41 protein-coding genes and 3 tRNA genes (1 of these 44 running past the window's edge) are annotated in these 57,671 nt (G+C 55.3%); 23 read left to right on the top strand and 21 right to left on the bottom strand.

Annotated elements, in window-relative coordinates; genetic code table 11:
- Window positions 1-222: the 3' end of a TolC family protein gene (locus SV7mr_RS12940; protein ID WP_145272615.1), read on the top strand. 1,668 nt of this gene lie to the left of the window's left edge; 222 of the gene's 1,890 nt are visible here — the last part of the coding sequence; its start codon lies beyond the left edge, outside the window; its stop codon occupies window positions 220-222.
- Window positions 223-246: 24 nt separating this feature from the next.
- Here the strand turns inward: SV7mr_RS12940 and SV7mr_RS12935 are convergent, their stop codons facing one another.
- Window positions 247-678 carry a hypothetical protein gene (locus SV7mr_RS12935; RefSeq protein ID WP_145272613.1) on the bottom strand — a complete coding sequence of 144 codons (432 nt, stop codon included), beginning with the start codon at window positions 676-678 and terminating at the stop codon, window positions 247-249.
- A gap of 600 nt (window positions 679-1,278) precedes the next feature.
- On the opposite strand from SV7mr_RS12935, the gene SV7mr_RS12930 reads away from it, so the two are divergent.
- Window positions 1,279-4,605 (top strand): PSD1 and planctomycete cytochrome C domain-containing protein, encoded by a 3,327-nt coding sequence (locus tag SV7mr_RS12930; RefSeq protein WP_419187337.1) that lies wholly within the window; start codon window positions 1,279-1,281, stop codon window positions 4,603-4,605.
- Between the two features lie 85 nt (window positions 4,606-4,690).
- Window positions 4,691-6,094: a DUF1501 domain-containing protein gene (locus SV7mr_RS12925; RefSeq protein WP_473163692.1), complete on the top strand. Its 1,404-nt coding sequence runs from the start codon at window positions 4,691-4,693 to the stop codon at window positions 6,092-6,094.
- A 3-nt stretch (window positions 6,095-6,097) separates the two neighbouring features.
- On the opposite strand, the gene SV7mr_RS12920 is transcribed toward SV7mr_RS12925, so the two are convergent.
- Complete coding sequence (locus tag SV7mr_RS12920; protein ID WP_145272607.1) at window positions 6,098-7,474, bottom strand: DUF3754 domain-containing protein; 1,377 nt, start codon at window positions 7,472-7,474, stop codon at window positions 6,098-6,100.
- Between the two features lie 104 nt (window positions 7,475-7,578).
- On the opposite strand from SV7mr_RS12920, the gene SV7mr_RS12915 reads away from it, so the two are divergent.
- Window positions 7,579-8,250, top strand: coding sequence for an HAD family hydrolase (locus SV7mr_RS12915; RefSeq protein ID WP_145278399.1), 672 nt, complete (start codon window positions 7,579-7,581; stop codon window positions 8,248-8,250).
- A 23-nt stretch (window positions 8,251-8,273) separates the two neighbouring features.
- Here SV7mr_RS12915 and SV7mr_RS12910 read toward each other — a convergent pair whose 3' ends face one another.
- Together SV7mr_RS12910 and SV7mr_RS12905 are read right to left on the bottom strand one after the other, a co-directional pair.
- Complete coding sequence (locus tag SV7mr_RS12910; RefSeq protein ID WP_145272605.1) at window positions 8,274-8,921, bottom strand: hypothetical protein; 648 nt, start codon at window positions 8,919-8,921, stop codon at window positions 8,274-8,276.
- A 47-nt stretch (window positions 8,922-8,968) separates the two neighbouring features.
- A complete protein-coding gene (locus tag SV7mr_RS12905) occupies window positions 8,969-9,955 on the bottom strand; it encodes an SDR family oxidoreductase (RefSeq protein ID WP_145272603.1) in 987 nt (328 codons plus the stop codon).
- A 612-nt stretch (window positions 9,956-10,567) separates the two neighbouring features.
- On the opposite strand from SV7mr_RS12905, the gene SV7mr_RS12900 reads away from it, so the two are divergent.
- The 3 genes from SV7mr_RS12900 (at window position 10,568) to SV7mr_RS12890 (ending at window position 16,687) form a co-directional block, all read left to right on the top strand.
- Entirely contained in the window at window positions 10,568-13,039 is a 2,472-nt protein-coding gene (locus SV7mr_RS12900; protein ID WP_145272601.1) for a polysaccharide biosynthesis tyrosine autokinase, read from the top strand.
- Window positions 13,040-13,150: 111 nt separating this feature from the next.
- Window positions 13,151-15,025 (top strand): exosortase U, encoded by a 1,875-nt coding sequence (gene xrtU / locus SV7mr_RS12895; RefSeq protein ID WP_145272599.1) that lies wholly within the window; start codon window positions 13,151-13,153, stop codon window positions 15,023-15,025.
- Between the two features lie 3 nt (window positions 15,026-15,028).
- Entirely contained in the window at window positions 15,029-16,687 is a 1,659-nt protein-coding gene (locus SV7mr_RS12890; protein ID WP_145272597.1) for a tetratricopeptide repeat protein, read from the top strand.
- 144 nt (window positions 16,688-16,831) lie between these two features.
- On the opposite strand, the gene SV7mr_RS12885 is transcribed toward SV7mr_RS12890, so the two are convergent.
- On the bottom strand, window positions 16,832-17,275 hold the full coding sequence (locus SV7mr_RS12885; RefSeq protein ID WP_145272595.1) for an NUDIX domain-containing protein: 444 nt from the start codon (window positions 17,273-17,275) through the stop codon (window positions 16,832-16,834).
- Window positions 17,276-17,513: 238 nt separating this feature from the next.
- Here SV7mr_RS12885 and SV7mr_RS12880 point away from each other — a divergent pair, with 238 nt between their 5' ends.
- The 4 genes from SV7mr_RS12880 (at window position 17,514) to SV7mr_RS12865 (ending at window position 22,333) form a co-directional block, all read left to right on the top strand.
- Window positions 17,514-18,761, top strand: coding sequence for a CCA tRNA nucleotidyltransferase (locus tag SV7mr_RS12880; RefSeq protein ID WP_419187336.1), 1,248 nt, complete (start codon window positions 17,514-17,516; stop codon window positions 18,759-18,761).
- A 54-nt stretch (window positions 18,762-18,815) separates the two neighbouring features.
- Complete coding sequence (locus tag SV7mr_RS12875) at window positions 18,816-20,300, top strand: class I adenylate-forming enzyme family protein (protein ID WP_145272591.1); 1,485 nt, start codon at window positions 18,816-18,818, stop codon at window positions 20,298-20,300.
- A 136-nt stretch (window positions 20,301-20,436) separates the two neighbouring features.
- Complete coding sequence (locus SV7mr_RS12870) at window positions 20,437-20,967, top strand: lactoylglutathione lyase family protein (protein ID WP_145272588.1); 531 nt, start codon at window positions 20,437-20,439, stop codon at window positions 20,965-20,967.
- A 175-nt stretch (window positions 20,968-21,142) separates the two neighbouring features.
- Window positions 21,143-22,333: a hypothetical protein gene (locus tag SV7mr_RS12865; protein WP_145272586.1), complete on the top strand. Its 1,191-nt coding sequence runs from the start codon at window positions 21,143-21,145 to the stop codon at window positions 22,331-22,333.
- A 7-nt stretch (window positions 22,334-22,340) separates the two neighbouring features.
- Here the strand turns inward: SV7mr_RS12865 and SV7mr_RS12860 are convergent, their stop codons facing one another.
- Window positions 22,341-23,498, bottom strand: coding sequence for an aldose epimerase family protein (locus SV7mr_RS12860; protein WP_473163636.1), 1,158 nt, complete (start codon window positions 23,496-23,498; stop codon window positions 22,341-22,343).
- On the opposite strand from SV7mr_RS12860, the gene SV7mr_RS12855 reads away from it, so the two are divergent.
- Together SV7mr_RS12855 and SV7mr_RS12850 are read left to right on the top strand one after the other, a co-directional pair.
- Window positions 23,497-24,726, top strand: coding sequence for a tRNA dihydrouridine synthase (locus SV7mr_RS12855; protein WP_145272584.1), 1,230 nt, complete (start codon window positions 23,497-23,499; stop codon window positions 24,724-24,726). The two genes, SV7mr_RS12860 and SV7mr_RS12855, sit on opposite strands and share 2 nt — an antisense overlap.
- Window positions 24,727-24,730: 4 nt before the next feature.
- Window positions 24,731-25,996, top strand: coding sequence for a nickel-dependent putative hexonate epimerase (locus tag SV7mr_RS12850; RefSeq protein WP_145272582.1), 1,266 nt, complete (start codon window positions 24,731-24,733; stop codon window positions 25,994-25,996).
- Window positions 25,997-26,159: 163 nt separating this feature from the next.
- Here SV7mr_RS12850 and SV7mr_RS12845 read toward each other — a convergent pair whose 3' ends face one another.
- From SV7mr_RS12845 to SV7mr_RS12825, 5 genes are all read right to left on the bottom strand, one after another.
- Window positions 26,160-26,405, bottom strand: a complete 246-nt coding sequence (locus SV7mr_RS12845; RefSeq protein WP_145272580.1) for a hypothetical protein — start codon at window positions 26,403-26,405, stop codon at window positions 26,160-26,162.
- Window positions 26,406-26,734: 329 nt separating this feature from the next.
- Entirely contained in the window at window positions 26,735-27,208 is a 474-nt protein-coding gene (locus SV7mr_RS12840; RefSeq protein WP_145272578.1) for a hypothetical protein, read from the bottom strand.
- Between the two features lie 95 nt (window positions 27,209-27,303).
- Window positions 27,304-27,504: a hypothetical protein gene (locus SV7mr_RS12835; RefSeq protein ID WP_145272576.1), complete on the bottom strand. Its 201-nt coding sequence runs from the start codon at window positions 27,502-27,504 to the stop codon at window positions 27,304-27,306.
- A gap of 57 nt (window positions 27,505-27,561) precedes the next feature.
- Window positions 27,562-28,071, bottom strand: a complete 510-nt coding sequence (locus tag SV7mr_RS12830) for a hypothetical protein (RefSeq protein ID WP_145272574.1) — start codon at window positions 28,069-28,071, stop codon at window positions 27,562-27,564.
- A gap of 163 nt (window positions 28,072-28,234) precedes the next feature.
- The gene (locus SV7mr_RS12825) at window positions 28,235-29,215 is read right to left on the bottom strand and encodes an FAD:protein FMN transferase (protein WP_145272572.1); all 981 of its coding nucleotides are present in this window, start codon (window positions 29,213-29,215) and stop codon (window positions 28,235-28,237) included.
- 546 nt (window positions 29,216-29,761) lie between these two features.
- Between SV7mr_RS12825 and SV7mr_RS12820 the strand changes: the two genes are divergently transcribed.
- Window positions 29,762-29,850 (top strand) — tRNA-Ser (locus SV7mr_RS12820).
- A gap of 139 nt (window positions 29,851-29,989) precedes the next feature.
- Window positions 29,990-30,062, top strand: a tRNA-Lys gene (locus tag SV7mr_RS12815).
- 161 nt (window positions 30,063-30,223) lie between these two features.
- Here SV7mr_RS12815 and SV7mr_RS12810 read toward each other — a convergent pair.
- Together SV7mr_RS12810 and SV7mr_RS12805 are read right to left on the bottom strand one after the other, a co-directional pair.
- Window positions 30,224-31,561 carry a beta-ketoacyl synthase N-terminal-like domain-containing protein gene (locus SV7mr_RS12810; protein ID WP_145272570.1) on the bottom strand — a complete coding sequence of 446 codons (1,338 nt, stop codon included), beginning with the start codon at window positions 31,559-31,561 and terminating at the stop codon, window positions 30,224-30,226.
- A gap of 150 nt (window positions 31,562-31,711) precedes the next feature.
- Window positions 31,712-32,869 carry an N-acetyltransferase gene (locus SV7mr_RS12805; protein WP_145272568.1) on the bottom strand — a complete coding sequence of 386 codons (1,158 nt, stop codon included), beginning with the start codon at window positions 32,867-32,869 and terminating at the stop codon, window positions 31,712-31,714.
- Window positions 32,870-33,117: 248 nt separating this feature from the next.
- Here SV7mr_RS12805 and SV7mr_RS12800 point away from each other — a divergent pair, with 248 nt between their 5' ends.
- From SV7mr_RS12800 to SV7mr_RS12790, 3 genes are all read left to right on the top strand, one after another.
- Complete coding sequence (locus SV7mr_RS12800) at window positions 33,118-33,933, top strand: TrmH family RNA methyltransferase (protein ID WP_419187335.1); 816 nt, start codon at window positions 33,118-33,120, stop codon at window positions 33,931-33,933.
- 193 nt (window positions 33,934-34,126) lie between these two features.
- Complete coding sequence (locus tag SV7mr_RS12795) at window positions 34,127-37,813, top strand: mechanosensitive ion channel domain-containing protein (protein ID WP_145272566.1); 3,687 nt, start codon at window positions 34,127-34,129, stop codon at window positions 37,811-37,813.
- 384 nt (window positions 37,814-38,197) lie between these two features.
- On the top strand, window positions 38,198-40,012 hold the full coding sequence (locus tag SV7mr_RS12790; RefSeq protein ID WP_145272564.1) for a sigma 54-interacting transcriptional regulator: 1,815 nt from the start codon (window positions 38,198-38,200) through the stop codon (window positions 40,010-40,012).
- Window positions 40,013-40,070: 58 nt separating this feature from the next.
- Here SV7mr_RS12790 and SV7mr_RS12785 read toward each other — a convergent pair whose 3' ends face one another.
- A complete protein-coding gene (locus SV7mr_RS12785) occupies window positions 40,071-41,108 on the bottom strand; it encodes a methyltransferase (protein WP_145272562.1) in 1,038 nt (345 codons plus the stop codon).
- 12 nt (window positions 41,109-41,120) lie between these two features.
- A complete protein-coding gene (locus SV7mr_RS12780) occupies window positions 41,121-41,246 on the bottom strand; it encodes a DUF2314 domain-containing protein (RefSeq protein WP_419188473.1) in 126 nt (41 codons plus the stop codon).
- Window positions 41,247-41,687: 441 nt separating this feature from the next.
- On the opposite strand from SV7mr_RS12780, the gene SV7mr_RS12775 reads away from it, so the two are divergent.
- Entirely contained in the window at window positions 41,688-43,556 is a 1,869-nt protein-coding gene (locus SV7mr_RS12775) for a TolC family protein (protein ID WP_419187334.1), read from the top strand.
- 167 nt (window positions 43,557-43,723) lie between these two features.
- On the opposite strand, the gene SV7mr_RS12770 is transcribed toward SV7mr_RS12775, so the two are convergent.
- The 3 genes from SV7mr_RS12770 to SV7mr_RS12760 form a co-directional block, all read right to left on the bottom strand.
- Window positions 43,724-44,506, bottom strand: coding sequence for an SDR family NAD(P)-dependent oxidoreductase (locus tag SV7mr_RS12770; protein WP_145272555.1), 783 nt, complete (start codon window positions 44,504-44,506; stop codon window positions 43,724-43,726).
- Window positions 44,507-44,593: 87 nt separating this feature from the next.
- Complete coding sequence (locus SV7mr_RS12765; protein WP_145272553.1) at window positions 44,594-46,141, bottom strand: GumC domain-containing protein; 1,548 nt, start codon at window positions 46,139-46,141, stop codon at window positions 44,594-44,596.
- Between the two features lie 295 nt (window positions 46,142-46,436).
- The gene (locus tag SV7mr_RS12760) at window positions 46,437-47,375 is read right to left on the bottom strand and encodes a sugar phosphate isomerase/epimerase family protein (RefSeq protein ID WP_145272551.1); all 939 of its coding nucleotides are present in this window, start codon (window positions 47,373-47,375) and stop codon (window positions 46,437-46,439) included.
- A 936-nt stretch (window positions 47,376-48,311) separates the two neighbouring features.
- Here SV7mr_RS12760 and SV7mr_RS12755 point away from each other — a divergent pair.
- Complete coding sequence (locus SV7mr_RS12755; RefSeq protein ID WP_419187333.1) at window positions 48,312-50,879, top strand: DUF1588 domain-containing protein; 2,568 nt, start codon at window positions 48,312-48,314, stop codon at window positions 50,877-50,879.
- Window position 50,880: 1 nt separating this feature from the next.
- Window positions 50,881-52,206, top strand: coding sequence for a DUF1552 domain-containing protein (locus tag SV7mr_RS12750; protein WP_145272547.1), 1,326 nt, complete (start codon window positions 50,881-50,883; stop codon window positions 52,204-52,206).
- 72 nt (window positions 52,207-52,278) lie between these two features.
- On the opposite strand, the gene SV7mr_RS12745 is transcribed toward SV7mr_RS12750, so the two are convergent.
- Window positions 52,279-53,334, bottom strand: coding sequence for a transposase (locus tag SV7mr_RS12745; protein ID WP_145272545.1), 1,056 nt, complete (start codon window positions 53,332-53,334; stop codon window positions 52,279-52,281).
- Between the two features lie 611 nt (window positions 53,335-53,945).
- On the opposite strand from SV7mr_RS12745, the gene SV7mr_RS25375 reads away from it, so the two are divergent.
- Window positions 53,946-54,161 (top strand): hypothetical protein, encoded by a 216-nt coding sequence (locus SV7mr_RS25375; RefSeq protein ID WP_419187332.1) that lies wholly within the window; start codon window positions 53,946-53,948, stop codon window positions 54,159-54,161.
- A gap of 22 nt (window positions 54,162-54,183) precedes the next feature.
- Here SV7mr_RS25375 and SV7mr_RS12740 read toward each other — a convergent pair whose 3' ends face one another.
- Complete coding sequence (locus tag SV7mr_RS12740) at window positions 54,184-55,572, bottom strand: hypothetical protein (RefSeq protein ID WP_145272543.1); 1,389 nt, start codon at window positions 55,570-55,572, stop codon at window positions 54,184-54,186.
- A 362-nt stretch (window positions 55,573-55,934) separates the two neighbouring features.
- On the opposite strand from SV7mr_RS12740, the gene SV7mr_RS12735 reads away from it, so the two are divergent.
- A complete protein-coding gene (locus SV7mr_RS12735) occupies window positions 55,935-57,062 on the top strand; it encodes a DUF1570 domain-containing protein (protein WP_419187331.1) in 1,128 nt (375 codons plus the stop codon).
- A gap of 59 nt (window positions 57,063-57,121) precedes the next feature.
- Here the strand turns inward: SV7mr_RS12735 and SV7mr_RS12730 are convergent.
- Window positions 57,122-57,192: transfer RNA gene (locus SV7mr_RS12730), tRNA-Cys, on the bottom strand.
- Window positions 57,193-57,671: the final 479 nt, after the last annotated feature.

The following is a 57,671-nucleotide window of genomic DNA, read 5'->3' as shown; positions in this document are numbered from 1 at the left end:
ACTCGCATTGCGATCGCCGAAAACGGCATCGAACATGCTCGTGATTCGTTCCAAAAGAACATGCAGCGCATTCGCAATGGGCAAGGACTGCCGATCGAAGCACTGCAGTCCGCACAGGCATTGGAGATGGCACAGCGCGAATACCTGGCCGCAGTCGTGGACTACAACCAGGCACAAATCGACTTGCAGTGGGCGCTCGGCTTCAGTGTCGAAGGGCTGTAAGCGGTCTAGCCGGCTAAGGAAGCTTTACTTCGCCACCAATTCCATGCCCGTGTAATACGGGTTCTGCTTGATCTGACCAACTTTCACTGCACTGGTACTGCCTTCAACATAAGGATTGCCAGAGTGATTGACGTAGGGGTTGCCGGAAGGAACCGAGGCGGCGTCGGTCTGATTGGCTTTTGCCGCTTTGCCACCTGAGTGCATCAGACGGCCGTGATAGTCAGCGCCAGCAGAGAGCAGCGACTGAGCGGCAAAGGGGCTTAGTCCATACGGACGCGTGTGGCGTGCACCGTAGTAAACCGGTGGGTGCATTGCGAAGTACGGCGGGTTTTGAAGTGAAGTGGTGCGGCTAAGCGGGAATCCTGAATAGCCAAAGCCATAGTCAGCGCTCACTTCGGTCGCTGGGATCATCGCCATGCCAATCAAGGCCAGCGCGGCAATTGCAATGCGTTTCATGGTGTCGTTCTTGTGATGCAAGTTGGAAGGGCAGGAGATGCCTGGCCAGCCTTTTGGCTGTAGAGGCCCTATTACCGTAATTGCGTGAATAACGCTTGCAACCAAAATAACCAGGATTGGCCGGATAATCCCAACAACCGGGACGGGGCGATTGCAGCGGGTTCGGAGACTTGAAAGACCGCTGTCGGGGTTGTCGCAGGCCCGGAAGGCGTGGCCAAAGCACTCAGAATCCCGAGCTCGGGGGCGTGCCAGTGTGCGGGTGGATGGCGGTCCGTTGGTGCCCACGCGTTCCTCTGCCGCACGTTCTTGGGAACTGAGTGTCCGTGGCCCCGGTTGTCGCCTTTTCGTTTGAGTGTTTGCCGGTCAGCGGGCGTTTTGTGATCCCTCCTTGGCGGGTTGATTCTGTACAAGGGCGGTGATTCCCATGCGGTTTTCGGGTATACTGCCCCCTCCCGAACTGCTTTTTGTTGTGCTCTCCAATCGGTCATTCACCCCGCCTGTGACTGGATTGCGAGCCGCCCCTCCTGACGTTGGCTTTCGTTTATGTCCTCGGTTTTTCTTATTCGGCATCACCTTGAGAACGCGTTTCGATTGCTGGGCATGTCTGCCCTCGGCACTGTTGTCATGTCCATGTGTTTCGGCTTGCTTTGGCACCCATTGGGCGTTGCCGCTGATCCACCAACAAACCAACAATTAGATCATTTCGAAAATCAGATTCGTCCGGTGTTGGTTCAGCACTGCCAGCGCTGTCACGGTGCGAAGAAGACCGAAGCGGGACTGAGAGTCGATTCGTTGGCTGCACTGAAAACGGGAGGCGATTCTGGTGCGGCGGTCATTCCCGGCGACTCCGAGGGAAGTCTGCTTTGGCAAGCACTCAACCACGATGGGTTCGAGATGCCTCCCGACGAGCAGCTGGCCGCTGAGACCGTTGAAGCCTTCCGTGTCTGGATCGATCAGGGGGCGGCTTGGCCGGCCGGCGAGAGCGTCGCACCAGCGCTGGGAGATCAAGCGCATCTCTCAAAAAAGGGGACGGAGCACTGGGCGTTTCAGCCGATTCGTTCTCCGGAGATCCCAGCGCTCGGGTTTGAGCATCCGCTGGACAATTTGATTGAAGCTCCCTTGCGAACTCGGGGGCTAACGATCGCTCCGCGGGCGAGCAACGCTGACTTGCTGCGGCGGATCAGTTTCGACTTAACAGGCTTGCCCGTTGATCGTGAGCTCATCGATCGAGAAGTCACTGCGCCGTCGTCTCTTGCGTCCGAACCCCAGATCAACCAGGCGTTGATTGACACGCTGTTGCAGTCTCCGGCTTACGCAGAACATTGGGGGCGACACTGGTTGGATGTTGCCCGATACGCGGACACTCGGGACTGGTATGCGCGTGGTGATTTAAACTATCCGCACGCGTGGACTTATCGCGATTACGTGATCCGTGCCTTTCAACAGAATTTGCCTTTTGACGATTTTATCCGTCAGCAATTGGCGGCTGATCAGTTGACCAGCAGCGCTGGTGCGGCGGAACGTGCGGCACTGGGTTTCTTGACCGTTGGTTCTCGATTCAGGAATCGTCGCGACGAGCAGATTGCCGACTACATTGATTTGGTGTCTCGAGGCTTGCAGGGTTTGACGGTCGCCTGTGCTCGCTGTCACGATCATAAATACGATCCCATTCCCACGTCGGATTATTACGCGTTGCATGGCGTGTTTGCGAGTTCTCGGATCCCGGGGGAGTTTCCCAAGCTTGAAGGCGGGTCGCTCTCACCTCAACTGTTGCAAGAGTACGAGACGGCAAAGAAAGCCGCTGAGGCAAAATTTCATGAGTTTCTAGAGCAGTTGAAGCTCGCCGGCCAGAAGGACATGCGGGGGCGTTGGGAGGCTTACATGACTGCCTATGCTCAATCGAACGGAGTGCCCAAAACATCCTTTGTCAACGCTGCGAAGCAGAACGCCTTGAAGTCCCGTGCGGCTGGGGCGATGTTCGATCGCATGCGTGCTGCGGCGAAGCAGCCTGCTTGGAAAGAGCATCCGTTTTTTGGCGTGTTCTTTGATTTGTCTGTCGCCAGCAAGCAGAAGTTTGCTGCCCAGCGAAAGCGACTCGCGAGAGACAAGCCGGACACTGTATCGCCATTGATTCTGAAGGTCTTAGCGGACCCCCAGTGCAAAGATTCGGTTGCCTTCGCCAAGGCTTGTGGTCAGCTGTTCAATCAAGCCATGTCGGATACGGCGGATGAGTCACTTTCTGGTCTTCGCGAGGTGCTGGACGATTCATTCGGTCCATTTGGATTCGATGCTGCCGAGCTGGTCAACCACGTCGAGGTTGTTGGTGCGGAACGCGGCAAATTTGATCGCGCCAAAAAGCCGATTACGGATTTGGAAGTCAACCATCCCGGGGCTCCTGGCCGCGCCATGGTGATGTTAGATGGCAGAGCCGTTGATTCACCCATTCAGATTCGAGGAAACCCGGGGCGCAGAGGCGATGTCGTGCCGCGCCGTTTTCTGTCGTTCGTTTCGTTACGTGGCGACGCGTCGGAGGCGCTGACGGCGCCGTTTCGCAAAGGTAGCGGACGTCTGGAACTGGCCGAGGCGATTGTTTCCCCCCAGAATCCGTTGACCGCTCGTGTGATCGTGAACTGGACGTGGCAGTTTTACTTCGGCAAGGGGTTTGTGCCCTCGAACGATTTTGGATTGCGCACTGAGCGGCCTGAACAGGTTGCCGCGCTGGACTATCTGGCGGCCGGTCTGATTGCCAATGGTTGGGACATGCGTTGGTTGCATCAGCAGATCCTGACCAGTCGGACCTACCAGCAGGTCAGTCAGGTGGACCGCCGTGTGATGGATGCCGATCCGGACAATCGATTGTTCACACGTCAACAGCGGCGGCGTTTGGGCTACGAGAGCATGCGAGATTCCATGTTGAAGGTTAGCGGGCGTCTTGATCCAGCTCTGTTTGGCAAACCGATTGCTGATGCGAACCAGCGGGGTGTCGGTTCCCTGCGGCGGACGCTGTATCAAAAGGTGGACCGAGTCGATTTTGATAGTGATCGTGCGACGTTTGATTTTCCGCGTCCGGATGCTTCGTCCGTGCAGCGTTTGGAGACGACGGTGCCACAGCAGTTGCTGTTCGCACTGAACTCGCCCTTTGTGATTGATTGCGCCAAGTCGTTGACGGACGATGCGTTGTTTCAAGCGTTGGGCACCGACCAGCAGAAGGTCGTCTGGTTGTTCGACAAGGTGCTGGGTCGCCAGGCCACTGCGGATGAAGTCGCTTTGTTCACTGCGTTTCAGCCTGCTGAAGGCGTGTCTGCGGACAGTCGTCTTTGGCAATGGGGTTATGGGCACAGTCCGTTAGCCGATGACGTGGCCACCGGCCAGCCACTGGGCTTTACGGCATTGCCTCACTTTACGGGGCGATCGTACCAAGTGGGCGCGGAGTTTCCCGACAAGCAGTTTGGGTATGTTCGATTGACAGCCACGGGCGGGCACCCTGGCAACTCGCTGGAGCATTCGCCGATCGTCCGCTGGACGTCTCCGCTTGATGCGGAGCTGCGGATTCAGGGTGTGTTGAAGCATCCGGGAAAGTTGGGTGATGGGGTTCGAGCCAGCACGTTTTTGAACGGTAAATCATTAGGGGTGTGGTCCGCCAAGCAGAACAGCACGCCGACGCCGGTCAAGCGTTTCAGTGTCAAGAAAGGTGACGTGATTGATTTCGTGGTCGACTGCAATGTCGGCGGTTCGAATACCGATAGCTACCTTTGGAACCAGATCATCTCGGTGATCCAACCCAAGACTCAGAAACAGTCGTATCCCAAGGGGCATACGTGGAATGCTCGTGAGATGTTTGGCTCACCTGCCTTGCCGCCACTGGATCGTTGGCAGATGGCGGCTCAGTCGCTGTTGATCTGCAACGAATTTTTCTACGTCGATTAGTCGTCGAGTTTCATTCTTTTGTGGCCACGTTGAATTGGCTGACCTTTTGTCGCTGGACGCACAGCAAATGACAGATTCAAACGAAATGTTTTCAATCTCACGGCGCGAAATGTTGTCGCGCGCTGCCGCGGGCATGGGCACCTTGGCGATGGCGTCGCTATTTTCGCAAGAAGCCGGTGCAAGCCAGTCACCACTGGCTGTGAAGACGCCGCATTTTGCGCCCAAGGTGAAACGCGTCATTCATTTGTTCATGAACGGCGGTCCTTCTCAGGTGGACACGTTTGATCCCAAGCCCATGCTGGCGAAGTACGACGGCAAGCCCTTTCCAGATGGATCGCTGAAGAAGACCGAGCGGGCGACTGGCGGAGTGATGAAGAGTCCGTTTAAGTTTTCCAAGCATGGCGAAAGCGGCATCGACGTCAGCGAACTGTTTCCCAGTGTCGCCAAGCACGCGGATGACTTGTGTGTACTCAGAGGCATGCATACCGATGTGCCCAATCATGAACCCAGTTTGATGATGATGAACTGTGGCGAGATCGCTCAGTCACGTCCGTCACTGGGTTCCTGGGCGCTGTATGGTTTGGGAACTGAAAACCAGAATCTGCCGGGCTTTGTCGTGCTATGTCCCAACAGTTTGCCTACCGGCGGGTCACCCAACTGGCGGAGCAGTTTCTTGCCAGGGATCTTTCAAGGCACGCGGGTCGATACGTCCAAGACGAATGTCAAAGAACTGCTTGCAAACATCAGTAATGAACGCGTGACCCCGCAGGGACAGTCGGATCAACTGGGTTTGATTCAGCAATTGAATCAACGTCACCTGGCAGCCCGCGGCGGCGACGAGCGACTGGAGTCTCGGATTCAAGCCTTCGAGCTTGCGTTTCGCATGCAGATGGAAGCCAGCGATGCGTTTGATGTGTCTCGCGAATCCAGCGAAACCCTTGCAATGTACGGCGACGACTTGCAGGGACGTCAAATGTTGACCGCGCGGCGTTTGGTCGAACGCGGTGTCCGGTTTGTTCAAGTCTGGCATGGCGGCGGTCAGCCCTGGGACAGTCACAACGATATCGAACGCCTGCATCGCAAGCTGGCTGGCGAATGCGATCAAGCCATCGGTGCCTTGCTGACGGATCTGAAACAACGCGGTTTGCTGGATGACACGCTGGTGATTTGGGGAGGCGAATTTGGTCGCACGCCGGCTGTCGAGCTTCCCAATTCAAATAACGACACCAAGGGCACCGGTCGAGACCACAACAACCACGGGTTCAGCATGTGGCTAGCGGGTGCTGGTGTGAAACCGGGACACATCCACGGCGCAACCGATGAGTTTGGGTTCGGTGCCGTAGAGGGCAAAATGCATGTGCACGATTTGCACGCAACCCTGCTGCATTTACTTGGCTTTGATCACGAGCGGTTGACGTATCGTTGGGCTGGTCGCGACTTCCGGTTGACCGACGTCCATGGCACCGTTTGTCACGATATTTTGGCCTAGCCGCTATTGGTCCGGTTCGATTTGCCAGCGACCCTGATCGTCCTGGCAGACCAAGTTCAATTGGCGCAGCATCTTTAGGACAGGGTCAACCGAAAAGGTGACTTCGGTTTGGGTGAGTTCGCGAATCCAACGTTCGCATTTTCGTCGCAGGCGACGCTGACTGATCGGCTGACCTTCAGCGACCATGGCACAGTAGGCCAGGGAAAGTTCTGACTGTGTTTGACGGCCACGTTGATGGATCAGTTGCAAGACCGCGCCGCTGTTGCTGTCAAGTTTTTGATAGAACAAGTTGCGCGTGACATCCAGCAGGTAACGATTCTTGGTCTGGGAATAGCTGAAAAAGCTCTTCACCACATAGGCCGCAGCGGCCAGCAGAAAGCCGACCGCTAACGCCATGCTGTAGTATGCAGCCAAAGCCAAGGTGACCAAGATGAATCGCGAAATCTTCTGGAGCGAAAACAGCCAGCCGCCCAAGCTGGGGACGATCGCTTTCGCTCGGTCAAACTTGCTTAACCGTACCTTTGTCCCTGGCAGCAGCATGTCGACGTCCTGCTTGGGAATGTTCTTGAACATTCGGATGTGCAGTTTCTCACATGACAGCGTCTCACCGCGTTCATGGTCGCTGTTGAGTTGGAAAACAATGACCAGGCGCCGATACAACGGCACGTCGACTAATTCCTGACGATAGAAATTCCTGAAGCTGCGGCGATAGCGTTGGCCGATGACGTCGCCACGTGTGTAGACTTCCAAATGCCGAAACAGTGTGAAGTCCGCTTCCATGGGAACCCCCCAGTAACTGGCAACGCCGACACATTGCTCCAGGTCTTCACGGGACAGGTTGGTGAAGGCGGCGTCTTCTAGCACCACATCTAAATGTGCCAGGATCTGGTCGGCTTGTTCGATGGATTCACTGGTCGGTTGAGTTGCGGGGGATTGCGTTGGCGAACGGGCGGTGCTGTGGTCAGACGAATCGGTTGATTGCTGAATCGCCTGCTTGGGTTCGTTTTCGCTTGCCGTCTCCGGTGGAGGCGGTGTCCCGATTTGGCATTCAGAGTCGGGATCGAAATCGGGATACGTCGACAGCAGCAGTTTTTGGTCTCGTCGGGAGCGTTTTTCGCAATACCACTCAATGGCCGCTAGAGCGGTTTGCAGGGCGTCTTCACTTGCCGCCACTGGATCGCGTTGCTCGCTTTGCTGGACTTTTTCACGTAGCTGGCGCAGCAATTGCTCGGGGGACGCGGGAATGAAAGCTTCGACCTGCCAGTGGTCGGCGTCCGGCATCAGCATTCCGCTGGTGCTAAACTCGGACAGCGAACGCGTGATTGGCCCTGTTCGATCCAGGGACCAAGTGGTAAGAATGCGATCAACCGATTCTGACACGTTGTAAACAAATGAGCGGAATGAAATCAGACATGCACGACGGCAGTTTTACAGATCAATCAGACCTAACGCACGATCAAGCTCAGGAAAAGTTGGCAGCCCAAATGGATCTACCACAGTTTAGCCCATCGGGAGTGGCTTTGGATATGGATGGTCTGCTATTTGACACCGAGCGGATTTATTGGCAGGTGGGCGATACTGTGCTGGAACGCCGTGGCAAACGCTATTGCGAAGCGCTGCAGGCAAGAATGATGGGGCGAATTGGTCTGGGGGCTGTTCAAGAGATGATTGATTTTCATCAGTTGAATGATGCTCCTGAATCCTTGCTCGCCGAATCCGACCAGATCTACGGGAATCTTTTACCAGAAATGCTGCGTCCCATGCCGGGGCTGGAGGGCTGGCTTGAACACTTGGTCGCGTCCGGGGTTCCATTCGCTTTGACGACCAGCAGCCGCCGTCGCTGGGTGGACGTGATCTTTCAAGACATTCCCTGGCGAGAGCATTTCGCGTTTATTCTGACCGGGGATGATGTCACTCATGGTAAGCCACATCCGGAGATGTACACCACCGCGGCAAGCAAGTTCGCCATCAAGCCGCAAGAGATGCTGGTCTTGGAAGACAGCGGCAATGGTTGTGCCTCTGGCGTGGCTTCCGGAGCACAGGTCGTGGCGATTCCCAATGAGCACACGATGAAGCAAGACTTTAGCGGTGCAGTGCTGGTGGCGGACTCCTTATCTGATCCGCGTCTGCGTCGTCTGATTTCGCCGGTCAAATGAGCTGGTTCGCCGACTGGCCGCGATCAAACGTCGCTCTCGTCGCCGTCCCTTTCCTGGGCGGACTCTGCATCGTTTGCGGCGACCTTGTCGCGCTGCGGTAAGTCACCCAGGATGGCTTCGGGATCAAGTGGGGCTTCGGCAAACTCCATGAGTTCCGCCATCGGTTCACGCTTGAACTTGAAGTCATCCATGACGAACGTCCGCTGCTTGCCATCGACTTCATAGCGGATCTTGGCGATGCCCTTGTCTTCCCATTTGTGCTTATCGATCGACGTGATGGATTCGATGGGCACTTCGACGCCTTTGTGATTCCGGATGACTTGACTGTCACCTTCGATGTAGGCACCTTGGCCGGCAATGAACTTCATCAACACCACCACCGACATGATGCTGCAGATGACGGTGAACATGAATTGTTGACCGATTCCGTGAGTGATTTCTTTGCTGGTTTTCGCTGGGACCAGTGTGGACCAGCCATTCTCTTTGGCGACTTCAGGCCATTGCTCGGCGCGATCTTCTTCCGGGATCGCCTCGTAGGCCTCGGCGATCACACGCTGTTGTGGGTATCCGATCAAGCCATCGTATAGAAACCAGCAGGCGAAGGCGAAACAGCCCAGAAAGACATACAGAAATCGTCGAAAGAACGGAGCGTGAGATTCGGCACGGATCATAACGTCAGTCAAGGGCTTAGGGGAATCGTTGCACGACCGCAAAGCGATCAGACAATGGAGCGATAGTAGTCGATGCTGCGACGTAATCCATCGACCATGTCCACGTCTGGTTCAAACAGCAGCGAAGTTCTGGAGTGGCTGACGTCGGCCAACGAATCGCGAACATCACCAAGTCGAGCGGGTTCGTGGATGGGAGTGATTGGTTTTTCGAGCAAATCGCTCAGGATCGCGATCAGTTCCAGCAGCGTGGTGCGTCGACCACGAGCGACATTGAACACCTCGCCACTGATCCCTGGCACGGTCGCTGCCAGTAAGTTGGCTTTGGCAACATCTTGGACATACACAAAGTCACGAGATTGTAGGCCGTCTCCGTAGATGACCGGAGGCTGACTGGCCAGAATGAGAGAGACAAAGCGCGGGATGACGGCGCTGTATTCGCTGTGTGGATCTTGGCGTGGACCAAACACGTTAAAGAATCGCAAGATCACCGTTTCCAGGTCACTGGTTTTGGCAAAGGAGCGCAAGTAATTTTCAGCCGACAATTTGGCCGCGGCATAGGGGGACAGTGGCGCAGGGGGATCGGTTTCACGCTTGCTGACAAAGGTTGAATCGCCGTAGGCGGCACTTGTGCTGGCAAGCACCATCCGTCGCACGCCGGCCTGATTGGCAGCATCCAAAAGGTTCACCGTGCTGGTCGCGCACCAGGCGTGACAGAGAGCCGGTTCACGCATGCTGCGTGGGACACTGGCCATCGCCGCGAGGTGGAAGATCGCGTCACATCCCTTGACGGCTTCGGCAGTGGTTGCCGGGTCCGCTGCGTCTCCGTCGACAAAGGTGAACTGAGCATGGCCGTCTAAGTGCGCCAGGTTTTTCTTAAATCCCGTACTCAGATTATCCAGGGCCCGTACTTGGCTGCCCTGTTCGATCAGAGCGTCGACAAGATGTGATCCAATAAAGCCTGCGGCGCCAGTGATAAGGCAGGTGCTTCCCTGTAGCGATTGGCAGGAATCCGGCAGGTTGATGGGTTCTGACATCTATTTGGTATCGGTTAGTTGGGGCGATTAGCGATAGAACACGGGCTGGCGTCGACCAACACCTACAACAACTTAGGACGGTGTTTAAGCAATCAAAGTTGCTTGTGCAGGTTTTGGTCCGGTAGCTTACCGTTGATGAAACCAAGCATGCATCCCCCGCCATGGATGGGATGCAGTTTGGCCGCCCGAACGGAAGTCGGCTGTTCGCCGTTGCCGAATCAGCAAAAGTGGTAAAAATTGCATTGCTACAGATGCCGGAATTGCACAGCATCGGTTCTGTATTTTGTAGTTTGAAAAAGTCAAATTGTCCGCAATGAATTTCTGTAACGGGTATACTGGAAGTACATTTTGATGTGTTCGAGAGTTCCCCCATCAGACTTATCCATGTGTCTCTTGGTCAAAAGGATTTGCCCCACAGACAAGAATCATCCCCACCATCTTGACTGTTGATTGAACTTGCCTAATCGTTGGACTGAAGGGTTCATTGAATGGGGCTGAGCTAAGCGTCGTCAGGCTTTGGACGAATCGGCTTGGCGGTTTGGTTGATGCAGTCATTAAGCTCCCCACACTTCTTGACTGGTTCGGTTGATTCTGAACCAGCCCCACGCTCTCATGATTACTGATCAACGCAATCCCGGTGTTCCACCGCGCGGCCATCAGCAGGCGTCATCGCACGCGCTGCCACAGTTGGACGTGATGGGTGCGTTGTGGCGATATCGCTGGGCCGTCGTGATCCCAACGGTGGTGTTCGGTTTGATTGGATTTTTGGTTTATCACGGGACCAGTGAAACCTATCGCAGTTCCACCAAATTGATGGTGGAATCCAATCGGCCTCCTGTGCTGGACGCGATGACCGGTGAAGTGCTTGGCGGCGTGCCCGATATCGAGGTTCTCGAAGCGCAGGTTTATAGCGACCGTGTGGCTTTGATGGCCTATGAGCACATCAAGATGAAACCGTTTCGTGTGAACTACGGTTCCAGCTCCGCCGTGTTCGCAAAGGCGATCCGCGGCCAACTGTCTCTGGAGCCCGAAGTCACGGACGTGAAGTCCGCGCAGTCGTTGGTCACTTGGATGCACTTTGACAGCCCCAATCAAGACCTTAGCGAGGCAGCGGTTCAGGCGTTCAGTCAAGCGTTGCAAGAGTACTTTAACGCTCGTCACCAATCGACTCAGACGAAGGTTTCCAATCTTCTGCACGACGCGATCACGAAGTTGTCGCCTCGATTGGTGCTCAAGGAGAAAGAGTACTCCGAGTTCAAAACTCAAAATATGGGTGAACTCTCTTGGGACAGTGACGGCCATACGATTAATCCTTACAGTCGCCAGCGCGACGCGCTGATCGGTCAACGCGCTGCTCTGGAAATGGAACTCCGCCGCGAGAAAACCATTCTGGCGCAGATCGAACGGGTCGCTGAAGACTCTCGCGATCCGATGACGGCGCTCAATGTCATGGGACAGCTGTTAGGCGTTAACATCAACGCTCTGAACAACGAGCAGAGGTTTGACCCGCTGGAAGGTGATTCCATGTTGGCGGAGATCGATCTGGAAAAGAAACTCTTGCCGCTGATCATTACACGCAACCAGCTGGAAACTCAGTTCGGTGATGGACACCCCAGTGTCAAAGCAATGGATCAGGAGTTAAAGACGACACGCGAAGAACTCGCGCGATTGGTCAAGGAGCAAGCCGATCGCATCACCAAGCTAAGAGAGCAGCATTACCAGCAGTCGGGCAGTCCATCGCAGCGAGCAACGGATACCGTCAACGCCGTGATCTTTTCGAATCAAGCCAAGGTGATGATGCTGCAAAATCATCTGAAGCAACTCGATGATCAAATTGATCTCGCCAAGTCGAAAGCTATCGACCTGGCGAAGCTTGAGCGACAAGACGAAGAGCATCGCAGTGAGCTGGATCGGTATCGGAAATGGTTGACTGACTTTGATGATAATCTCAGTCGCGTTCAGATTTCCGAAGAGGAAAGTGTCACGCAAGTTGCCGAACTTCAAGCTCCCACAGCGGCTTATGTGGTGGCTCCCAATTTGATCAAACTACTCGGCTTGGGCATCTTGGTTGGGCTGGTGATCGGATCAGGGAGCGCTCTGTTGTTAGAGAAAAACGCGAACACCTTCCGCGCTCCAGAAGACATCCCCAATGTGCTTGGCCTGCACGTCTTGGCACACGTGCCATTCTTTCGCGGCAAGCGGCGCAAGAACAACAAAGATGAAGTGGATCCGTATAGCGATTTCTCGATCGACATCGCGGTGGTTCATCAACCGGCCTCGGCAGCCTCTGAAGCCATCCGCTCGCTGCGAACCTCGGTCTTTTTTGAAACCAATCAGGCCCGGCGCGGGACCGTAATCCAGGTGACCAGTCCGCTTCCTGGTGATGGCAAAAGCACCATAGCGTCCAACCTCGCCTGCTCGATGGCGCAAAGCGGTAAGCGCGTGCTGGCGATCGATGCTGACCTGCGGCGGCCACAATTGACCGACAACTTCCAACTCTCTGGAAAGCCGGGGCTGACCAGTGTCTTGGATGGCCAGTGTGACCCATTGGATGCGGCTTATCCGACGGCGCTCCCTAAGTTATCGATCATGCCCTGCGGTGGCATTCCCGGCAACCCGGCTGAAGCGCTGTCGCTGCCCGTGATGAATGAGTTGTTGCAGTACCTTCGCGATCACTTTGATTACATCCTTTTGGATACGCCGCCGCTGTTGGTGGTGACCGACCCGAGTATTTGCGCCAGCATGGCGGATGCAGTGATTCTGGCGTTGAAGATTCGCCGCAAATGCAAGCCCAATGCCCGTGAGGCGGTCAATATCTTGAATTCCGTTGGTGCCAACGTGTTGGGCGTGACGGTGAATAACTCGGAAGAATCAGCCTCTAGCGATGGATACCGAGCCTATGGGTATTATCGGTACGGCAGGTATGCCGGTGGCTATGAGCGGCGCGGTGGAGTGAAAGGTCCAAGTGTCGCGGTCTCCTCGCGGTCTTCCAGTAGCTTGTTGGTCAGTCGCGCTGTTGGCGATTCGTCAACCATTGACGGGATGACAAGTAATGGTGACGGGGTTGGTGAGTCACGCAACTAACGGCGGAACTCTGGCTGGTCATTCGTTGTCTAACGTTTGCGGCCTGCCATTACCGTCCCCAATGTGAGCCATTGGCTTTGGCTACTGGTCCCTAACGAATTGCTAAGACCGATGTCCCACGATACGTCTATTACCGGCCCGTCATCTCGCGAGAACGCCTCGCCTGGCGAACCGCTTGTTCGGCCCACTGGCATGGATAGCCATTCCATGGCGGGGACACTGTCCGCGAATCAAAAAGTCTGGTCGGGATTTTGGATCGGCTTGTTGCTCACAACCGCTCCTTTGCTGATCCCCTATTTCAAGGACTTATGGGATAACGTCACCTATCGTTTTTTTCCGTTCGCGATTTTGGCCACCGTTTGGTTGGGTTACGACCGCTGGGATCGCGACGTGCGTCCACCACGCGGTTGGTTCAGTTGGGCGTTGCTCGGTGGAGCGGGCTTTTTGGTGATCGCCAGCATCCTGTTTTCCTTCACCTGGTTTGCGGCGGTCGCGGCGGTGGTGATTGTCTGTGTCATGTATTATTCGCAGCGCGGGGAAGTGGATGCTTCATTGTTGGCAGCCGCGTTGCCGCTGTTGCCGTGCGTGCAGATGATTCGTCTGGATAAAATGCTTGTGCAGTCCCTCCAGCACACAACGACCTGGATGTCCAGCGTGCTGCTTGATTTGTTTGGTATTGCGCATGCGGTGTCGAACAACGTGTTGCAATTGTCCGACCGTGAATTGTTTGTGGCCGAGGCTTGTAGCGGGATTCAAAGTGTGTTCACGCTCAGTTTCCTGGCTCTGTTGGTTGTTGCTTGGAAGCGTCGCCGCGCGTGGATGGTTCCAGTGTATTTGTTAGTGTCTGTGTTATTGGCCGTGTTTGCAAATGTCATTCGCGTCACGACGGTTGCCGCTGCCGCTGCGTTTCTGGACATGGATTTCTCTGTGGGTTGGCCGCATGATCTGTTGGGTTATGTGGCGCTGGTCGTCTGTTTTGCGTTCTTGATGTCGTTCGACTATTTGCTGGCGATCTTCTTTCATGAGATTCCAGCGTCAGTGGACAGTAACCCTGCGATGATCGCCTGGAACTTCTTTGCCAACCACGATGAAGTTGAGCAGGGAGCCGGCGATAACGCGCGTCGATCGACCGAGGTTCAGCAGAGTGCCCAGGGCGCGATGTCATCGCGCTTCGCAATCTTGCTGGGGCAAAACCGGATCGTGATGGGATGCTTCTTTGGCGTGTTGGCACTGTTGTTTCTTGGCTCTGGGTATCGCTTGATCAGTTCCAGCAAGCCTCGCAGTGTGGTCTTTAGCAGCGAACAGGTGATCTTTGATCCAAGGACGAACCTGCTGGACTCGGTATTGGTGAATTTGTCCGTGGTCGACCATCAAAGCAGTCGTGAATTCCAAGACTCTCGGCTGGGTGCGAACTCGGATATTTGGGAATGCGAGTGGGGTGATCTGCAAGTTCAGTTTGTTGTCAGCCAGCCGTACAAGGGGTGGCATGAGCTCTGCGATTGCTATGAGGCCATCGATTGGAAACTGCTTGATCGCAGCATTCGATCGCCTCGTGATAAGGACAACCCACTGGCGTACGACTTGGAGGAGGCGACATTTGTTGCCGCTCAATTCCGTAGTGGGCCCGTCCAACGCGGCTATTTGCTCTTTAGCGGCATCGGCAGCGACGGAGTGCCGGTTGACGCGCCCAATAGCATGCACGCTTTGGCTCACCGGATCTGGAATCGAATCGATTCCTCTGGCGTTTGGAATCAAAACGAACTGGTTGTGCTGCAAATGTGGGTGACCAGCGCGGCGAAGTTAACTCCTGAACAGTTGCGCGAGCTTGAACGCGAGTTTCTATCCGTGCGTGGTCGTGTGGCTGCGGAGATTCAGCGGGCGACAACAGAGGGCGCTCAAGCTCAATCGCAGGGCAGGCCGCTCGGCCAAGCGTTGCCGGTCGCGGATGCCAGTCGTCTAGCAGGTCGCGTGCAGGAGGCCATGTAAGCCATGAAGTCAAACTACTATAACCCGTTGGTCTGGATGGCTTGGTGCCGCGATTGCGCTGTCGCGTGGTTTTCAACCATTCCCTGGGGCGATGCTCCGAAGGCGATTCCTGCGCTGTTGCTGACGCTGATTTTGTTCATCATCGGGTTCGTCGCCTTTAGCCAGGGAACGGGCTGGCGACAACGATTGCTGGATCGACAATACGCAGTGGCGATGGAGCTGGATGATTTTCCCACCGCAGAAATTGTGGTGCGTCGTCAACTTGAAACGCAGCCGACCGACGTGCGTTTGCAACTGAAATTTGCGTTGCTGCGTGATCACCAGGGTTTCTCCAAGGAGGCCGATGCGGTGATGGTGCAGTTGCTGGATCGGCATCAACGCCCGGCCGCGCAGTGGTTGTTGGACAAGCGGTTTGTGAATCGCAAGTTCACTGACATGACCGAAGAGGAGCTCCAGCTGATCGAGAAGGTTTTGCTGTTGCTCGAAAGCGAAGCCCAGGACGACGGCGAACAGTTCCGTATCCGCCGGGTGCTTGCGGACTATTACAGGTTTCGCAAACGGCCTCGCGATGCGATTCCAATCTTGCTTTCACTCGCTCGCAGTGAGCCTGCGGTGGGATTAGAAGCGGCCTACGTCGCTCGCGGGATTGGCGAAATCGAGGATGCGAAACGTTACGCCAAAGAAGCGCTGGGCGGAACACGGATCCAATTTGAACAAGATCCCGGGAATGCGTCTCTGGCCTATCACATCGCCTTGAATCGGGTGTTCTTGGAACAGTTTTCCGATGCGATCACGGTGCTGCATACTGCGATGGCCAACGTCAGCGGACCGAACGCGGACAAGAATCATGCACGGTTGGCTCAGGCGCTTGGGACGACCATCGTCAGCTATATCCAGTACATCGAAGCCTCGCCGCAAGACACGCGGAAAGAACGAATTCGGATCTTGAGGATGCTTGAAGGCGCCGCGGAGATTGCTCCGAACAACAGTCGCGTGCTGACGATGCTGTCGCAGCAGATCTTGAAAAGCTTGGATGATAACAGTCAGGAAGCGATCGATATTCGCGAGTCGTTACTGAACGATCAAGCATCGAAGTTGGCGCACTTTATTCGCGGCACGGCAGCGTTGTTAAACGATGACTTGGATGAAGCGTCACTTCACCTGCATTTAGCAAAAGACGAGATGAGGGACAGTCCCGCGGTGTTGAATAACTTGGCGGTTGTGCTGACGCGTCAAGCGGTTGAGTTGCGAAAAGACAATGGATCGCTCCCAGAGGCGGAGCAGAGTCCTGAGTGGCAAGCTGAGTACGACCTGCTGCTTAAGAGGGCTCTCAAGCTGGTCAACCAAGCGATCAAGGACGTTGATCGCCCCACACCTCACTTCTTTGAGACTCAAGGGCACACCTTGTTTTTGATGGGCAGGCAGCGTGAGGCGATTATCAGTCTAGAGCACGCGTGCAAAGTCCCCGCGTTGGCCTTGCGAGCACACCGGATGTTAGCGGTTTGCTACCGCAACCTGGGCGATCCAGCGTTAGCTGCGGACCACGATCGGGCTGCCAACCTGCTAGAGGACAAGGCCGGAAACGTGTTGCCAAAAGGGGGTGTGCTCAAGCCAACCGCTCAGCAGAGTGATCTGGATCCTGCGGCCGAATCGGTTGAGTAGCGTTTAAGCCTGTTCGCGGGCGGGGCGACTCGACTTTGTTCGCTGCCGTGGCGTGAGTGGCCCATGCGATTGCCAGCAGTTGGATGACAGGCAGTCGCTGCGATTGATCTTCGCGGTGGTTAAGACAGGCTTTGTGGGTGTGGGTCAGGCCCAGTTGTTCTGCACGTCGATTTCACCCTGTTCCCAGGCCGTTAAGAACGGCGGCAGGCTGGGCAGGGCATCATCAGCTTGACGGACTTGGTCGCGTGTCATCCAGTGGAATTCAGCGACTTCGTCAGGGTTGGGCACGGGAGGCTGATTTTCGTCGGCCGTGGCGTGCCACCAAGCAAGATTGGTGCCCCAGGGAGTGACGCTGCGGTAGCACAGTTCCACTGGCGTGACTTGCATTGCCAGTTCTTCTTCCATTTCGCGAACCAAGGCTTCCGCTTCGGTCTCTCCCTCTTCAATGCCACCACCGGGCAGGCACAGTTTCCCCGGCGCAGTGACCGTCATTGAGCGGCGGATCACCAGTAAACGCTGTTGACGGAAGAGGACGGCGACAACGCCGCGTTTTCGTCGGGTACGGGGTTTCGATCTGTCTAAGTTCATTCCAAGCTTGTACTGCAACCATGCATCGTGGACAATCGAGATCTGACGCTTTAACGAAAACCTCGCAACTTCTTTCAGAACATCTCCTGGATCACGAACCCTGATTTCCAACAACGTTCAGGTAACTGCGGACATGCTGGGCCCCCCCTTCGCGAACACAGATAACTATCAGCCGAAGACAACACAATGTCTAGCGGAAGCAATCCAAATTTGCCACAAACTTCGGCAAGCCGGACACGTGGCGTACTTTGCCGGCGGGTGCGTGCGCGACGCGATGCTGGGGCGAGAGCCAAAGGATTTTGACGTCGCGACCGATGCCACACCGGACCGGGTGCGAGAGATTTTTGGCAAGCGCAAGACGCTGGCCATCGGTGCGGCGTTCGGCGTCATCGCTGTCTTGCCGCATTTGGCCCAGGCCACTGAACAGCCCACTGCCCAGGCCACTGAACAGGCCAATCACCCCACCGGTGATCAGCACGGTCGTCAGGGCATCGAGCCGATCGAAGTTGCTACCTTCCGCAGCGATGGCGAATACCTCGATGGTCGTCGACCCTCGAAGGTGCGCTACGGTGACGCTCGTCATGATGCGTTGCGACGTGACTTTACCATCAACGGAATGTTTTTTGATCCAGACGCCAATCAGGTCATCGACTTTGTTGGCGGCAGGGATGACCTACAGAGACAGATGCTGCGGACGATCGGTGATGCAGAGCAACGTTTCGAAGAGGACAAGTTGCGCATGTTACGGGCCGTGCGATTTACATGCACTTTAGGGTTTACACTCGACGCTGCAGCACTCCAGCAGATTCAGCGGCAAGCCTCAGAGATCACCGTCGTTAGCGACGAACGCATTGGCGCCGAAATGCGTCGCGTGGTCGCCGCGCCCCGCACGACAGTTGGGCTGGAATTGCTGCGGTTGACGAACTTGCATCGGCACGTTCTGCCCTCGTTGCAGGACGCCGAATGGGAGCCGCTGGCGAAACTACTGCAGGCTCGGGAGCGATTCGAATTTGAGACCTCGTTAACGCTGTTGATCATGGCCCTGCACGTCGACCAACCGGCCCGTGATCAAACCCTGCATGGGCTGACCAAGCGTTGGCGGCTTTCCAACGAAGAGGTTCGTCGGATTCGATCCGCCATGCGGTGGCACGGCGTGGTCATGGACGCTGAAAAGAAGCCCTGGTCGGCCGTGCAGCCGGTGCTGGTCGATCGTGACATCGATGCGATCATGTCCGTTGCCCGGAGTGTGATCACCGCGAATCAACAGGATCGCAGCGGCTATGAGCGTTGTCTGCAAGCCCTGGCATGGCAACCGCAGCAACTTGATCCCTGTCCGCTGTTATCCGGCGACGACTTGAAAGCAGCGGGGTATCGACCCGGACGGCAATTTAAAGATGCGCTGCAGGCTGTTCGAGCCGCTCAGTTGGATGGCGAAATTGACTCGGGCCAGCAAGCGCTGTCCTTGGCTGCAAAGTACCTTGATTGAAACGCGTTGCGTGTGAGTGGACGATCGAAGTTGGCAAACACTTCCAAGGTTGCGATGAGTCTGTTGACCGATGCGTTGCAGTTTCAAGCCACGCATCGCGAGCAGCTTCCTGCGCTGGATCTGCTGTCGTCACGATTCGATAGGTTTGGAAGCAAAGTCTTAAACTGGCGAGAGCTGTCCGCGGTCGTGCGCTATCTCGCCGGACAATTGCGGTTACGGTTTTATCAGGCGGACCCAGATCAGGCGGACCCACAGTCAGTGCAGGCCAACGCAAGGCTGGGGCATGTGATTGGCAATGATCCCTGCGACGTCTTGGTTGCGCTGGCGTGTCCCGTTGCGGGGTTGGTCGAGGTTCCCATTGATCGGGCTGCTGGGGCGGGCTTTCAACAAGCTTGCTTCGCTGCGGCAGACGCTGCCACCCTCGGCCACGATGAAAAACGCTCGCTGTGTTGTGCGGCCATTGAGGCGGCTCTTTCTGGAACGATGAGTGAGCCCGGCCCGCTTCGATCCTTGCTGGCCGAAAACGATGCCAGCCTGATTTTATGGACCAGTGGGACCGCTGATCGCCCCAAGGGGGTGGTCTTGTCCGCCGGTGGCCTGTGTTGCAACGCTCAGGCAAAATGGAACGCGGTTCCTCAGACGGCGGCGGATCGTCGATTGACGGTTCTGTCGATCGCCCATGCCTATGCCAGGACCTGTGACCTGGGAACATGGTTGTTGTCCGGATGCCAGTTAACGATCGATCGCGGATATGACGGCTGGCTGCAACAGGCCCCACGTGTCAAACCAACGCTGTGTAATATGGTGCCAAGCCTCGCACAGCGTGTGCAACAGCGCGGTGACTTCTCCGGTGACTTGCGTTGGCTGGGATGTGGTGGGGCCGCGATGACGGAGGACCAGTTCCATGCTTGGAGCGATCGGGGCGTTAGCGTGATCCAAGGCTATGGCCTGACGGAGACGGGGCCCGTGATTGCCAGCCAGTCTCCGCAGACAAGTTTGCCATTGCTGTGCGGGCACTTGGTCGATCATTGGCAATACCGATTGCGTGACGACGTGCTGCAGGTACGCGGCCCGGCAACGATGCTGGGCTACCTGGGCGAGTCTGGGTTGATGCAGAATCGGATCGACAGTCAGGGTTGGCTAGACACTGGAGATCGTGTGCGAATTTGCCAGCAATCGGGACAGTTCGAAATTCTTGGTCGATCCGATGATCAGATCAACTTGGATAACGGGTATAGCCTCGATCCGCTACTGATCGAGCGCGCCGTGGCGGCGATCAGGGGCGTGCGCGCTGCTGTCGTTCAACCCGATCCTAGCGGTCGGCATGTGCGGTTATGGATCGAGCTGGATGCGGAAACGGGGACAGTGGAGGGAGTCCAGCTTGAAGCGGTTTTGCAGCGGTTGCCAGCTTGGCAACGCCCCCAGCAATTCCATGCTTTTACCGTTCCGGATAATCTGCGGGCGGAGGTCTACAATTTCAAGGGTGGGATGAAACGCCAGCAGATGTACAGCTACCTTGATTCGATCAGCGTGTCTTAGCCGGGCAAGCCGACGTCGGCGTCGGCGGCGATGAAGACCCGCTGGTGGGTAAGTCCGCATCGCGCTGGTTACCGCCGTGCTATGCTTTGCAACGTCATTGCAGCCACAACAACCAGCTTCGCAGGAGCGCATTGAGATGTACCCCAGAACCTTTTCGCACATCGGCATCTCGGTTCCAGATTTGGACAAGGCGGTGGAGTTTTATTCCCAGGTCCTGGGTTGGTATGTCATCATGCCACCGACCGAAGTGGTTTCCGATGATTCTGCGATTGGCCTGATGTGCAACGATGTGTTTGGCGAGGGTTGGAACCGATTTCGCATCGCACACCTGTCCACTGGTGATCGCGTGGGGGTTGAATTCTTTGAATTCGAAAACCATGAGACGCCGGAAAACAATTTCGAATACTGGAAGACCGGTGTGTTTCACTTCTGTGTTCAAGATCCGGATGTCGAGGGGTTGGCCAAAGCGATTGTTGCCAATGGCGGCAAACAGCGAATGCCGATTCGTGAGTATTACCCTGGCGAGAAACCCTATCGCATGGTGTACTGCGAGGATCCGTTTGGCAACCTGCTGGAACTGTACTCGCACAGCTATGAACTAACCTATTCGGCGGGTGCGTATCAGGACAAAGTCAAGACCGGCGCGGCGGAATCGCTCTGCGATTGATTCCGCTGGCCGTGGTCATGCTGGAACAACGTTTGCGACCGGCGGGCAGTGTTGCACGCCCAGCATGACAGTGCTTCTTGGCCCGCTGCGACGATTCACACAGGGCGGATCTGTTTGGCTATGATAGTGGCTTCACCTGTCACTCGTTTCTTACCAGCTTTATCGAGCCAATCAGATGCCTTGTTGCGTTGGACGCGCGGTCGCACGCCGCATTGCTTCACTGTTTTGTCTGTCGACTTTGTTCGTCACTGTTTTTGCTTCACCCGGTCAGGCTGCTGATCAGGCGATCGAGGCAGCGTTGCAGTCGATCGCTGCGGCGGATCAGGAAACCATTGGTGATTCAGCAACGACCGCAGCGGTGGAGACTTTGTCGGTGCTTCCGAGCACTCAGATCAAGGTTGTTTTGGATGGATTTGGTCCCGCCACAGTGCGCGGGAGAAACTGGTTGCGCGCCGTTGCTGCCGATGTTGCTGACAATGGGCCTTTTCCAACCGAGCCACTGAATGCCTACTTTGCCGATCGTCAGGCAGACGCGGATGCTCGATACTTGGCCTATCAACTGTTGGTTGCCAATGATCCCTCGCGCCAAGCGGTTCTGCTAGGGGATGCGGAAACAGACCCTTCGCTTCCGGTGCGTTATCTGAAAATTCAAGCCTTGATTGATCAAGCAGATGCGGTGCGGAAAGATCAGCCTGACGCAGCGATCGAAACGTTGACGCGGGTTGTCGCCAACGCGCGCAGTCCCAAGCAGCTTCAAACGGCGGCCAAGACACTCAAGGCGCTTGGCAAGCCAGTGGACTTGGCTGAAACGCTTGGCATGATGCGCTCGTTTCAATTGATCGGTCCGTTTGATAACACGGGCAGCAAGCACTTCGACACTGCGTACCTTCCAGAGAACCAGTACCTGGAAAGTGGTGACCCCGTGCGTCTGGGTGCCGATGGCAAACCGCTCACCGAAGAAGGCAAGTTAGGGCCCATCGCTTGGCAACTGATCATCAGTGAGGATCAGTTGGGGATGGTGGACATCAACGAGCCGCTGGAAAATGCCAAGGACAGTGTGGCCTATTTGTTTGCCAAATTTGATGTGCTGTCACCTTTACCGGAAGGCGACTGTCAGATGCGGATCGGTTGCATCAATGCCAGTAAGGTTTGGGTCAATGGCAAATTGGTTTCTGCAAACGAAGTGTATCACTCTGGAACACGAATCGACCAATACATCGATTCGTGTCGTTTGCAAGCGACGGGCAACACGGTGCTGATCAAGGTTTTGCAAAACGCACAGACTCAGCCCTGGGCTCAGGATTGGCAGTTCCAATTTCGTCTCACGCGTCCCGATGGCAGCGCCCTGAAGACGGACATCAAGTAGTCATCGCTCAGTTGGCTTGGACTCCAAAGCGGTGCACGGTGGTTTCTTGCAACGTTTGCCCAGGCTCAAGCAAGGTCGACGGAAATTCGGGCTTGTTGGGAGCATCCGGGTAGTGTTGCGTTTCTAGGCAGAACGCCTCATGAGCCCCATGGTTGGCATTGTCGGGGCCACCGCCCAGGTGATTGGCGGTGTACAGTTGGATGCCCGGCTGGGTGGTTGAGATCTGGAGGCTTCGTCCGGTGGCTGGATCAACCACGGTCGCCGCGTGTCGCAGAGTGCCTGCGTCGCCACGAACGACATAGCAGTGATCGTAGCCTTTGGTGGCCGGCAACTGCTCGATCCGCTCGCCCAGGGTGTGTGCAGTGCGGAAGTCCAAGGGCGTGCCCTCCACCGGATTGAGTTTGCCGGTGGGAATGAGGTCTTCATCGACGTCTAGTGCCAGATCCGCAGCGATGGTTGCCTGGTAACCCTTGGCGGTTCCAGAGCCCACCCCGCCAAGGTTCCAGTAACTGTGGTTGGTCAAGTTCACGTGAGTGGGTTTGTCGGTCGTGGCCGAGTAGATGATCGTCAGTTCGTCATCGTTGTTCCAGCGGTACTCTGCGGTGGCGGTCACCGTGCCGGGAAAGCCGTTGTCACCGTCTGGACTGACCAGTGTCAATCGAACAGCTACATGGCCTTCGCCCTCAATGGGCTCGGCGTTCCAGACCTGGTAAGAGAAATTCTTGATTCCGCCGTGCAGTTGGTGTTTCCCATGATTGACCGTCAGGGGATACTCAACACCATCGATGGTGAATTTGGCGTGTCCGATTCGGTTGCAAAAGCGACCGACTGAGCTGCCAAAGTAGGGATGCCCAGCAACATAGCGATCCAGCGAGTCGAAGCTAAGGTTGACGTTGGCCAGGTTCCCATCACGATCGGGAACTTCAACTTCCAACAGAGTGGCGCCAAAGTTCATGACGCTGGCACGATGGCCATGATCGTTGATCATCGTGTAGCGCGTGATGGGTTGATCGTCGACGGTTCCGAATGAAGCGGTTTCGATTTTCATGGATGGAGCTGCGTTTGAAACGAAGGTTTGCGCGTCTAGGTAGGATTGAAATGCCAATACGATCGACCATAACAGGCTGTAGCGAAAGGCACCAGAGAACGAGGTTCGCAACATCATGACCGGTTTACCAAAGAAGATAAATAGGGGACCAAACACCGATGCCGCTTCTGAGCAGCGATCGGGACCGCTTTCAGTGGACGCTCCGTCGAGGCAGACGATCAGCCAGGCTGAGCCGACCAGTGTAACGGATGCGATCTCGGCAACGGACACGGCGGTGCTGCCAGAACCTGAATTTCAGTACCGTCCGCTGACCATTGGCAATGTTGAAATCGGCAGCCCCTTCGTGCAGGCAGCGCTAAGCGGATACAGTGATCTGCCCATGCGAGTGATCGCGAAGCGACACGGCGCTAGCTACAGCGTTTGCGAAGTCATGCTGGATCAGTTCTTGTTGGCGTTGGGCAAACGCCAGAAAACCAAGCACTTTCTCGACATTCATCCCGAGGAGCATCCGGTGGGCGGCCAACTGATGGGGGCGGAACCGGAACAGTTCTCAATGGGGGCAATGAAACTGGTCGAAGCAGGTTTCGATATCATTGACGTGAACTTCGGTTGCCCCGTAAAGAAAGTGCTGGGCCGCTGTCGTGGTGGTTTCCATCTATCACAGCCCAGTGTTGCCCTGGAAATTTTGCGGCGAACGCGCGAGATGGTTCCTGATCATCTCCCGGTGACGGTGAAGATGCGTCGCGGGATCGATGACAGCAACGAATCGCGTGATGACTTCTTTCAGATTCTGGATGGAGCCATGGAGATCGGTTTGGCGGCCGCAACCATTCATGGTCGCACAGTGCAGCAGCGTTACGTCGGCCCCAGTCGCTGGGAGTTTCTGAAAGAAGTCAAAACGCATGTGGGCCAGCGGATGAAGATCCTCGGCAGTGGCGACCTGTTCACCGCCCAAGACTGCTTGCGTATGATGGCCACCACCGGCATTGATGGCGTCACCATCGCTCGAGGGGCGATCGGCAATCCTTGGATTTTTCAGCAAGTCAATGCCCTGGCACAGGGACTGCCCATCACCCCGCCGCCGACATTGCATCAGCAAGTCGACACGATGCGCGAGCATTTTGCATTGTGCGAACACACTTACGGTGAAAAGCGGGCCCCTTTGCTAATGCGCAAATTTGCCATTAAATACAGCATGTGTCATCCCGATTACGAAAACGTGCGACCCGATTTTGTTCGCATCCGTGATCGCGAAGCGTTCGAGGCAACGCTAGAGAAACATTATCGCGTTGACGGCCCAGGCCAGTACATCCCCGTGGAAACCCATCGCAGCCAGGAAGAGTAAACCCATGACGACCTATTTTCAGTGCGGCAGCGAAACCACCTCGTTGACCAGTGACGATCTGCGTTCAGCACTGGCAGAGACGTTTGCAAAGATCGGCGAAAAGAAAAAGATTCTCTTACTGCCTCCTGATCACACGCGACTGTTCAGTCGAGCTGGCGAAATCACTTCGTTGTGTCATGAGATGCTGGGATCAGCGATCACGGACATCATGCCAGCGCTGGGAACTCACAGCCCCATGAATCCAGATCAGTTGACGCATATGTTTCCCGGCGTGCCGCTGGATCTGTTTCGGCCTCACCGCTGGCGAGACGATGTAGTGACGCTGGGGACGGTGCCTGAATCCTATGTCAGTGAAGTGACCGAAGGGGTGTATCAAAAGCCCTGGAAGGCGCAGGTCAACAAGATGCTCCGTGACGGTGGTCACGATTTGATCTTCTCCATCGGTCAAGTTGTGCCTCATGAAGTCATCGGCATGGCGAACTACAACAAAAATATCTTCGTCGGCACCGGTGGAGTGGAGGGGATCAACGAAAGCCACTACTTGAGCGCAGTCTACGGCATTGAACAAACACTCGGCCGAGCCAACACGCCACTGCGTAAGATTTTGAACTACGCCCAGGATCATTTCTGTCAATCGATGCCAGTGCTGTATGCCTTGACGGTGATCCAGCAGATGCCAGATGGAACCTTGCACACTCGCGGGCTTTACATCGGCGACGATCATGACACCTTTTTCGCCGCCAGTGAGCTGGCATTTAAAGTCAACATCAATCATCTTGAGAAGCCTCCCCAGCACGTGGTGGCTTATCTGGATCCGTCTGAATTCAAAAGCACTTGGTTGGGCAACAAAGCGATCTATCGCACCCGACTGGCAATCGCCACCGGAGGCCGATTGACGATCTTGGGGCCGGCTGTCGAAGAGTTTGGCGAGGACAAAGAGATTGATCGATTGATCAGACGTTATGGCTATCGGACCAAGGCAGAGATCGTCAAGCTGGTCGATGAGAATCCCGATCTGGCTGCCAATCCATCGGCCGCCGCTCACTTGGTGCACGGATCGCCCGAGAATCGCTTCGAAGTGGTTTACGGAGCTGGGAAGTTGTCGCCCGATGAAATTGCCTCGGTGGGCTACACCCCCGGTGATATCAACCAGTTGATGCAGCGATACGATGTGAATTCATTGCAAGATGGTTGGCACACCGATACCGACGGTTCGGAATTCTATTACATCCAGAACCCAGCCCTGGGGCTGTGGCGAGCCGAGCTGTAATCCCCAGCGGTTTTGACGTTAGCCACCGGTCTGTCTGTCGTTGGTCTGGTGCTGGCTGATTCAACTCACCGCTGGCGTCTTGTGGTTGGGGCAGCGCATAAAAAAACACGCCGACGAACGGGGGGCCGTGGCGTGTTGATCAATTGTTTTTTCCACGCGAATGTTACTTCGTGGGTGCGATTTCTTTCAGTGATTTGCCCAGGCGGCGCTGTGACGTTTTCGTCGTGCGCTTGCGAGGCGATTTCGGTGCCGCCAATGCTTTGGCCTCATCACCAAACAAGCCAGCGATCGCTGGATGAGGGTCTTTTTCGGTGTCAGGGACACCCATGGTCTCAACCGCGTCGCTGACGCCCAACAGGACAGATCGGCGGACGCCATCTCGAAGCCATTCGAAGAAGTTAAAGTTCATATTGGTTCAATCCATTGAATCTGCAGAATCGGAAATACCCAACCTTCCCGCTGTCTGTTATCGGAGTGAAATTCGGGACGCTTGATCTCGTTTCGTCCCGAGGGAGCCGATTGCCAGGCTCTCGTGTTTCACGCCAGTTCCACAGCGTTCCGCCATGGTTGGTCAGCTTTATTGCTACCTCTTTTGACGGTTGCAAGTCTAGGGCGAATTGATCAACCGCGCCGAATTGCCGGCGATTTCGTCACGCAGCGTGGAAAGGCGGTTCAGGACAAAGGAAACACCACGCCCGGCCGCGGACCCGATCAGCCGGTTTGGCGTTAGCCACGGTTCTACGACGCGTGCGATTGATTCAGAGCGTGGACCAGGCGATCGAAATCAGCGTCGCTTTCAAACAGTGCCGAGGACAGGGTGGCCCGTTTTTTTGGACCGGAAAGATGCATCTGTTTGACGAAGCCAATTTCGGTGGTGCGGACTGAGACCTCGTCCAAGCGACACGACCATCCAGGACCGGACAGCATGCTGCCTGGCAGAGTGAAATGCCCGGCTTCCATGGAGATCAGCTTGGGCGGCCCGCTGCGGCCTTTGAGAATTGCTGCGGTGGCAAAAAGCCCGGCAATGGCAAGCAGTCCGCCGACCAAGAGAACGGTCCAGGCTGGCAGAGGAGTCCGGCCCAACGCGATCGAGTCTCTTAGGAACCAGGCAGCGGGAGCTGATAGCAGGCCCGTTAAGATTAACACCCACAGAACCCAGGAATGACTGGAGCGAAGTTTACCGTATTGCCACTGATTGGTTGAAGCTGACATCGATGTTGAAATCATTGAGAGAGATGAAACGGGCGAGGAGATGCTGTCACGCAGAAACCTGCGGTGTCAGCCTTTGCCAATAGAGCGTCATTCGACTATCCGTAGCGCGCGATTTTTAATTGCATGAATCCAAACGCGGAAACGCCTCCGATGCACTGGCCAAGCCAACCGCCAAATAATCCGCCGCCGACACAGAAGACCACTGCCAGGATTCCCCAAAGCACTGGGGATTCCTCCTGGCTATTGGCGGCGGTTGCGACACCGATCACACAGGCGGCGATGATGAAAATTCCCATGATGAAAGTCCTAATGGCTGGTCAGTGAGCGAGCCTATTTTCCTGTTGGTCAAGGCATCATTTTCGCACCAAAATAACCATGCCACCTTCGGAAATCAATCGCAAGGTGATCTTGGAATGGCTAGCCGAGACGATTTGGAGACACTCTGGTGGAAGTTCGTTTTCCAGCTCTTGTTCAATCATCTCTCGCGTAATCAGTGGGGTGCGACTATCAAAGTCTATGATCTTCGCTTCGGAAGTTGTCCAGCAGGAGTCGTCGCCATCAATCGTCCATGTCCCCGTTTCTTCGGTTGTCTGTTGGTAAAGCAATTCATTTGTCGCACCGTCAATGAGCTTCACGTGTGAAATGTTGGTAAACGTCTTGTCCGGTCGGAAGGTGTAGTCATTGCTGAGATCGATTTTTTCTCCGGTTTCCAGTGGCACCATTGATTTCATGTTCCAGTCACCATGGAGCACGGTGTCGCCGATGGTATTTCCGGTGCCGTTTAGCGGACAGCCACTGAGTAAAGGCAGGGTCAGGAACAAGGTCAGTGTAAAGAACAATCGCGGCAGATGACTGTGGTTCATGAGATTGGAAAGGCAAGCTAGGGATGAGTGGGCGGGTGTGGATTCCCCAAGCTTAGCAGAGTCCGTCTCCCTGCGCACTCGTAGGAGTGGGCGATTTGATCCATGCTTCAATTTTAGGCAGGAAGCACTGGCAAGACTATCGCGCGATGGCTGGGCGCGATGGCTAGGTTGTTGCGGGCGGATCGACCCAGTTGAATGTCCCGAGGCTTTGCGTGATCACTTGATCTTGTCGATCTGATTTGCGAACCGCTAACAGTGACGGGGTTTGATGAGGGAAGCTCGCAATTTCGCCCTGGTCTTCGTAGCGTGCCGAAAGCGATTGCAAGCTGGAGAGAAAGTATGCGGTGCTCGCGGCCTCCGCATCGGTGGCGTTGTCCATGACAGCGGTCAACGAGAGCAATTCGCCACCGGGCTGGCCGGTTCGAGGATCGATGACGTGGCCATAACGTTTGCCGCGGTGATGGAAGAATTGCTTGCCTGTCCCGCTTGTGGATAATGCTTGATTGTGGAGTCGGAAGCCGGCCAAGCGAACATTGGGCTTGGTGGGATGAGCCACGCCCACGGCCCAGCCGGGATCGCTGTCACTTGACTGATTGCCCTGTGCAATCACGCTGCTATTGCCGCCATGGATGAGAAAGTTGTTGACACCCTGCGCCAACAATTGCTTGGAGAGCACATCCAATGCGTAGCCCTTGCCGATGGCACCTAAATTGAGTTCCATGCCTGCGGCTTGGAATTGGATGGACTGGTCGCTGGGATTTAAAAGGACCTTTTGATGACCGCACGACTTCAGCGTTTGCTCTAGTTCTTGGCGACTTGGAACGCGTCCGCGTCGTTCCATGAATCCCCAAGCGCGGATCAGTGGTCCTGCAGTGATGTCGAAGGCGCCGTCGGTCAGTTGGCTCCACTGCAGGGAACGTTCCAGCAATGCATAGATCGGCGACGAGAGTTTGACCGGTGCGTCGTAGGCCGAGCGATTGACGAGGCTGATTTCGCTCTCTGGACGGTACGTTGATAAGGCCGCTTCAATCGCATCAAGCTGCTCCAATGCCTGGAACGCAGCGTCCATCTGGTGCTGATCTTCGGCGGCAAGCATGACCACAAATTCAGTCGCCATGGATCGGTGAGTGATGGTGCTAAGCATTGGAAGGGCGGGTGTTGGCCAATGGATGCAGTGTTGAGTAAGGAGTGACGATCAATCTGTGGGGCCGCTGCGAGAGCGCGACGGGATCTCGTCAGCATGGTTCAACCCACAGTAACCATCAAGCCTCCGTAGCGTGCGTGCAAGCACAGCACTGGACGTCTTGGCGTGCGTGCAAGCACGGCACTGGACGTTGGTTCAAAACAGTGGTATTCGCCGACACCCTGAACGGCGCTCCTCCGGTGGACAGGAAACGCTCCCTGACCGTGAACCTATGGCGATCAGAGGTTTCTTGTCTGGTGGCGGGGTTGGAATGGCCGTCAAAATGAGACGAATTTGTCTCTTTTAATGCAATCCGACTCAAGCGAGGCCGATTCGTGGTGGAACGGTTGGATTGGAGGAAATTCTATCAGGAAATGCGACTTTACTTGCCCCGTAACGGGTTGTCAAAAATTGATTCATCCCACACAATCTCGCCACAAGAACATTGCACTGAATCACCGAAATCTGAACCGCCACACGTTGGTACGTCGGATTCGCGGTGGAAACGGAGCGGTGGCTGAGTGGTCGAAAGCGCCGGTTTGCTAAATCGGTGAACCGGGAAACTGGTTCCGCAGGTTCGAATCCTGTCCGCTCCGCTGTTTCCTTTGCCGTCAAACGACATCGGATCAGATGGTTATTCGCAGAGTTTTTCTGCGGGTCAGCCGATGGAATGTTCTCTGTGACGGGCCTTTAACCGCCCCTCGCAAAGTCGCTGACTTGCTTGCAAGCAGCCACGAGAGTGTAGCTCAGTTGGTAGAGCCTTCGACTTTTAATCGAATGGTCCTGGGTTCGAGTCCCAGCACTCTCATTTCTTTCCTCCTCTCCCAGTAGCTTGTGGTCGAGAGGCGTTGGCCTGAAGCTTCAATGCTTGGCTTGCTCATGGGCTAACCATTCCTGCGTCACTTGCTTGCGCCGCGCGTTTAGCGATTGATTGCAGAGCGTGCAGCGTCGTGCAGGCCTTTGAGCGTTTTACGGCTGGCTGATGATCGCTGCGGTGGCGGCGCCTTCGCAGGTTTGGCTCAGCGCGAGCACATGGGGTTGTTTAAGAAACTGAGGGGTTTGCAGGAAGCAATCCTCAGCGGCCAGGTCGGCGTTTCGAGTCGGTGGCACTTGGTTGTTAGCGGTGATCAAGGCGGCCGTTGCAAGTTCGATCATGCCTGAGGCTGCACCGGTGTGCCCGAGAGACGCATAGGGTGCCACCAGGGGCGCGTTGATGCCGGTTTCAGCTAACGCCGTCCGCTCGGCTTGATCCATGCCCAGTTCACCAACGGCGTGTGATACAACGGCACCGATTTGGTCAGCAGTCAGATCGGCTTGCTCAAGGGTCGCTTGGATCGCAAGTTTTAGCGCGGGGGCTGATCCCTTGGAGTGCTTCGGATGAAGCTCTCCGCTGTACGTGCCGCTACGGATAGATTCCGCCGCAACGAATCGGCTGGCGATAGAGCTTACGATTCCCATCACCGTTGCACCACGCTGTTGAGCGCGAGTCAAAGGTTCCAGGGTAAGCGATGCGGCGCCTTCGCCACCCACCACGCCACAGGCTTCTCTGCCATGGGCAACGGCAGTGTGTTCGAGCGATCGCTCGCCTCGTTGAACCGTCGGCAGATCGCCGTGGTAGGCAAGTCGCAGGGCACCGATGCGAGTGCCTGAGGAGCCGCAAAGGACGAGGTCTGCGAGGTTGCGTTGCAGGTAAGAGATCGCTTCAGCGAGCGCGTTGGGGCCGGAAGCATCGGCTGCAACCAGGGTGTTGCTTGGTCCTTGCGCGTTGATGGCAATGCTGACCTGGCAAGCGGGCATGTTGGGCAGGAACTTCAGCATCCATAGCGGCATGACGTCGCGGCGAACAGCGGCTCCAAAATCACTTAGCATGACTTCGCCGGACTCGTCAACGGAGCTGCGAATCGAGTCGACTAAGTCAGCCGGTGGTGTGTAATACAATTCGCTGCCATACACGGTGCCGACACGAGAGGGCGAGAGTGCTCCATCGTCGGTCAGCGGGCCTTCAATACCGGCATGTTCGAGTGCCAAATGGGCCGACGCGAGTGCAATCTGAATTTCGCGGCACATGACCTTCAGCGCCTTGCGGGGCCGAACGTACTTCTTGGGCTCAAACGCGGTGATCGGTGCTCCCACCCAGACACCATCGACAGGTTCATTTTCGTCTGGAGTCACATCGCCATCGGTTCGATCGGCGAGTGACGTCACACCGTTGTGTCCACTGAGCAGTCCGTCAAAGTATTCCTGGTTGCCAATGCCGATCGCAGTGACCAGCCCGACACCAGTGATTGCGATGGGATCGTGCGTCATGATGGTTGCAGTGGAGAAGGGCAGGGTAAAAATGAACGGCTTGTCTGGACTGAAGCAGTATGAACCAATTATCAAAAACAAGGGAGGGAGAAATTGTCGTCAGCAGTCTGTGTCAGAGCTGTTTCGACAAGCACTCGCCCGGTGCAGCGGTCACGTGATTGGGCGTTCAAAGATCCGTAGTGTCTTTCGCTTTTTCGCGCCACCGCGTTCGATGGTGCCCCGTGAGAGGCGGTTGCTTTCCAGCACCCAGGAAAACTCGCCAATCTGAATTCCGTATTCCAACGCCGCCGGAAGGATGTAGTTCAGCGTGACCAAGCCTAGGCCCCAGCTTTGGTATTCTGGCAAGACATTGGTGCTGACGAGGCGCAGGCGATCGATGTTCTTCTTGCCGCGCATCAGTTTCATCCAGCCAAAAGGCAGCAAACGGCCATTCATGGTTTTGAGGACTTGATTGAAATCTAGCAGTCCGAATCCCACTCCGACTGGGCGGCCTTCGATCTCTGCGATGCTTGTCAGTTCGGGCACCAGCAGCATCTTCAAGCCGGATGCCATCTGCCGCAGTTCGGCGTCACTCATGGGAACGTAGCCCCATGTCGCGTGCAGGGATCGATTGTAGATGTCCAGGAAAATCTTGATGTCTTCGTTGAATCGCTTGGTGTTCAGCGGTCGACATTCCACTTTGAAGCGTCGCTTGGCTTCGTCAATGATGAACTGCAGTTTCGGATCAAGCGTGTCCAGGTCATCCACGCTGGCGTCGTAACAGAACAGGTCCTGGCAATGTTCGAGCTGTGCCGCTTCGAACAGATTTTGGTAATAGGCGTGGTTGTAGGCGATCAGGAACGTTGGCGGCGTGTCAAAGCCATCGATCAACAACCCGCCTTCGTAGTTTAGGCTAGGGTTGATGGGGCCACGAAGGCTTTCCAGGCCGCGTTCCTTGAGCCAGCTGGCGGCCGCATCAAACAGCATCGCTGCGGCGCGCGGGTCGTCTTCGCATTCGAAAAAACCGAAGAAGCCGACTTTGTCTTTGTAATGTCGGTTATGGGCATGGTTGGCGATGGCCACAATTCGCCCCACCGGCCGTTGGCCATCGAAGGCCAAGAAGGCTTGATGATCCGCCTGCAGGTAGAACGGGTGTTTACCAAATCCGCAAAGTGGCTTCTTTTGAGACCACAGCGGGCAAACCCAGTTGGGGTCGTCTCGGTACAGTCGCTTTTCCAGCTCAAAGAACTGCCGGCGATGACGTCCCGAGCTGACCTTCACAATGGTCCTTGACGCGGTACTGGCGGTCGTAAGATTGCTGTCTGTCATGAATGTGCTGATTGGGGGCGTGGTTGCGGCGTCGGTCAGCTGTCAGGGTGACCACACGCGGTTGGCTTGGTGACCACTTTTATGGGCTGTGTTGGACGGCCAGGGATTCGGAGAATTAGCGATTTGCTGGCTTCTGTATCCATGGCGGGCTGCTACGATTTGTCCAGGCGAAAGTTGTCTTCATTATCGGCAATGAAGGCGTTACAGGCCGCCAATTCAATCACGGTTTCCTATCTTGCGTAAACATCGTGCTGTCCAGCCCTTCTAACCCCACCGTTAAGCGCTTGGTAAAGCTACGTGATAACCGAGCGCGTCGTAAGTCTGGTACCTTTTTGGTCGATGGTTGGCGTGAAACGCGACTGGCAATGCAGGCAGAGATGTCGCCCAAAGGGGTGTATGTTTGCAGTCCCGTGCAAGACGTTGAGCCCGAATTTCGCGAGGCCGCCGACTGGGTGATGCAGAACGCTGCGGATTGTCTGGTCGAAGTCAGTCCCGCGGTGTTGCAACGGATCGGGTATGGGCAAAGCCAGCGAGGAGTTGTGGCAGAGTTTCTCGCTCCGTCGCAATCCTTGCAGTCGCTGCAACCGCGCGGTGACGGGCCGATCCTGGTGCTCGACCACTTTGAAAAGCCCGGCAACATCGGAGCCGCATTGCGAACCGCTGATGCCGCCGGAGTCGCTGCGGTGCTGCTGACCCCAGAAACGGCCGATCGCTTTAATCCCAACTTGATTCGCGGCAGCTTGGGCGCGGCGTTCACCTTGCCTCTGGCGGTGACCAGCGAAGCGGAGGCAACCGACTGGCTGCTGCACCATGGTTATCGGATCGTGACCGCCCGCGTCGAATCCGCCAAGCCACTGTGGAGCACTGACTTATCCGGCCGTGTGGCCATCGTGATCGGAAACGAAGCCAAGGGGCTGCGCGATCACTTTAGCAATCAGCGTTGTGAAGCAATCGAAGCCGTTCAGATTCCCATGTCGGGGCAAGTCGATAGCTTGAACGCGTCCGCATCAGCGGCTGTTCTGTTGTTTGAAGCCCTGCGACAAAGAAATCTTCACGGTTGCTAAACAGGCGGTCGGTGAACCCTCTGCGAAATCCGTAGGCAATTCGTCGGCTGCCCGAGAATCGGTGTGGTCTCGCACCGCTCCGACTTGGTACGGTCGCGCGAATTCTTTCTTTTTCTGCACCAGCCCAAGGCGCTGCGGTCGTTTGATCGACCACATGCACTGTTTTGGGTGACTCCAACAGAAACGCGACGCCATGGATTTAGGCCAACGATTTCGCTCCGTCTCGATGAACCCACTGGGATGTGTGTTGGCGTGCTGTGCCACACTGCTGATCGGCGGGATCAATGCGGAACGTTTAGACGCTCAGTTTCAGTTGCCCGGGCCAATGCCGGTGACGCCAATGAGTTCGCGTCCTGTGGCGGTCCAGTCGCACTTGAGCGACCAGGCGCCGCAGCCAGTCAAGCGAGTGCCGCAATCAGTCCAGATGGTGCCGGTCGCCCCCACGAGCGTCGGCGTGGTTCCGGTCGCGTTTCAGCAAGACGTTCAACCGGCCGCATCGCCACCAGCCAAGCCAGACGCTGCGGCCACCGGCACGGACGTTCCTGCGGCCACCGGTGATAGCGGTTCAGAAGTTGATGCTGACAAGAAGCCCGATGAAGTCAGCAACCAAATGACCGATTACGATCCGGCAAAATCCAAGGAGATCGTCAGTCAACGTTTGGAGGCGCTGCCGGCAGAGGCTTCCGAGACGCTGAAATCCACCTACCGCGATGCGCTCAAGTCCATCGAACAAGCGATTCGTTCTCGGGGCAAGATCACGCAGTACAAAGAATTCATGTCCTCGACCACGGTTGTCGAAACATTGCAGGCTGAGGTCGAGCAGATGTCGACCGTGGAGGCGGAGGCGGATCCGGCATTGGGGACGCTGCCGATTACCGAGTTGCAATCGCGTGACTTACAGCTACGGGCCGGTCTCCAGTCGATCCAGGAAAAACGCGATGGCTTCGAAGTAGATCTTGAAAAGCTGAAGTCACGCCCGACGATCATCACCACTCGTTTGACAGCCATCAAAAGCAGGTTGCCAGTGGTGCGTGGTGAGCTGAATCAATTGCCTGAAGGTGGCGCCAATGATACGCCCAAAGAAGACTCTGAGCGGCAGTTGTATCTCGCTCAAGTCGCCCAGCTGACAGCTGAACGCGAAGAACTATTGCAGGAGCAGATGAGTCAAGCGACTCGTCAAGAGCTTCTGAAGCTGGATGTCGCCAAGCTCGATCAGGAGCTGCGGGTCAAAAAGCAAGAGTTTCGGTTCTTGCAAAAAGAGCTTGAGCAGCGTTTGACCTCCCAGGCCACCGCAGCGGCCTCGTTGGTCGAAAAGAACATTCCGAATGATAAAGAAGCGCAGGAATTGGCCCAGCAGATCAGCGATCTTAGCAAGGAGTCACTGTTCTTGCAGCAGTGTGCTCGGCAAGTCAACGATATTCCTGAACGCATCAGGTCCAAGGACAGTCAGCTCAACCAGCGTTTGGTTTACATGAAGGACTTGATCAACAAGAAGCTCGGGGGACCGCTGACGGCTCAGTTGCTATTCAAGTTGGTGGGCGATGCGAAGTACGACGATCGTTCGTTTGAACTGCGGCCGGTGAAAGTGGATGACCGACTGGTTCCTGTCCCCGATCTTGGGCAGGCTGAAATCGGACAGTTCTCTGCGGAAGAGAAAGGGCGGCAACAAGCACGGTTGGAGAAGACATTTGCCGTGCGAACTTATGATCCACAGCAACGTGATACGATCGATAAACTGTTGGCAGCGCGTGAAGAGTTGATCGACACAGTGTCCGGCCAGTACTCCAGCTTAAAATTGGGGTTAAGTGATCTGGCGGATCAACGGCAGTCGCTCGCTGAAACCGCGATAAATATTGAGGAGTATGTTGAAAAGAGTTTGTTTGGGTTTGTCGTTCGCAGCTGTGATCCGGTGGGTGTCGAAGACATCAACAATATGTACACGGCTTTTCACTGGGCCGCCCAACCCAACACACGGGCTGATTTCCTGTCAACCGTTCAGGACATCTTTAGCAGTCGACCGCTCACGACCACTGTCTTTTTTACCCTGATGCTCTTATTGCTGCTACTGCGTCCGATGATCTTGAAACGCCTGCGGTACACGGGCACGCGCATTCGTCGCGTTTCAACCGATAAATACCGGTACACTGTTCAGGCTCTATTGCTGACGTTCGCGATTGCAATCCCCCTGCCGAAGATGCTTGGCTATTGCGGCTGGAATTTGCATCATATCGCTCGGTTGAATGAAGTGGGCCTCGGGCTATCACTCGGGCTTCGGTCGGCAGCTTGGATCTATTTCTTTTCGATGTTCTTTGCCGCCGTTTGCATCAAGGGTGGTCTGGCGGAGGCGCATTTTCGCTGGAACCCCGACACTCTGGCGCGGATTCGTTCGTCGTTGTTTTTGTTCGCAGTCGTGTTCGTTCCGTTGAGTATTTGTTACAGCAGTTTGTCCTACATTCAGGGCACTGATCCTTTGATCCGGACCAGTCGTGTCGCCTTTTTGCTAAGCCAGATCTGGATCGCTTGGATGCTCTGGAGGATTTTTCGTGGCGAACACGGCTTGTTGGCTGCTTGCAAAAAATCCCGCCCAGACGCTTGGTACACGAAGACCAGAGTGCTGTGGTGCAGCCTGCTATTTGTTGCTCCTGCATTCATGTTCGTGATCGCAGCGATGGGATTCATGATCACTGCTAGTGAACTGAGCCTGGGAATGTTGGTCACCATTTGCCTTGTCGTGCTGGGCGTGATTTTAGATTCCATGGTACTGCGCTGGTTTGCCATTAAACGGCGCCGACTTGCCTTGGAAGAAGCCTTGGAACGTCGGCGTGAGCGATTGGAGGCGATTCAGGAGGATAAGCCAGAAGAGAAGTCCAGCGACCTGATGTCGCCCGAAGAGGAGATGGATAACAAAGTCTTGGACTTGGAATCCATCAGTGAACAGACAAGGTCCCTCGTGGGCTTGATGGCTAATCTCGTGGTGCTGGGAGCGTTGCTGTGGTTCTGGACGGGGATTATTCCGTTGGCAGACACTCTAACCGACGTGCGGATACCGTTTTTTGATCTCAGTGTGGCCAGCGTACTCGCAGCACTGGTCTTGTTCTTTGTCGCCAAGAGTATCGTGACCAATCTGCCAGGTCTGTTGGAGTTCACCGTTCTGCGCGGGTCCTCGCTGGACAGCGGAGGTCGATTTGCAGTGGCGACCTTGATTCGGTATGCCTTGATCGCGTTGTTTGCATTGATCTTCTTCAACCTCCTGGAACTCGATTGGTCAAAGTTCGGTTGGATGGCAGCAGCGCTGAGTGTCGGTCTTGGTTTCGGTTTGCAGGAGATTGTTGCAAACTTTGTCTGCGGCATCATCCTGCTGTTGGAGCAACCCATTCGAGTTGGCGACGTGGTGACGTTGGACCAGACGACGGGCAAGGTCATGAGAATTCAAATGCGTGCAACCACGATTCGAAACTGGGACCAACAGGATTTTGTCGTCCCCAATAAAAATATCATTACGGGGACATTCCTGAACTGGACGCTCTCTAACACCGTGAACCGACTGGTCTTGCACGTTGGTATCGCTTATGGAAGTGACACCGAAAAGGCTCGCTTGTTATTATTGGAAATCGCGACCAATCACCCGAGCATCATGGATGATCCAGCCCCGCTTGCTTCGGTAGAACAAATGGCAGACAGTTCAGTGAACTTAGTCCTGCGGGCGTACTTGCCAGATATGGCCAACCGAGTCAGCACGACGACGGAAATCTATCAGCAGATTCATGATCGGTACGCCGAAGCGGGGATCGAGATTCCATTCCCGCAGCGGGACCTGAATCTGAAAGGCAACCTCGACGAGCTGAAGTTAGCTCTTGGCGTCCCTGCGCCCGGGAACTGATCTGAGAACAAGACTTGCATCGCGGTTGTTCCATCGAACAGCCGCCTGGGGCTGAGAATCAGGACGACGTTAACTCCGCTCATCACAGTTCGCCTCACTGCTCGCTGCCCTTATGGGGGGCGGTCGAAGTTAGTGCTCGTTCGGGCCACACTTGGTTTGCCGGAAAACCAGTTCTCTGAAAACCAGTTCTCTGAAAGCCGAGGCCAGGAAAACCGAGGCCAGATCGGTGTTTCTGCTGTGAAGTTTGCGGAAAATGGGAAGGATTGGCAAGAGTTCTTTGCGGAGGCGAGACAACGCGGCCGTCTTGTCTTAAAATGAGACGCTCGGTGTGGCCAGAGTTGTGATGGCTGGCTCCGTGCGTTCCCAGCCCCACATGAACGAATCATGGTCGCATACTTAGCCGTCGAGAGCGGTCGTGAGAAAGGTCGCAAGTATTACCTGGATGGTGATCGGCCCTTGCACCTTGGTCGCGCTCTGTCGTGCGAGCTCATTCTTTCGGATCCGGTCTGTAGTCGGTTTCATGCAGTGGTTTACTGGGAAGACCAACACTGGCAAATTCGCGACTCTGGCAGCCGCAATGGCACGCTGGTCAACGGCCAGAAGATCGACACGGCGTTGTTGATCGATGGGACCGTGATTCAGATTGGTGCCTCGGTGATTCGGATGTTTGAGGACCTCACCAGCGATGAGGACGAGTTCTTGACCGCGGCGGGAGATGCTTCAATCTCCTGCACCCTGCTGGAACACGATCCGCTAAGGCATCTGCGCGATGCTGGTCACCTGATCGACCTCTTCGAACTGTCGCTTGAAATGTTACAAGTCGGCAACCCCGAACAGGTGATGAAGCGAGCCGTGGAGTTGCTTCGTCAGAAAGTGCACGCCGATGTGGTCGCATTGTCCTACCAGGAAGGGAAACAGGGACACCAGCCACACATCGTTGAACCGGCAGATCAAGCGGATTCATTGAGACCGCCTCAGGCAATCTTGCGCCGAGTGGTCAAAGAGGGCAGGGCGATTTGGATCGGTGATCAACACGCGCGCAATGCGACTCCAGATTTGCCGAACCGGTCGCCATGGTCCGATGCGATCTTTATTCCCTTGGAATCCAACGCATCGAGTGTGGCGATCCTGCAGTTGTATCGTCATCAGCCATCGTTCAGCGAGACGGATTTCCAGGTCGCTTTGGCGGCTGCAAAACTATTGGCCGCGGGATTGGATCGCTTATTGCAGCATGATTCATTGCGCGTGCAGGCTGAACGGATGGCGAAGCGCAACGCCGATACCAATGAACTGATCGGGGACAGCCCCGTGATGCAAACGTTGAAGGATCGGATTGTTCGCGTCGCACGCGCCAATGGAGGCGTCTTGGTGCGTGGCGAAAGCGGTTGTGGGAAAGAGTTGGTTGCCAGAGCGCTGCACCGAAGCAGCCACCGTGCCAACCGACCGATGTTGAGCGTGAACTGTGCCGCGATCCCAGCGGAGCTTGTTGAGAGTCAGTTTTTTGGGCACGCTAAGGGGGCGTTCACGGGTGCCGATTCGGATCATGAGGGGTGGTTCAAGCAAGCCCACACGGGAACTTTGTTTCTGGATGAAATCGGTGAGTTGCCGCTCGAAGGGCAAGCCAAACTGTTGCGGATTTTGGAAGGGCATCCCTTTCAGCCGGTTGGCAGCACGCAACAAATCAGTGTCGACGTGCGAATCATTGCAGCGACCAATCGAGACTTGGCACTGTTGGTTCGCGAAAAACGCTTTCGCGAAGACCTGTTGTATCGCCTGAGTGTTTTTGAACTGCAGTTGCCGCCATTAAGAGAGCGTGGTGGTGACCTGGACGAGTTGATTGACCACTTCATTGAGCATTTTCGGCTACAAAACGGACGCCCTCAGATCTCGCTCTCGCCTGAGGCTCGCAAAAAAATGCAACAGTACAGCTGGCCTGGGAATGTTCGCCAGTTGCGGAACGTGATCGATAGCGCCATCGTGATGGCAGAATCCGACCTGATCCAACCGGCTGATCTGGGGCTGTTCCATCTGGGCGAAGAGCCGCTTCGCACCTTGCGCATCGATCATTGGGAACGACATTTGATCGTCAAAGCGATGGAGCAGTCCGGTGGCAGTGTCCCCAAAGCCGCAGCATTGTTGGGAATTAGTCGCGCAACGGCCTACCGGAAGCTCAGCGAATACGCGATCGACCGGGAATAAGCGTCCACACGAGCGCGGCTTTCGATGGTCTGGTTCCCGGGCTTTTCCGGTGACCTGGTCAGCGTTTGGTGGCGGTGAAGAAGCCTCGGTCGGCGATCGTGGGTTCCAGCCCGGTGCATGTGAATCCTCGCTGCGCCAGCAAATCAGCGTACTCTGCGACGCTGTAACATTTGCCTTGCGTAATGTTCATGAGCAAGGCCGAGTACTCCGCCACAGGCAGAGGTCCAGATTTGTCGTCATGAATGAAAGCCTCGTGGACGACCAGTAAGCCGCCGGGTTTCAAGGCATCAGCGCATCGATCAAGCAGCTTTTCGACTTCTGGAAAATCCCAGTCGTGCAGAACATTGGACAGGAGGATGATGTCGGCATCGCTTGGCCAGGGATCGGCAAACATATCGCCTGAGACGACTTTGATTTGGTCTGCTAAGCCATGTTTGGCGATCTCTCGCTCGGCAATCGCGTCGACGGGCGATTGCTCCAGGACGGTGCCCCTTAAGTGCGGACTGCGCGCGACAAGGGTCGCAGCATAGATGCCCGAGCCGCCACCGACATCTAAAACGTGTTGGTGGTTTTGCACGCGCTCTTGAAGTGCCAAGGCAAGTTGCTGGCCAAAGGTGATCCCGCGGCAGTTCATCAGTTCTGTAAACGACTCGGCGAACGCTTGATCCTTCATCGAATCATGCCAGTCCGCGCCATCAGCATCTGCTTGCCAGCTGCCTGGTCGTCCTGTGTTGAGGATGGTTTCATAGCTGGCGACAATCGGCGAGTCAGCGATTGGCTGGTAATAGGGACGCAGCGAATGCGCGGAGCCGGCCACCAAGAATTCTTGGCCCAGCGTCGTGAGTTGCGTCAATCCGGCTGCACTTGTTTCGATGAAGCCACTGGCACGACAAAGTGTCAGCAGCACATCGGCTGGGCGTTGGGCCCAGCGAAAGTGCGAACAGATCTCCGCCTCGGATGTTGCCCCATTGCCGTCGAGCCAAGTAAAGAAATCAAATCGCAGGATCGCCACGGCAATCAATTCAGCAGAGAACTGCCGATCGCGAAAACGGAGGATCTGGGCGGGGTCCTGGCTGGGCAGTTGTGTCAGATTCATGCTGAGAAATGCTTAGAGTGGTTGGAGTCTGGCGATGATGCGTTTCCGTTCCCAGCTGAGTTCGCGCCAATAAAACCGAAAAGCTTGCATGGCAAGCTGGAAGGCACGATTCTTCGCCGGATCATTCCCCGACGACATGAAGATGGGGTGCTGTGGCATGTTGTATTCGCTCCATGCAGGAATGAAAACAACTCCGATCCCCACATTCTAGCTGAACGGAGCATCGTTGAGGCGGGGAGAGAGCCCGCCTGGAAAGTGTTGGCCAGAGCCCCGCGGGGAGGATGTTGCACCACCTGGCGTGAAGACAGGTAGTCTGGGTCGACTTTCTCTGGCGGCAGAATGAAAAGCTGCGTTAATCCAGCGCGGTTAATCCATCTGAGACCATCGTGCGGCCGATAGGGACGGCAAGGGTCTGGCAACCGTTCTGTTCAGGCAGTTTCTGCTATCTCAGGTAAGCCCATGAAATTGGCATCTCAACGTCCCTCGACGAATGCTATCGCAACTCTCCTAACTGTCGCCTTAGGAGTCGTCATGCTGGGTTGCCAGCACTGGCATGAGAAAGGGCCACACGATACGACGATGTCGTTTTATCACGACACGGGGTTATCCATTGAGTATCCCGATGTCCAAACCTGTGAAACGCCTGTCAAGGCGGCGGCCTATGGCACGAACGCGCCCTTGTCGCTGGAAGATCCGTCCGAGTTGCAGACGATCGACATGACTTTGGAAGAGGCGATCACTTATGCGTTGCAGCAGAGCCCGGTGATTCGCAGTCTGCCAGCCGGTGCGGTGCTCAATACAAACAACGCTTCGACCGTTTATGACCCTGCTTTGGTCGCGTCTTCTGGCCAGGGTACGCAAGCGGCATTGTCGGCATTCGACGCCGAATACAGCAATTCGATCTTCTGGAATAGCGTTGATCGGCCTAACAACATTCAGACCGGAGGCTTAGGCGGTCAGTTCACCCCGGCGGCCGCTCGTGGGCGTAACGCTAGCTACCAAGCACAATTGACAAAACGGACGGCTACCGGTTCACGGTTCTCGGTCCGAAACATCGTCAACTACACCCAGTCGAACCAGCCGTTTCGCCAGTTTAGTACTGACTTTACCGGCTGGGTCGAAGGCGAATGGCGGCAACCGTTATTGCGTGGTGCGGGATTGGAATACAACCGCATCGTGGGTGGAGGCGTTTTGCCTGGCCAATACAACGGTGTATTAGTTGCACGCATTAACGAAGATGTTTCCCTGGCCAACTTTGAAGAGTCGGTCGTAAAAATGGCGTCGGATGTGGAACGAGCCTACTGGGACTTGGTGGTTGCCTACCGGATCTTCTCAACCACCATCAAAGGTCGTGAAGCAGCCTTGCGGACTTATCAGTACCAGAAAGTACGGCTCGATGTAGGTTCTGGGCGCCAAGACGAAGAGGCTCAGGCAAAGAGCCAGTATTACCAGTTTCAGACAGAAGTTCAGCGTGCCTTGTCTGGGCCAACGGGTCTGTATGCCAGTGAGCAATACTTGCGGTATCTGATCGGTTGGCAGGCAGCCGATGGAAAGCTAATTCGTCCCACCACCGAACCGGTCGATGCGAAAGTCATTTTCGACTGGAACGCAGCGCTGACGCAATCGTTGGAACGTCGCGTTGAACTGCGTCGCCAGCGAATGGAAGTCAAGCGACGTGAGCTGGAGCTGTATGCCGCTCGCTTGAATAAACGTCCACAACTTGACTTGGTCGGCTTGTATCGTTTCCGTGGCCTTGGCGATCACTTGTTCGGTAACAATGGAAATGGAAACTTGGATGGCATGTACGCCACGATTGCGGACGGGAACTATCAGGAATGGCAGGCTGGCATTGAGTTTCTACTGCCGGTCGGTTTAAGACAGGCTGCGACGGCCGTCACCAACGCGCAATTGGCACTGCAACGGGAGCGGGCAGTTCTGAATGAGGCTGAGCTGAAAGGTTCGCACGACCTAGCAAATGCCGCGCGTAATGTCGATGTAACGCACCAGTTGGTTGAGGCCAACTACAATCGCTACCAGGCTGACTTGCGCCAAGTCGAGGTGCTTTTGACTCGGTACATAAACGGTAAGGATAATATCAACTTCCTGTTGCAAGCTCAGCGATCCGTGGTGGTTAGTGAAGCCTCGTTCTATCGGTCACTTTCTGATTACAACTTAGCCATTCGTGACCTGCACCGTGAGAAGGGCACGCTGTTGGCGTACAATCAAATACAGTTGATGGAGTCGCCATGGGGGGGAGGAGCCAATTTGGATGCCTATCAAAAGGGGCTGTTCATGACTCGTCGCGTGCATCCAGAACGTGTTCAGATTTCACGTCCAGTGGTTCGTGGTGCGTTTGATCCCTCTGAGCCACAAATCACGCAGGGCGCTGCGGAGTCGATCATCACTCCGATGCCAGAAGGCGAAACCGCTCAGCCCGAAGCCGAATAGCGTTTCGACGGTAGTCGCATCTGGCAGCGGAGAGTCATCTGCGTTGCCGGTTGTCGCCAGGCCGCTGGTGGTCATGTTCGGGCGAGAGCACCGGCACGTTGTGGCTGGCGAGCATCTCCCCCACGCTGCGATGGTCCGCGAATGATTGTTTGCGCGCTCTGTAGGCACTATTGTGCGGTCCAACCACCGTCGACTGAGAGCATCGACCCGGTGACGTAGCTGGCGGCCGGGCTGGCCAAGAAAATCGCGGAACCCTGGATCTCTTCCAGCTTACCCCAACGGCCAAGCGCGGTGGCTCCCACAATAAATCGCTTGGCCTCCTCGGTGTCGGCGATTGCTTCATTCATCGGCGTTAGAAAGGGGCCAGGGCAGATTGCATTGACAGTGATCGCATCGTCGGCCAGTTCCAACGCCAGGGCCCGCGTCAATTGGACCACTGCGCCTTTACTGGTGGCATAGGGGGTTCGATTGGGAATGGCGACCAGTCCCAGAGCGCTGGCAAGATTGATGATTCGTCCGTATCCGTTGTCGCGCAAATGCGGAATCACGGCTTTTGACATGGACCAGATTCCATCCACGTTGACTCGCTGAACTTGCTGGAAATCATCCAGAGTTAACTCGTCGATCGTTCCTCGGATGTTGATGCCTGCGTTGTTGACAAGAATGTCGATGCGGTCAAAGCCGTCGATGGTTTGGTTCACGACGTTGTTGATGTCATCAGGATTGGTGACGTCGGCCGGTACTGCCAAGACGTCCGCGTTCGACTCTTGCTGGATCTGTTCAGCGGCTTGGGCTAATTCATCTGCATTGCGGCTAACAAGAACCAGATTCGCGCCTGCTGAAGCTAAACCGCTGGCCATCGCCAGTCCAAGACCTTTGGAACCACCAGTGACGATGGCCACGCGTTGATCAAGATTGAATTGGCGTATTCCGGGGAGCGGTTCAGTCATGGTGGATTCCTAGCGTTGGGGCCTGTCTGCGGGGATGTCGCCGCAGGCAAGTTAACCCAATCAAAGGGCGCTAGCAACCAGGTTGACTTAAGAGCGATTCTGTTCAGATTGCGAGCCGGTGCGTTGGTCCGATTTGCGTCGATCTTGGGCCAAGCCCTGTTCCAGGTTGGAAACGGGGCGGTCGGAGGCTCGCCGGCCTGTCAGGCTGCGCATGTCTTTTCTGTCGCCGGAGCGGCCTTGGTCGGCCATCAAGCGATCGGACCATCGGCGTCCGCCTTGCGCGTTGGTCTGTCCGGGCGCGACCAGGAAAACGGTTCCCAGTCCGAATAGCAAGCCAGCGACGACTGAGCCGATGGTGATGCTGGTTCCGCCCGGGCCGACGGGTTTGTCGGTGCCGATCGGATCACCCAGCGAGGCGACCAGACTGGTCGAGAGGGCGGCTTTGCGATTGGCTTCGGCTTCGGAAAGACGTTGTTCCGCGTTCGCAAGTTGCTGTTGCCTGTTTCGAAGATCAGCGTCAATGTCCGCGTAGGTGGTGCGAGCTTCTGCCAAGACAGCTAGCTTCTGGGTCAGTGTCCTGACTTGATCTGCCAGCTCCTTGGTCTCCGCGGTCTGAACGTCCAGCGCGGGCTGCATCGCGTTGATGACTGATTGAGTCTCTTGGACGATGCGGTGCCGAATTTCTCGTTCGGTCGCTTCGGCTGCTTTTCGTTTTGGGTTTTCGGCGGTGTAGACGCCAACTAGTTTGCTGGCTTGCAGTTGTGCATCGATAAGGCCTTCTTTCAATCGTTGCAAGGACGGCTGGCTGCGCAGAAGGTCATCGCCATTGATCAGCAGTTGATCGGGATCCTTTGCACCCTGCACCAGCAAATCGAGCAGTGACTGCATTTTTCGCAGTTTCACTTCTTCATTTTGCATTTTCAGTCTGGCGTTCTCCAGTGTCCGTCGTGTTGCACTGTCTCCAGAGATGGCATCGTTTAAATTTCTTAAGTCACCCAGGTCTTCGCCAATCAGCGATTCCATTTTTTGCATTTCTGCCGCGACCTTGTCCAGCTTCTCCTGTGCCAAGTCCCTGGTGTACGAGAGTTCTTCAATGACGCTGTCAGCTCGGACTTGTCTGACCTTGCGCAGATGATTGGTTAGGTTCTTGAACATTGCGTTGCAGAGGTCGATCGCGCGTTGCTGTGATTCTGCTTTGGTTTGCAAATAGATGACCTCTGTCCCACCAAACTCTTCTCCTTGCGGTGCGACGACGTTGACAGATTGTTCAATGGCGTCATCGACGTCTGTCACCGTTGGCCAGTCAGCTGGCGCATTTTCATTCGGAGGTCCAATTTCACGCATGGCCGCCGCGACCACGGTTCGGTTGTGGGCGATGTCCAGGACGGTTTCTTGAGCTGCACGCAGAGCGCTGGCACTGGCGAAGCGCCCCATGCGGTCGACGGCACTATTGGCTTCGTCTCGCACGACCAAGGGTTGTCTGGCCAGGTAGTGATCGGTTCTGAGCAGTGAATACGTCGCCCCGAGGGCACCAAAGCCAATGGCGGCGCCCAGCCAAAGCGGCGTGTAAAGCACAAGCAAATCACGAAGATGTTTCAAGGAAACCTGTGATTGAGAGCGTTGCGGATGATTCATTATGAAACGGTGGGCAAAAGAAGAGGGCATCTGTTGCCGAAACTTAGTTCCGCATTTGAGGGCGTTTGCCGGCCAGCACTTTACAGGGCGGGGTGGGCCCAAGAATTCTCGCTCTGTGCACGATTGTATGGATTATTGCGGGCGGCGCCGTCTGGTTCGTTCTTCATCGCTTGGCAGACCAGTTCTGGGGAGCTGCCGTTAGACGCCTCTGGCGGAGGGCGATGGGGAGCGCAAAAAAAACGGCTGGCAATGATTGCCAGCCGTTCGTTGATTTTTCGAGCGAAGGAGAGGTCGATTAGACCATTGGAGTTGGCTCGATGGGGATGTCTTCGATCACGTCCATTGGCAGCGGGCGAACTTCGATTCCCGCTTCGCTGCAGATCGCGTCGATGGCCTCTTGAGAGTCCTTCACGGTGTTCTCGCGAGTCTGTCCTTTGTATCGCGTTGACGATGCTGATGGAGCAATCGGGCCTTCGTAGCCAGCTGCGATTAGGTGTTTCACGATTGCGACGTGCTCCAAGCCGCCTTCTTTGGTTGGCAGGACGCAGTCCAGTCGCGTTGCTGAGGCGGGGTCTGCATCTTCGGCGATGCTGCCAAGGCGAACGGCAACAATCGCGTCACCAGGGATCTCGGCGAGTTGATCCATGCCACCCTGGCCGAGTGCCCAGTCGAAGGTGTCGATTACATATCCAACGTTGTCGCTGCCAACCGCTTTGACGATGGCGATCAGGCCTTCAACGTTCCGGATGAACTCGAACTGCTTTGCGTCAGGCAAGTCAGTGGTGCCGTCAAACGAAACGCCCAAGCGGATGCCCTTGGATGCCAAGGTTTCGCCAACCTGGTTCAGGCGGTCACGTTGAATTTCGAAAAACTCGTGATAGGGCAGGCGATCGGTGGTGGCAGGTAGTTTGATGTAAGCGCGTGTGGCGTTGAAGTCCGCGGCCAGGTCCGCCAGCGGGTGTAACGCGCCGACTTGGCTGGTGAATGCTTCGTCATCAGCGTCTAGATCGATCTCGACCAAGAAACCGCCGATCTGCTCCATTCGGCCCATGCCTTCGCCCAACGCTGCACGCAGGAACTTTGTCGCATCTTCGGTGGTGGTCCGACGAGATCGACGCATGATCTCGTACATGTCCACGTCCATCGAAACAAATCCATAGGTCAGCGCCAATTCGATCAGTTCGCTTTGACGTCCGTTGATTCCGAGCGATTCAGGTGAAAAATTCTTTAGCATTCCTGTTCCTGTGTTCTGACTGCTGCCAGTTTTCTGGTTGGCGATCGACAAGGGCTGGTCATCAAGCATGCGACCGACGCTCGTTGTTGCTCACCAATGATTCGTGAAGGTGGAGTGTCTTTTTGGGGTGGTCAAATTGTGTCAACAGCCAAGGCGGAGTGCACGCAGCCGCTGGGAAGTCGCCCCGTGGCGAGTCAACGCCACGCGGTAGAATCTGACCCACCGACCCGGTTGGAGCTTACCTGCTTAAACCAGATCGCTTTTGAACGGGGAAGTATCGCAGAATCACCCCGATCTAGCCAAGGGGCGTTTTTAAGTTAGCGGCAACTGTTTTCCCAGAATTTGGCGAAATCCAGACCAAAAGGAGCGTTCATGGACTATCGGACGCCGATCAACCGTGGCGATATGCTTGGCAACCCTTTCACCCAATCGGGGGCCTCTCAGCTGCCCGTTACCTTCGGCCGATCAGCGAAACCCTGCAGATCAGGCATTCTAACGCGTCTCGTCAACCCACTGCGGCAATCGCCAAGGCCTGTTGCGGCGCGCTTTCCCCAAGAGGATCCAAGGAGCACAGAGTTCCTGGGTCGCACAACCGACTTTTCCGTTCGGGACATTTAGACGCAGGTCTCATGCTTGGGCGAGTCAAGATTTTATTTCGTTGTCGATTCGGGTATGCTATAGCTGTGCGGTCAGTCCTTTTGATCGTCTCCCGCCAGCGACTTGAACGCCGCTTGTCCGTCCATCGCGACAAGTTCCTACCGCTTGTTCGAGTCCCACACTTGCAGAAGGTAAATCGATCCGTTCCTCACTTTGCTTTTCGGTGTCGTTTGGCTGTTGTCGGTTATCGTTTCGGCCACCAGCAAGTCGAACCAAATCTTAGAGTTGAAGCCTCCAAGGCAGTTGCCTTCAATGGGGCCGCCTGAACGGAAGTCCGCTATGAGCAGCCATCAGACACACGCCTGCGTTCTCATCAAACCGCCGCGCCATCACGGCTCTGTGCGGCGGTTTCGTTTGTTGGTCTTGGTTGCATGGTGCTTGCTCTGCTGCGCTGTTTGGGGCTTGCCTGTCCAAGCTGATCCCCCGCAAGCACAGTCGGCCGAACAGCAGTCGGTGCTTTTGAAACAAGGCGCCACGCTCTACACCAACCAGTGTGCCAAGTGTCACGGCAAGACAGGGCAGGGGAACAAGGAACATTATTCAGATCCACTTGCCGGTGACACTTCGATCAAGGAGCTTACCGAGATCATCGAGGCCACGATGCCTGAATCGGATCCTGATCAGTGCATTGGAGATGATGCTGCGGCGGTCGCTGCGTACATCTATGAATCGTTTTATCAGAACGCTGATTCAGGTCAGGTCGTGCGTCGTTCGTTTTCGCGACTGACCGGAGCTCAATTGCAGCAGAGTCTCGCTGATCTCTACCAGCACTTTCACTCTTCGGCTTGGATTGAAGAAAAGCGAGGCCTGGAGGCGTTCTACTTCAACGCCGGTCGCTGGGACAACAAGAAACTCACCAAGAAACGCATTGACCCCATTTTGGATTTCCAGTTCGGCAAACAGGCACCCATCGAGGGCGTGGATGCCAAAGAGTTTTACATTCACTGGACCGGTTCGGTAATCGCACCACAAACTGGGCGTTATCAATTTGTTGTTGAATCAACATGCTCCATGAAGCTGCGTTTCGGTTCTGACGAGCGGACGTTGATTAACAATCATGTGCAAAGTGAAGGCAAGACGGAATTTCGGCGAACCTTGAATTTGATCGCTGGGCGTCAGTATCCGATCTCGATTGACTTTACGCAGCGGAAGCGAAAAACCGAGCAACCTGCGGCGACGTTCTCCTTGCGCTGGGTTCCACCGGGAGGGATAGAGCACGTGATCCCAAGTGAATCGTTGATCCCCAACCGGATGCCGCCAACGTTTGCACTGCAAACCAAGTTGCCGCCAGACGATCATTCTTATGGATACGACCGTGGCACGCGGGTCGATAGCCAGTGGGATCAAGCGGTGACGCAATCGGCCCTCGAATTTGGAGCCCTGGCTGCAAAAGAATTGTGGCCGCACTATAAGCGAAAAAATAAAGACAAGCCCAACGAAGATCGCGCTCTGCTGAAAGCGTTCCTCACTGAGCTGGCCCAAACCGCTTTCCGTGAACCATTAAGCGAACCAACTCGCAAGCGTTACATTTTGGACCAGCTCGCACAATCGCCTGACGATCAAATGGCCATTGCTCGCTGTTGCCTGTTGATCATCAAGTCGCCACGGTTCCTTTATCCCATGGTGGATGACCAGTCCTCGCTCAGCCAACGGGTTGCCAAACGTCTTTCGTTGGTACTGCACGATTCTTTGCCCAGTGACTCCTGGTTGATCGGGCAAGCCAAGAATGGACACTTCGATGCGACTCATAAACAATTCGAAAATCGAGTGCGGCAAGCGGCCGATCGCATGACTCGCGATCCTAGAATGGCAGCCAAGGTCAACGAGATGTTCTATCAGTGGCTGGATCTGGAAACCAGCGCTGAAATGGTCAAGTCGGAAAAGGCTTACCCAGAGTTTGACGCTCATGTTGCTCAGGATTTGAAGCGTTCTCTTGACCAGGCAATTAACCGGATTTTCTGGGATCCCAATAGCGACTATCGACAGTTGTTCCGCCGAGATTGGAATTGGACGACACCAGCACTGGCCAGAGTCTACGGTCAGAATTGGCAACCGATCTCAGATCCATCCGAATCAGCGAATCCCTCTGAGACATCTAGCCCGTCTGAGAGCGAAACGGCGGATGTCGATGCCAGCGGTCAACCCGCTGAGTCATCCGCTGAGTCATCCGCTGAGTCATCCGCTGAGTCATCGGGCAGTCACAAGTATGCCACTGTCCCAGATCCGAACCGCTTGGTGCAAAGCCAAAGCAATCCACAGCAAACACTCGGCGTGCTCACTCATCCGATGGTGCTCGCTAACCTGAGCTACCATGATGTTTCCTCGCCCGTGCATCGAGGTGTCTTTTTGATCCGGCACGTGTTGGGCAGAGCATTGCGACCACCGAACGAAGCGTTCACGCCATTTAACCCCGAGTTGCACCCTGACTTGACCACACGCGAGCGGGTCGAATTGCAGACCGGTGAAGCGAAGTGCCAAGTTTGTCATACCAAGATCAACGGCCTGGGTTACACCTTGGAAAACTACGATGCGATCGGTCGCTTTCGAACCATGGAAAAGAGCAAGGCGATCAATGCGACCGGCAACTACACCAGCACGTCGGGGCAGACCGTTGAGTTTAAAAATGCAAAAGACTTGGCGAACTTCTTAGCTGATAATCCAGAGGCCCATCGAGCCTTCGTGGAACGCTCCTTTGAACACTTTGTCAAACAGCCGTTGAGTTCCTATGGCTCAGATGTCGAAGAACGTTTAGTCAAACACTTCCAACAAACAAACTTCAATATGCGTCAGCTGATCATTGAGATCGCTGTCGTGGTTGCTACCGAAATTCCGAACGGAGACTCCTGATATGAAACGTCGTGAATTCTTGCGGACGACTGGAATCAGTTCGGCTGCCGCTAGTCTTGTCATGGGACTGCCCAGTTTGGGTTCGGCCGCCGAAGCAGAACGACGTCGACGGATTGTGTTTGTATTCAGTCCCAACGGCGTGATTCCAAAACATTTTTGGCCTGATCAAGCCGGAGCCGAGTTTGACTTCAAGCGAATTCTCAAACCGCTCGAGCCCTTTCGCGACCAGTTGTTAACCGCCAAGGGAATCAATAATCAGATTCGCGGTGATGGCGATGGTCACATGCGAGGGATCGGTTGCTTGCTGACCGGAATCGAACTGTTCCCCGGTGACATTCAAGGCGGTAGTGATACACCGGCTGGCTGGTCAATGGGAATCTCTGTGGACCAATTCATTCGCAATCAATTGCAAGCCAATCCCGCGACGCAAACCCGATTTGGATCGTTGGAGTTTGGTGTCATGGTTCCGGATCGAGCTGACACGTGGACGCGTATGTCGTACGCAGGGCCCAATCAGCCTGTTGCGCCGATCAGTGATCCCTATGCAATGTTCGATAAGCTCTACGGGCAAACCAAGAACCGGCAGATGCTCTCGAGTGTGCTGGACGATTTGTCTGGTGACTTGAAACACGTTGCATCGTTGGTCAGCAGCGAAGATCGCCAGTTGCTCAATCAACACCTGGATTTGGTTCGCAAGGTCGAAAAGGATTTGCAAACCGAGTTCGCGGCGGCTACCAAGAATGATGGTGCTGCACACGCAGTGCCGAAACTGCAGCCGAACATCGAAGAGCAAAACGATAACATGCCCGAAATCACGCGCATGCAAATCGAGTTGATGGTCAACAGCTTTGTTGCTGACTTTGCACGCGTCGCGTCGCTGCAGATCACCAATAGTGTTGGACAGCCTCGTATGCGTTGGTTGGATATCCCGGAAGGGCATCACGGTCTTTCACACGAACCGGACAGCAACGAAGAAGCTTATGAAAAGCTGATCAAGATTAACACTTGGTATGCCGAACAAGTCGCTCACCTAGCAAAACGGATGCAGGAGACGCCTGATCCATCCGGTCAGGGCAATTTGTTAGACAATACCACCATCGTCTGGACCAATGAACTAGGCAAGGGAAATTCCCACACGCGAAATGACATCCCCTTTGTCATGGTGGGAGGCGGATTGGATTTCAAGATGGGCATATCGCACGACTTTGGTGGAGTGTCCCATAATCGATTGCTGCTTAGCTTCTTGGAAGGCTTTGGGATGCCTCAGAAGAGTTTTGGGAATCCCAACTTCTGCGGTGACGGCCCGCTAACAGGCATTATGGCGTGATGACGTCTGCGTCTTGATCGGCAGACCCTTCGTAGGGTGCCGTGCTTGCACCACTGCTTTGAACATCTTTGGTTAGTCTGTTTTCGCGTTCAAAATCTTGTGCACGGATTTTGGACGCTTTTTGGTTTTCCGCTTCTGCGGCTTACGTTTCTTGGAATTCGTCGATTTGATCCAGAAGTCGTTCCACCGTATTCGTAGCAACTCATGCAGATGCTGCTGAGAAGCCTCTGCGTTTCGTATCGGAACGAGTGTCTCGATATCAAACGTTGGCAACAGAACTTGCCAGGTGACTAGTTCGCGCTGGACATCTATGAACAGTTTCTCAATCGAAACCATCTCCGTTTCTCGGTCTTGATGCCCAGCAATGTAGCTGCGTAGAAGTTGCAGTNGNTTGTAAAGCAAAAGGCAAATTGCAAACTGAAACAAACCTGCCTGAGGTGTACTTCCGATCAAGTTCTNGAGACTAAACACCTCGGTGACCTTTTGGAAGACACGCTCAATCTCCCAACGCTCTCCATAGAGATACAAAAGATCGGCAGCTGGATATTTGCGAACGCCAAAAAGCTCCGTTACGATCGATAACTCCGCACCATCATCAAGCTCGAGCGTGATCCGTCTGACGTAGCATTGATGCTTGTTGGAGTCAGCTCCCAGCCACCCACACTCATCGGTATAAGCTCGCCCATTGACATCGAGGCCTTCGCGGACGGTTTCATTTTCATCTCGGAAAAAGCTGTTTTTTGCGTTGTAGCGGACGACATAGTGATCACCGTTTTCGCTGAAACGCCCAAGCTGAATGAGATCGCAATACTGCCGGTCTCCTACCCAAAGTTGCTTCCCCTGTGTGCGTTTTCGAACGTCCTCAAGCAAGCGTGGCAGAAGACGAACATCATTGGCGTCACCGTCAGTGTCCACCGCTAAGCCGACCGCAGTTCCTGTCTGATAATCGGTGGCAACCAACGCCTTGCCGCCAATCAACCCCTCTTGACTGTTACGTAGAGGCTTGAGGCGTTTGGCAATGCCTTTAATTGTCTTGCCATCGACGGTTCGGACTTTGAAGGAGGTGAAACAGGCGGGTAACGACTTTCGGTTTTCCTGAGGAAAGAGGGCGAGCAGTCGATCCGCCATGGTGGAGAATAAATCAACGTCACCTCCACAGGCATGCGTCCCAGCTTGCCATAAACCGCTCTCTTCGACGCGGTCAATGTTCCTTGCTGAGAAGCGTGCTCAAAGCTCTGGTTTCCAATTCCAGAGTGCTGGGTAAGAGCATCATGGACGAGTTGCACGATGAGCGGAAACGAGATCTCACGCAAATAGCAACGCCCCCGCGATCTTTCAAAGACCTGGTTGAGACACTTCTCATCTGCGATGTATCGCCAGCAAACAAAGACAGCATCTGCAAGCGAAGCCGCTGCTTGAACCTTATTGGCAAAGTCGTCCATGACCCGATCCCGGTACGAGGAAATCCTAATTGGGCCAAAAAACCAAGGAAAAAGCAAGGTCAATCCGAATCACAACATGTTCAAAGCAGTGCGTGCTTGCACGCACCAATTTGCCGCGTGTCTTTCAATTCGTAGGGTGCGTGCACGCAAACAGGTGAATTGACAGTGCGCCAGGTTTGATTGCTTGTTTAAAGCGGGGGGCTGGTGATGCCTCAGGAGATGTGAGGAAGTTGCTCTGAATGCACTCGACATGCGCCTTGGGGAGCATTATTATTCCCCCAATCATAGCCATTGGCTATGGCCAGCGTCTTAGAGGTTTTGCCCCAACTTCTAAGACGCGTTTTTTTTGCGTTAACCGTTCGCCAAGGCGTTTGTGTCGACACGATGCTCTTTACTGAGCATCCCGTCCCAGTGATTGATGTCGACTGGGGTTGGCCGGTTCGCGGCATCGCATCTTGCTTTGAATCGCGTGATGCAAAACGCGAGTCTCGGTCTGTCAGTCTGAAGGGTTGACCGGTGTCGATGGTCAGCCAGTTTACGGCAGCGGGATGTCTTGCAGGACAAATTCAACCTGGCTTTTGATCACCGATGTCGGCGATCGGTAAACCAGTTTGCAGCCTTGGATGTCCTGAATGTCAAACAGGTAACCGAAGGCGACGGAATCATCGGTTTGTCGATACAGCTCATAACCGAAGTCTTCGATTTGCTTTCCATCTGCATCGACCAGCATGGCTTGGTTTTGGAAGATCCATTGTCGATGACTTTCCAGCGACTTGTCAGCTTCGGCAATTTTGACGGAGAAGCGGACTTCGGTCAGGTCTCCGTTCTTGTAAACATTCTCCAGCGTGACAGTGACGGCGTCTTTGGTTTCACCTTGGCCGATTTGGTTCAGCGGTAGTTCGAAGTCGTGCTTTTCCCCTGGCAGCAGGGAGTTGATTGTGCCTGTGAGCGAAGAGATCTTAGCGGCTCCTTTTTCTGGCAAGTTGCACGGCAGAAAGAATTCGCTGTAATTGAGTTGTGGATTGGCCGCGACCTCAATCGATTCCTGGGGCGACTGCGCTTGCAGGGGTTGCCCATCGTTCAGTCTGCCACTCAGTTGTGCCATCGGAATGGTCAGCCCGATCGGGGTCTTGCCCGGGAGCCAGGCGATGGACAGCGAGACGTTCATTGAGCTCTGCAGTGGATCCTCAATGACCCGCCGCGAGGTCACCGACTGAACCGACAGGCGGTAGACACCGCTGTACGCAGCAGTCTCTGATCGAGGTGGTCGACCTGCGGCACGCTTGCGAAGCGTCATTGTGGTGCCATCACCCGAGTACAGGTCCACGTCCAGATCGGCCTGATCAAGCACCAGGTCCAAGGCGTTCCAGAATCCTAGCGGTGCGACGGTCGCTGTGATCGGCATGCTTTCATCAAAATCGTGCTCGAATTCGACTCCGCTTTCGGCGGAGATCGCTTCCAGTGCTTCGCCAAGCGTTGTCCTTGCTTTGAAGCGGATCCGTGGCAGTTTGGCTTCAGCGCTGGTTCGTTTGGCTCGCAGAGTTTTGCGTATGCGGTCAAGTCGATCGGAAGCTTCAATCGACAAGCCGCTGTTGTCCTCCGGTAGAAACTTGAGTGTTTCAGCGCTGGACCGGCTGAGCCTTTTCTCTGCGGCGTTGCGCTGTTGCAGCTTATTGCCATCGAGTTGGTCGAGTAGGTCTCGAACGTCGTCGCCATCGAGCTTTTCTGGTTCGGATTGCTCCGGATCGCCATCGGCTGGAGCCGGTGTTTCCAGATCAATGGGAGCCTGTGCGAGGCAGCGCCCGCCCGCGATGTTCAGCGGATCTGTTGCCGAACACACGCAAATGATCAGGCAAGAGAGCAGTGTTCTTGCGGTCAGCAGTTTGCAGGGACGCATTCGTTGAATGAAGCATGGTTTAATCATCGCTTTTCCCGTCAGATGGTGGGCCAAATTCCGCTTCGAAAATGTGAACGGGTCGCCGCTAACTGGGCGCCAGTGAGCTAGTGTTAGGCAGAGCTGGATCTTATCACGATGAGGCCTGCAGTTTGCCAGGGATCTGAATTCCGTCCGGGGGGACGCGGAATCTGCACCGTGGCGCAGGTATTCAGGCGCTGATGCCTTGTCCATGGCGATTGCAAGGCGGCACAGCCTTCGCTGTTTCTGGGCCTTCGATCCAGTCGCTTGATGGTTCTCGCCAAACCGCCCCTCATTCTAGCTCATGCTCACCGATTCGGTCAGCGCACGCAAGTCGATTGCCGCTTTACACCAAAGATTTCCCAAGGAACATGAGAACGAACGCCATGGTGCACTGTCTGGAAAGATTGGTCGCGAGGCGACGTTGTTTGCTGGCGTCGCTTCTAACGCTAGCCTTGGCCGTCGCAGCGTTGCCACAGGCGGCCTGTATTGCCGCGGCGCCGAGTTTGGTTCGTTTTACGGCCAATTCACGTCAGCAGCTTGGGACCGTTCTCTTGAACCTTGCCGATCAAGCCATCGTGCTGGGGCGTGACGGCCAGTTGCATACGCTGCAGGGCCAGCAAGCGACGACCATACAAGCTGAAAAGGGGACGTTCAGCGCGATCGATGCCTTGGAGTTGAAGACGCAGTTGGCAAAGGAATTCGGCAGTGGCTTCGAAGTGCAGTTGACTCAACATTTTGTGATTGTGCAACCAAAGAATCGCGGTTCGCATTGGCCTGATCTCTTCGAGCGTTCGCACCGGTCCTTTCTGCATTACATGACGAAACGCAACGTCAACATTCGCTCTGGGCGTTTCCCGATGGTAGCCGTCGTCATGCCGGATCAGGCGGCGATGTATGGTGAATTGGCCAAAATGGGGCTCACTGCGAAACGCGTCGCCGGCGTCTATGCGCGGGAAAGCAATCGCGTCATCACGCATGACGGTGGGCACCGAAGCATGGTCGAGTCGACGCTGCGTCACGAGGCGGCGCATCAGTCAGCGTATAACTTTAACGTTCATAGCCGCGTGAACGTGACGCCGCGTTGGATCACCGAAGGCCTGGGGCAGATGTTTGAACCCCAATCAATGGCCACTCCCATTGCCGGGCACGTGTGGCGCGATCGTGTCAATCATGAATGCGTCGATTATTTGAACACGATGGTCAAAGACAGCGACACTCAGGGGCTGGCCGAAGCGATGAATGATCTGGTGGGCAGTGATGAGATGTTTGCCAATCCGAAAACCACCGTTTATGCGTATTCACTAGCCTGGGCCATGATGTTTTACCTTGCCGAACACGAACCGCATCGTTTCCAGAACCTGGTTCACGACACGGTCAGTCGAGGAGCGTTTCGGCAGTATCCGCGGCAGGATCGCCTCAGGGATTTTCATTCTTGGGCAGGGTGTAGTCCGGAGCAGTTCGCGATCAAGTTATCGCGTTTTATAGAATCAATCTGATCGCCCAGGCTTGGAGCTTCAATAAAAAAACGCCGACGCAAATGCGTCAGCGTTTTAAGAGGCGACTAGCGGATTCGAACCGCTGTACATGGATTTGCAATCCACTGCCTAACCACTCGGCCAAGTCGCCTTGATTGTGTTTTTGCGGCGGCATCAGGCCAGCCACATCCGTTTCTAGGACTTTGCCGGTGACCTAAATGTGTCGCCAGCGATGCCGTCCTGGAAGGTCCAAAAGTTAGGGAAAGTTGTAGCAATCGTCAAGAACAAGAAAGGTAGAGAATCCAGATTGTTTTTTACGATCGTCATTATCCCTCTGGGACAAAGGTGACTATCGGACGCTTTTCCAGACTTCTTGAGCGACAATATCAGAAATCTCAGGCGGTTTCTTGACCCCAGTGGGTTTGGGATCCACCGCATGGAGCGATCAAATTTGTCCGGTCGCGCCCGAGCAGCTGGTTGGGCGTTCGCCACGGTGCCATCAGAGACACCCACCCGCGTGCATAAGGTTCGGCCGATTTGCGGCTGGTGGCGTGATGAAGGGTTTGCTGATTTGCAAGGCGAGAGCAGTGATTGTATCAATGGCCGGCCGGGGAGGTTTTTGTTGTGGCT

This window comes from Stieleria bergensis (assembly GCA_007745635.1).
Taxonomy (GTDB): Bacteria; Planctomycetota; Planctomycetia; order Pirellulales; family Pirellulaceae; genus Stieleria; species Stieleria bergensis.
This window is presented reverse-complemented; position numbering and strand designations above follow the sequence as displayed.

Excerpts from the sequence above, each read along its gene's own strand:
- SV7mr_RS12790 (WP_145272564.1), top strand. The coding sequence starts at position 38,198 with ATGGTCGCATACTTAGCCGTCGAGAGCGGTCGTGAGAAAGGTCGCAAG.
- SV7mr_RS12825 (WP_145272572.1), bottom strand. The coding sequence starts at position 29,215 with ATGCTTAGCACCATCACTCACCGATCCATGGCGACTGAATTTGTGGTC.
- SV7mr_RS12795 (WP_145272566.1), top strand. The coding sequence starts at position 34,127 with ATGGATTTAGGCCAACGATTTCGCTCCGTCTCGATGAACCCACTGGGA.
- SV7mr_RS12935 (WP_145272613.1), bottom strand. The coding sequence starts at position 678 with ATGAAACGCATTGCAATTGCCGCGCTGGCCTTGATTGGCATGGCGATG.
- SV7mr_RS12865 (WP_145272586.1), top strand. The coding sequence starts at position 21,143 with ATGCCTTGTTGCGTTGGACGCGCGGTCGCACGCCGCATTGCTTCACTG.
- SV7mr_RS12910 (WP_145272605.1), bottom strand. The coding sequence starts at position 8,921 with ATGATCCGTGCCGAATCTCACGCTCCGTTCTTTCGACGATTTCTGTAT.
- SV7mr_RS12775 (WP_419187334.1), top strand. The coding sequence starts at position 41,688 with ATGTCGTTTTATCACGACACGGGGTTATCCATTGAGTATCCCGATGTC.
- SV7mr_RS12855 (WP_145272584.1), top strand. The coding sequence starts at position 23,497 with ATGACCGGTTTACCAAAGAAGATAAATAGGGGACCAAACACCGATGCC.
- SV7mr_RS12810 (WP_145272570.1), bottom strand. The coding sequence starts at position 31,561 with ATGACGCACGATCCCATCGCAATCACTGGTGTCGGGCTGGTCACTGCG.
- SV7mr_RS12835 (WP_145272576.1), bottom strand. The coding sequence starts at position 27,504 with ATGGGAATTTTCATCATCGCCGCCTGTGTGATCGGTGTCGCAACCGCC.
- SV7mr_RS12765 (WP_145272553.1), bottom strand. The coding sequence starts at position 46,141 with ATGAATCATCCGCAACGCTCTCAATCACAGGTTTCCTTGAAACATCTT.
- xrtU (WP_145272599.1), top strand. The coding sequence starts at position 13,151 with ATGTCCCACGATACGTCTATTACCGGCCCGTCATCTCGCGAGAACGCC.
- SV7mr_RS12845 (WP_145272580.1), bottom strand. The coding sequence starts at position 26,405 with ATGAACTTTAACTTCTTCGAATGGCTTCGAGATGGCGTCCGCCGATCT.
- SV7mr_RS12785 (WP_145272562.1), bottom strand. The coding sequence starts at position 41,108 with ATGAATCTGACACAACTGCCCAGCCAGGACCCCGCCCAGATCCTCCGT.
- SV7mr_RS12850 (WP_145272582.1), top strand. The coding sequence starts at position 24,731 with ATGACGACCTATTTTCAGTGCGGCAGCGAAACCACCTCGTTGACCAGT.
- SV7mr_RS12885 (WP_145272595.1), bottom strand. The coding sequence starts at position 17,275 with ATGAACTTAGACAGATCGAAACCCCGTACCCGACGAAAACGCGGCGTT.
- SV7mr_RS12840 (WP_145272578.1), bottom strand. The coding sequence starts at position 27,208 with ATGTCAGCTTCAACCAATCAGTGGCAATACGGTAAACTTCGCTCCAGT.
- SV7mr_RS12870 (WP_145272588.1), top strand. The coding sequence starts at position 20,437 with ATGTACCCCAGAACCTTTTCGCACATCGGCATCTCGGTTCCAGATTTG.
- SV7mr_RS25375 (WP_419187332.1), top strand. The coding sequence starts at position 53,946 with ATGGCCAGCGTCTTAGAGGTTTTGCCCCAACTTCTAAGACGCGTTTTT.
- SV7mr_RS12875 (WP_145272591.1), top strand. The coding sequence starts at position 18,816 with ATGAGTCTGTTGACCGATGCGTTGCAGTTTCAAGCCACGCATCGCGAG.
- SV7mr_RS12760 (WP_145272551.1), bottom strand. The coding sequence starts at position 47,375 with ATGCTAAAGAATTTTTCACCTGAATCGCTCGGAATCAACGGACGTCAA.
- SV7mr_RS12805 (WP_145272568.1), bottom strand. The coding sequence starts at position 32,869 with ATGACAGACAGCAATCTTACGACCGCCAGTACCGCGTCAAGGACCATT.
- SV7mr_RS12750 (WP_145272547.1), top strand. The coding sequence starts at position 50,881 with ATGAAACGTCGTGAATTCTTGCGGACGACTGGAATCAGTTCGGCTGCC.
- SV7mr_RS12930 (WP_419187337.1), top strand. The coding sequence starts at position 1,279 with ATGTCTGCCCTCGGCACTGTTGTCATGTCCATGTGTTTCGGCTTGCTT.
- SV7mr_RS12860 (WP_473163636.1), bottom strand. The coding sequence starts at position 23,498 with ATGATGTTGCGAACCTCGTTCTCTGGTGCCTTTCGCTACAGCCTGTTA.
- SV7mr_RS12925 (WP_473163692.1), top strand. The coding sequence starts at position 4,691 with ATGTTTTCAATCTCACGGCGCGAAATGTTGTCGCGCGCTGCCGCGGGC.
- SV7mr_RS12830 (WP_145272574.1), bottom strand. The coding sequence starts at position 28,071 with ATGAACCACAGTCATCTGCCGCGATTGTTCTTTACACTGACCTTGTTC.
- SV7mr_RS12780 (WP_419188473.1), bottom strand. The coding sequence starts at position 41,246 with ATGTCGTCGGGGAATGATCCGGCGAAGAATCGTGCCTTCCAGCTTGCC.
- SV7mr_RS12755 (WP_419187333.1), top strand. The coding sequence starts at position 48,312 with ATGAGCAGCCATCAGACACACGCCTGCGTTCTCATCAAACCGCCGCGC.
- SV7mr_RS12890 (WP_145272597.1), top strand. The coding sequence starts at position 15,029 with ATGAAGTCAAACTACTATAACCCGTTGGTCTGGATGGCTTGGTGCCGC.
- SV7mr_RS12915 (WP_145278399.1), top strand. The coding sequence starts at position 7,579 with ATGGATCTACCACAGTTTAGCCCATCGGGAGTGGCTTTGGATATGGAT.
- SV7mr_RS12735 (WP_419187331.1), top strand. The coding sequence starts at position 55,935 with ATGAGAACGAACGCCATGGTGCACTGTCTGGAAAGATTGGTCGCGAGG.
- SV7mr_RS12770 (WP_145272555.1), bottom strand. The coding sequence starts at position 44,506 with ATGACTGAACCGCTCCCCGGAATACGCCAATTCAATCTTGATCAACGC.
- SV7mr_RS12740 (WP_145272543.1), bottom strand. The coding sequence starts at position 55,572 with ATGATTAAACCATGCTTCATTCAACGAATGCGTCCCTGCAAACTGCTG.
- SV7mr_RS12900 (WP_145272601.1), top strand. The coding sequence starts at position 10,568 with ATGATTACTGATCAACGCAATCCCGGTGTTCCACCGCGCGGCCATCAG.
- SV7mr_RS12905 (WP_145272603.1), bottom strand. The coding sequence starts at position 9,955 with ATGTCAGAACCCATCAACCTGCCGGATTCCTGCCAATCGCTACAGGGA.